Source organism: Brevibacterium sp. OS20, assembly GCF_056837565.1.
Genome location: NZ_CM166367.1, coordinates 2,584,863 through 2,641,823 on the forward strand (window position 1 = coordinate 2,584,863; position 56,961 = coordinate 2,641,823).

Here is a 56,961-nt window from a genome sequence, read left to right on the forward strand (position 1 = left end):
GCCAGCGCCAGAGACTCGATGCTGCGATGACTGGCCAGAGCCTCATCGACAGCGTCGGCGATCTGGGTGTAGGCATCGCGGATGAGGATCGTCAGCAGTTCATCGCGGCTCTTCACGTAGCGGTAGACCGCACTGGAGACGACTCCGAGCTCACGAGCGATCGCCCGCAGCGACAGCCCGTCGACACCGTCATCGTCGACCATCCTGTTGCCGATCGCGGTGATCTGAGCTTCCGTCTCGATCCGGGCGCGCTGTCGTGGGGTCGTCTCCGTCATGGCTTCACCTTACGATCCGAGAGCAAAGATAACAATAGTGAGCACTGCTCTTGAATTGAACAGCTTCGAGGCCTACGCTGATTTCCGAGAGCACCGCTCTCTGAATAATTGGGACATCCTCGGAAGGACTCGCTATGAGAACAGCCCTCATCATCGGAAACGGACAGATCGGTTCGGAGATCGCCGCCCAACTCGGTGGATCCGGCGTCGCCGTGCGCATCGCCACCCGTTCGGGCGGCAGGGCGCCCGGCGCAGCGCTCTCGGACGATGGAGCACCAGCTGCCACCTCTGACACGCTCCCCACTGAATCGGCTCACCCGTCATCGGGTCCGACCACGGTCTGCGCTCCGGTCCATGTCAAAGCCGATGCGAGTGACCGCACTCAACTGGTGAAGGCTGTCGCCGGGGCAGATGTGATCTTCGCCTGCGCACATGCACCCTACGACAGCCGGAAATGGGAGCAGATCCTCCCGCGGCTCGATGCGGCGATCCTCGACATTGCGGCTGAACTCGGCATCCCCGTCGTATTCCCGGAATCGGTCTATGCCTTCGCCGGCCTCGACGCCCAGATCACCGAGGCATCGCCCTTCGCCCCGGTCGAGGAAAAGGGACGAATCCGACAGCGGCTCATCGAAGCCCGTGCCGCTCATTCGGCGACGTCAGCCAGTGTCATCGCCGGTGATCTGCTCGGCAGGACGGCTGAGAAGTGGTCATCGGTCGTGCGGATGTGCATCACCGAACCGATTTCCGCCGGGCGCCGGGCGATGGTGCCGGCACGCACCGACGTCCCTCACGGCATCACTCTCATCGCCGACCACGCTGCCGCAATGATCCAGGCGGCAGAGGATCTGAAGTCCGTCCCCGCGGGGACGCATCAGCTGCGGATCGCACCGGCGTCGAATCCGACCCTGACCGAGATCGCCGACTTCACCGCGGACACTCTTGAGCAGAAGCACAAACGTCCGCTCTCGGTCCCACGCTGGGCGACCCGCGCCGTCGGTGCGTTCGAACGCTCCTTCTACGAGCTCAACCAGTTGGCACCAATCTGGTACGAACCCTGCGTCATCGCCTCCAGCGACTTGGCACAGAAGGTCGGAACGACCGACTGGCGCGTAGGAGTACGGCAGATGCTGAGCGCGGAAACTCCCGAGGTTCCTGCACAGCAGCCTCGGTGAACGGGATCAGCCTCCGAGGTGGATTCCGTTGCCCGGTCCCAGCGGCAGGTCGAAGACGAACCAGATGCCCAGCAGCACGGCCCAGGCCAGCCAGAACGGGATGACGAACGGGAACATCCGAGAGATGACCGTGCCCAGCCCGGCGTTCGGCTCATACCGGCGGACGAGGCCGAGGAGGACGATCATGTACGGATTGAGCGGGGTGATGACCTGAGTCGCCGAGTCACCGACGCGGAAACCGGCCTGGATGAACGCAGGTTCGTAGCCGAGCAGGGAGAACAGCGGAACGAACACGGCTGCCATGAGCGTCCACATCGACGAGCCGGAGATGATGAACAGGTTGAGCACGCTGGCCAGGAGCATGAAGCCGATGACCGCGGCGAACCCGGTCAGACCGATCGCTTCGAGCCCCGACGCTCCCGCGACGGCGATCCACGAACCGATGCCGGTCCAGTTGAACAGGGCGATGAACTGGCCGAGGATGAACGCGAGGATGAGGAAGGACATCATGTCGATGATCGATTGACTCATCATCCTCACCAGGTCATTCATCGACCGGACGGTGCGCACGACGAAGCCGTAGACGACGCCCATGAGCATGAAGTAGGCGAAGACGATGAACACGATCGACGACAGCAGCGGAGACTCCGGGAGGAAGCCGCCGTCCTCGTTCCGCCATGGTGAGTTCGGGATGAGTACGGAGAACAGGATCACCGCGGTCAGCAGCAGTGCCGCCACGAGCGACCAGATCAGTCCGCGTTTCTCCTCCGGCTCGAGTTCGGCCTTGATCTCGGTGGCATCGTCCTCGCCGGAATCATCTGACGTCGCCGAGGCGTCCCCGTAGGGGCTGTCGGGTGCTTGGTGTTCGCGGGCCAGGCCGCTCCCCGAAGCGTTCGCGTATTCGCGGGGCACTCCCTTGCGCACCATGTTCGGTTCGATGAGCCGATCGATGATGAAGCCGGCGATGACGGCCAGAACGATCGACGAGGCGATGTTGAAATAGTAGTTCGAGACCGGGTTGACCGCGGTGTAGTCGGTGTTCGGCAGGGTCTCCATCACCGAGGTGGTGATCCCGGCGAATAGTGCGTCGAGGCTCGTGGGGACGATCGACGTCGAATAGCCGGCGCCGGTGGCGGCGAACCCGCCGATGAGGCCGGCCATCGGATGCCGTCCGGCCGCTTTGAACACAAGCGCGGCCAGAGGCGGAATGATGACGAAAGCCGAGTCGGCCATGATCGACCCGACCACCCCGACGAAGCCGACGGCATAGGGCAGCAGCCATTTCGGACTCTTGCCGAAGGCGATCCGCACGGCCGCGGCGAGCATCCCCGACTTCTCGGCCACACCGACTGCGAGCAGGATCGGCAGCACCGTGGCCAGGGGCGGGAATCCGATGTAGTTGTCGCCCATCGTCGTGGTCAGCCACGACAGTCCCTCCCCCGTGAACAGTCCCTTGATCGCGATGGTTTCATCGCCGCCGGGGATGGCCACGGTGACATCGGCCATGGCCATGGCGGTGGACACGAGGCCGGTGATGATGAAGAGCCCGAGGAACAGCGTGAACGGTTCGGGCAGCTTGTTTCCGATGCGTTCGATCCAGTCCAGCGTGCGCTGGCCGAAACCGACCTTCCCATCTGTCGTCGTTGACATGAGCAGTCCTTCTTCTCGGAGGCGAGGGGCTGGGTGTGGAGGTGGCGATCTCAGTCGAAGAAGTGCTCGACGTCGATCGCTCCCCCATCGCGGGCGAATTCGTCGGTCACCGCAACGGCAAGGGCATCGTCGGCGAGGAAGTCCAAGGCCGTGCACGCGAGACCGTAGGCGCCGTCGAGTGCCGCGGATTCGGCGGCAGGGGTCTTCGCGGCTGCGGCGAATTCACGGGTGTGCAGGGCCACTTCGGCGTCGGCGGTCTTGATGAGGGGATGGATGCCGGGGATCCGGTAGGAGACGTTCCCGAAGTCCGTGGACGCGGCGATCGATTCGTCGAGGACGCCGGCGGGAAGCGGTTGGCGTCCGCGCGTCTGTTCGTGTTCGGCCCACCGGGCGGTCAGCGTTGAATTCGTGCGCACGGGCAGTGAGGGCGGATGTTCGTCCCAGTCGACGGTGACGCCGGTGCCGGTCATGAGGGCTGCCCCCTTCGCAGCATCCTCGACCCGGTCGGAGAGTTCCTTGAGCGTGTCCGGGAACTTCGACCGGACATAGCACTTAACGGTGGCGGATTCAGTGATGATCGACGGCCTGGTGCCGCCATCGGTGATGACCGCGTGCAGGCGGGAGATCGGCGGCATCTGCTGCCGCATCAGGCCGAGCCCCTGGTAGAAGAGGTTGGCCGCGTCGAGGGCGTTGCGCCCCATGAAGGGCTGCGCCGAGGCGTGGGCGGCGACCCCTGAGTATGTCACCGTGAGCAGGCGGCGGCCCAGCCAGACCTGGTCGGCGCAATCATATCCGTAGCCGTGGACCATGATGGCGGCGTCGATGCCGTCGAAGGCACCGGCCCGGGCCATGACTTCTTTGCCGGAGTGTCCCTCTTCGGCCGGGGTGCCCAGGAGGACGACGGTGCCCGGGACTGCTGCCGGGTCTTTTTCGTACAGTGCGTGGATGGCGAGGAAGGCGCCGACGCCGGCGGTGGCGATGATGTTGTGACCGCAGGCGTGTCCGATCTCGGGCAGGGCGTCGTATTCGGCGAGGATTGCGATCGTGCGTCCGTGTCCGGATCCCGTCGTCGCCCGCAGAGTGGTCTCCACTCCGAAGAGGCCCGTCTCGACGTCGATTCCGTGTTTCTCGAGCACCGAGGCGATCGCGGCGACCGATTCGAATTCCTCGAAGGCGGTCTCGGCCAGCCCGTGGATGGTGTGGAGCAGGTCCGTGAGATCGCCTTCGACGGCATCGAGACCGGCGGCGATGCCGGAGCGGCTCGTCTCGGGGGCGCCGGTGAAGTCGGAGGCCCACTCGGCGGCCTGTTCGGCCCGGGCCCGGGTCTGCGACGCCATCTCGTCGAGGTAGCTGTCGTCCGGTGTGGTCGAGTGGCCGAGGTCACGGATTTCGCTCATGGGTCACAAGCATAAAGGCCTTGCCGTTCTGACACGCCCGGAACGGTCATGCCTCGACGAGTCAGTCAGACCTCGACGAGGCGGATGGCCAGAGAGTCGATCTTCGCGACGAGTTCCTCATCACCGGCCACGGCTTCTTGGAACCGGCGCACTTCAGCTGGGGCCACCTCGGACTCGACACCGAGAGTGATGCCGAGCTCCGGCCCACCGAGGTGGACGCTGTTGCTGCCGGGGCTCACCCCGATCCGAGCCAACCAGGGGAAGGACTCCGCGATGGCACGCAGACGTTGAGCCACCTCGGCGTCGGCCCAGGACGGAGTCCACGGCTGGGACTGCACGAACGCGAACATGGCCGGGCGGCGCAGCAGGAACGAGGACTCGGCCCCCGGGTCGAGGACGACGAGCTGGGATTCGGCTTCGATCGCCCCGAGGACGAGCCGTTCGGACTCGATCGGCACGGGGCGGGCGTCGGAATGCCACGCCGTCAGCGGTGGGATTCCGGAGAATCCCGGGGTGCACTCGCGGCCGTCCTCGGCTTGGAGGCGAACCATCGCCATCTCCGAGGAGTTGTCGGCCATCAGCCCGTTGTCACCGACCTCCTGGTCGACGACCATCGGCACGATCGGGGCGTAGAGCCTGGCCCCGGAAAGGGCCTGGATCACCTGCTGGTGTGCGGCCGGATCCAGGGGTGCCTGAGCGACCTGGGTCAGGGCCTCGAGCAGAGCCGCGTCCGCCAGCCCGGTGTCACCGGAGAACGGGTTGGGTTTGAGATCCCGGCCCTCCCACGCCTGTCCGGCGGAATCCGTCGGGGCGTGGGCGTCGCCCGCCTGGTCGGCAGAGGCGGTGGACCGGGCGTCGTCCGGCTCGTGCGGCCGGTGCGGCTCGTGTGAGTGCGTGCTCACAGACTCACCGTCCTGCGACGTCGAGGGCTTCTTCCAGAGTGAACTTGCCGGCGTAGAGTGCCTTGCCCACGATCGCCGAGTCGACGCCGAAGGGCACGAGCTCACGGAGGGCTCGCAGGTCGTCGAGGCTCGAGACTCCGCCGGATGCGACGATCGGAGAGTCGGTCTTCTGCGCGAGATCCTTGAGCAGGTCGACATTGGGTCCCTGCAGGGTGCCGTCCTTGCGCACATCGGTGACCACGTAGCGGGAGCAGCCGGCGGCTTCGAGGGTGGCGAGGACTTCGTAGAGGTCTCCGCCGTCCTTCGTCCAGCCGCGGGCGGCCAGGGTGGTGCCGCGGACGTCGAGTCCGATGGCGACCTGGTCGCCGAAGCGCTTGATCATCTCGGCCGTCCACTCGGGGTTCTCCAGAGCAGCAGTGCCGATGTTGACGCGCTCGGCTCCCGTGTCGAGTGCGCGTTCGAGGCTTTCGGTGTCACGGATGCCACCGGAGAGTTCGACCTTGATCCCCACGGCCTTGACGACCTGGTTGAGCAGGTCGGAGTTCGAACCGCGTCCGAAGGCGGCGTCGAGGTCGACGAGGTGGATCCATTCGGCTCCGCGGTTCTCGAAGTCCTGAGCGGCGTCGATGGGTGAGCCGTAGTCGGTTTCGGTTCCGGCTTCGCCCTGGACGAGGCGGACGGCCTTGCCGTCGGCGACGTCGACGGCGGGGAGGAGGACCAGCTTGTTCGAACTGTCTGTCATTGTGACCTTTCTGCCAGGGTGCCACGGGGTTTGAGGCAACCATAGTCGGTGTGCTCGGTCAGGAGCTGAGTGAGTCTGTGGGGTTGGTGCCGGAGCTGCCGGAACCGCTGCCAGGGCTGCTGTCGGCGGCGAACGAGGCGAGCCAGTTGCGCAGGAGCCTGGCGCCCGCCTCGGCGGATTTCTCGGGATGGAACTGTGCTGCCCAGGTGGTTCCGTCTTCGACAGCGGCGATGAAGTCATTGCCGTGGCGGGCGGTCGTGACCGTCGCGTTCGCCGGCGGCTCGGCCGCGGCGTAGGAGTGGACGAAGTAGAAGCGTTCGTCTCCGATGCCGGCGAACATGGCCGAGTCTGCGGGAGCGTTGACCTTCGACCAGCCCATATGCGGGATGACCGGGGCTTCGAGGCCGGTGACGGCTCCGGGCCACAGACCGATGCCCTCGGTCTTGACGCCGTGTTCGACGCCGCGGGCGAAGAACACCTGCAGGCCGACACAGATGCCGAGCAGCGGTCGCCCCTGCTCGTGGCGGGCACGGATGAGGTCGACTCCCCCGACGTTCTCCAGTCCGGCCATGACTGCCGAAAACGCACCGACGCCGGGGACCAGCAGTCCGTCGGAGTCGTTGATGACATCGTGATCGGCCGTGAGCGTGACCTCGGCACCGGCCGCGGCGACCGCACGGACGGCGGAGCGGACATTTCCGGCACCGTAGTCGAGGACGGCCACAGTCGTCATCGCTTCGCCCCCTTGCTCAGCACCGACCAGATCCTCCACAGGGAGAACCCGAGGACGATGGCACCGAGTGCGGCGACGACCCAGGCGACGGTGTTCCCACCCAGGGCCAGGGCAATGCCGAAGGCCATGACGAGTCCGGCGAGGACGGCGGCGATGATCCACAGCAGTGCCGTGCGTGCCATGGCGGCCCGACCCGGGCTCATCGTGGCCGCACTGGCCTGCAGCTTCGTCATCGAGTCGGTTCTGATACTGCCTTCGACATCGTCTGCGGAAACGGTTTCGAGCAGCAGACCTTCGAGCACATCCGGCAGGTTCTTCAGCGCCAGACCGGCCGGCACATCGGATTCGCGGGCACCGTGACGGAAGTGGCCGGCGTCGATCTGCTCTTCGCTGCGCACGAGGAGGAGGACCTCGTGTTTGCCCGCGAGCTTCGAGATCGCCGCGGCCGCCTCGTTGCCGGCTTTGACATCCGTGTCGGCGAGCACGATTCCGCTGAACTCGCCGATCGGCACGATGGTGCCGGAGATGTTCGACAGCACGCAGGCGGCGGCCAACTGTTGGGCGACCCCGAACGGGGTCACGATGACGGTCGTGCTCACAGGACTCCCTTGGTGCTGGGAACGGAATCGCTGCGCGGATCGGTCTCGACGGCCTCGCGCAGCGCGCGGGCGAAAGCCTTGAACTCGGCTTCGACGATGTGGTGCGGGTCGCGACCGCGCACCAGATCGAGATGGACGGTCAGTCCGCCGTTGAAGGCGATGGATTCCAACGAGTGGGAGGTCATCGACCCGGTGAAGTGACCGCCGATGAGGTGGTACTGCTGGCCTTCGGGCTCGCCCTCGTGGACGAAGTAGGGGCGCCCTGAGACGTCGACGACGCACTGGGCCAGAGCCTCGTCCAGCGGCACGGCGGCAAAGCCGTAGCGGCGGATGCCGACCTTGTCACCGAGCGCTTCGCGCAGGGTCTGACCGAGCACGATTGAGGTGTCTTCGACGGTGTGGTGGACGTCGATGTGGGTGTCGCCGGTCGCGGTGATGTCGAGGTCGATCATCGAGTGCTTCGACAGGGCGGTGAGCATATGGTCGAAGAACGGCACGGAAGTCGAGATGTTCGAGGTGCCGGTGCCGTCGAGGTTGACGGACACGGACACCGTGGACTCGGATGTGGTGCGCGAGTTCTGGGCCTGCCTCATGGAGTGCCTTTCGTCGGGGCGGCTGATGAAGGGGTCTGCGGACGATCCGCGAGGATGTCCGGTGATTCGGCGAGGATATCGTCGATGGCGGTCAGGAACGCTTCGGTCTCTGCCCCGGTGCCGGCGTTGACGCGGGCGTGGCCGGTGATGCCGATATCGCGGATGAGGACTCCGCGGTCGAGCAGCTTCTGCCACAGATCGGCCGGTGAGGAGATGTTCCCGAAGAGGACGAAGTTCGAATCGCTGTCGTGGACGGTGAAGCCCGCCTCGGCGAGGTGGCTCGCCATCCGGTTGCGCGAGTCGATGAGTCGGTCGACGTTGCCCAGCAGCAGCTCCGCGTGTTCGAGTGCCGTGCAGGCCAGCACCTGAGTGATCTCGGACAGGTGGTAGGGCAGACGGACGAGGCGAAGGACGTCGATGAGCTCGGGTGCGGCGATCGCGTAACCCAAGCGCAGGCCGGCACAGGCGAAGGCCTTGCTCATGGTGCGTGAGACGACGAGACGGGGCCGGCCCTCAAGCAGAGTCATCGCCGAGGACTTGGCGGGGCGGGAGAATTCCGCATACGCCTCGTCGACGATGACTATCCCTGCGCAGTTGTCATAGGCGGCGTCGATGACGTCGAGGCCGATCGAGGTGCCGGTCGGATTGTTCGGGGTGCACAGGAAGACGATGTCCGGATTCGCACGAGCCACCTCGGCGGCGACCGTCTCGGCATCGAGAGTGAAGTCGTCCTTGCGTTCGACGTGCTGCCATTCGGCACCCGTGCCCGTGGTGATGAGCGGGTGCATCGAATACGAGGGGGTGAACCCTAAGACGGTGCGGCCCGGACCACCGAAGGCCTGGACGATATGGCTGAGCACTTCGTTCGAGCCGTTGGCGGCCCAGATCATGGAGGGATCGAGGTCGACGGAGTCTCCGGCGCGTTCGTTCACACCATCCAGATAGGTGACGAGGTGTTCGCGCAGTGCGGTGAATTCGCGATCGGGATATCGATTGAGTCCTGCGAAGTGATCATCGACGGCGACGCGCATGCTATCGACGACGACGCCCGGAAGCGGATAGGCGTTCTCGTTGACGTTGAGCTGGACCGGCACATTGAGGTGCGGAGCCCCGTACGGCTTGAGGCCGACGAGGTCTGAACGCACTGGCAGAGAGTCGATGTTTCCCACGGCAATCATTCTACCGAGAGGCCCCCGCCGCCCGGGCGGCGGGTCGGGCATCGAGATCGGCCGGTCGGCTCACCCGATCGGACGGGTCAGCGCGCTGCCGGTCGGGCCGGCGCCATCCCGGTCGAGCAGGGTTCGACCTCAGCGAACGGGGACGTCGAGGGTCTGTCCCGGGTGAACCGTCGGGGTGTCCAGGTGGTTGATCTCGACGATATCGGCAACGACATCGCGGGTGTCGCGGTCGATGCCGAGATTCGAAGCCACGGTCCACAGCGATTCGCCCTCACCAACGACGACTGACTCGGCGTCGATGCCGATGCTCTCCGTCTCCGATTCGGCGACAGCAGCGGCCGAGAACGACTGGGTGGCGAGGAGGACCGCCCCGCCGATGACGACGAGAGCGACGAGCAGGGTCCGGAGAAGGCGCACAGCCTGGCGTCCACGAGGGGTCAGGTGCAGCTCGGTGTTCTGTGCAGACATCGCATTACCTCTTTCATTCGTACGATTCCACCAGTAATCGGTAGAACGTCTGTTCTATTCAACATGCCAATCGAACAAATGTCCAGTCCAACTCGAACATCTATGCGACAATGAGAGGGAACCAGCGTTGTTGATTGATCTGTCAGAACCATCTCAGTCGGCACTGACACGAGAATTTCCGAAGCGGAGATCACGGCGTTCAGCGGCAGGGAATAGAACGAAGGGGAACGAGCAATGGTTCAGAACAAACGAGGCAGAGGCAGGCCTCGCAACGAAGATGTTGCCAGCGAGATCGCTGCCGCTCGCACCGATGACGACGTCGTCCAGATCCCTGAGGGGTCATCCGGTGAGGGCGACTTCCGCCTCACTCCCCGTCAGCGTCTCGTGCTCGAAACCATCGAACGCGCCGTCGTGACCAACGGCTACCCGCCGAGCATGCGCGAGATCGGCAAGGCCGCCGGGCTGGCCTCTCTCTCCAGCGTCGCCCATCAGCTCTCCCAGCTCGAACGCCTCGGCTATGTCCGCCGTGACCCGAAGCGCCCGCGTGCCATCGAAGTGGTCAATCCGTTCGAAGAGGAAGAGGCCGAGCGCGCGAAGTACGAGGAGCTGGCCAACAACACTGTGCAGGTGCCGGTCGTCGGTCGCATCGCCGCCGGTGGCCCGATCCTGGCCGAACAGGAAGTCGACGATGTCTTCTCCCTGCCGACGCAGGTCGTCGGCTCCGGTGAGATGTTCCTGCTCAAGGTCGTCGGCGATTCGATGATCGAAGCCGCCATCTGCCACGACGACTGGGTGGTCGTGCGCAAGCAGCACACCGCTGACAACGGTCAGATCGTCGCCGCCCTGCTCGACGGCGAGGCCACGGTGAAGACGCTCAAGCGCAAGGCCGGTCAGCAGTGGCTGATGCCGCAGAACGAGAACTACGAGCCCATCGACGGCACCTACGCGCAGATCATGGGCCTCGTCGTCGCCGTCATCCGCCGCCTCTGATCTTCCGTCGGCTCTCCGCAGTCTGAACACAAAGGCCCGCGACCGATTCGGTCGCGGGCTTTTCTGTCATCCTTCGTCGGTTTCGGCCAGGCGGGCCAGACTCTTGCGAACGAGGCCGGAGTTCGTCGTCGGCCACATCCGCGGCATCGAATTGACGAGGAACCCGGCATACCGGGCCGAGCGCAGCCGCGAGTCGAGCACGGCCACCACTCCCCTGTCCTTGGTCGACCGGATAAGGCGTCCGGCCCCCTGCGCCAGGCGCAGCGCGGCATGCGTGGCCGATACGGCCATGAATCCGTTGACTCCCCGCTGGTCGGCATCGCGTGCTCGCGCCTGCATGAGCGGGTCGTCGGGACGAGGGAAGGGCAGTCGGTCGATGATGACCAGGCGGTTCGTCCGACCCGGCACATCGACTCCCTGCCACAGCGACATCGTCCCGAACAGGCACGTCTGATCGTCGGCCGTGAACTGGGAGACGAGGGCGGGCAGTCCGTCATCGCCCTGGAGCAGGATCGGGAAATCGAACTTCTTCCGCAGATGTTCGGCTGCCGCGTTCGCGCCCGCCCGCGAGGAGAACAGTCCCAGTGCACCGCCGTTCGAGGCTTCGACGAGTTCTTCGAGTTCGGTCAGCGCTTCTTCGCTCAGCCCGCTGCGTCCGGGTTTGGGCAGGTGGGAGGCGACATAGAGGATTCCCTGCTTGCCGTAGTCGAACGGGGAACCGACATCGAGGCTGTCCCATTTCGGGGCGTCGGGTCCGAAGAGTCCCAACGAGGCTGCCACCGCGTCGAAGTTCCCACCCAGGGACAGGGTCGCCGAGGTGGCCACGACCGTTGATTCCTCGAAGATGCCGTTGCGCATGGTGCCGGCCACACTCAGGGGTGCGACGACGAGGTTCGTCGTCTCTTTCTCTCTGAACGTCGAGCGCGAGAGCCAGATGACGTCGTTCTTGCCAGGGTCGCAGAAGCGTTCGGCGAGTTCGAAGATCTCCTGGCAGCGCGCCTTGGCCATCTGCCGGCCGGCGTCGGCGTCCTCGGTCTTGCCGCCGATGTCGTTGATGATCTGGCGGGCGGAGTCGCGGATCTGTGCCAGGGCCAGTCCGAGCGCCTCGCTCATGTGGAGGATGAGTCCCTCGGGCACCGAGGCCTGCGCACGTTCGAGAGCCGCCGCGGCGGAGTCGAGCAGTGACACGACTCCGTCCTGGACGGTGGTGTGTTTGCGTACCGAGCTCGTCGCGGCCGAGAGCATACTCGTGTTGATCTGCCCGGACAGGGCGCTGGTCACCCGGTCCTTGAGTTCGTGGGCCTCGTCGATGATGATGACATCGTGCTCGGGCAGCACGTTCGATTCCCCGAAGGCGTCGATGGCCAGCAGGGCATGGTTCGTCACGACGATATCGGCTTCGGCGGCTTTGTTCCGGGCGATTTCGGCGAAGCATTCGGTGAACAGCGGACAGTTCGAACCGAGGCAGTCGAAGGCGTTGACGGACACCTGTGACCAGGCACGATCGCTGACGCCGGGCAGGAGGTCGTCCCGGTCGCCGGTGTCGGTGGTCTTCTCCCAGGTGCGGATCCGCTGGATCTCCTCCCCCAGACCGGAGCGTTCGGTGGGTTTGCGTCCCGCCTCGGCGTCGGCACCGAGGTCGAAGAGCATGCCCTCGCCCTCGTCGGGGTACCCGCCGGCGAGCTTGTGCTTGCACACATAGTTTCGGCGGCCTTTGAGCAGTGCCGCCCGGGGCAGCGGATCGAGGTCCTTCTTCACGGCCTTGAACAGCCGGGGCAGGTCGCGGTGGATGATCTGCGTCTGCAGGGCCAGGGTCGCCGTTGATACGACGACCTTCCCGCCGGTGCGGGTGACGTACTCGGCTGCAGGCACCAGGTAGGCCAGCGATTTGCCGGTGCCTGTTCCCGCCTGCACGAGCAGATGGATTCCCTTGTCCAGCGACGAGGCGACCGCCTGCGCCATCTCCTGCTGACCCTCGCGTGGCGATCCGCCGATGGCGCCGACGGCGGATTCGAGGAGGGTGTCGACAGTCTTCACTCGTCGATGACCAGGTCCGGACGTTGGAATTCGCGCAGTTCGTCGACGAGCTCGGTCGGCACCTTGGCCTGCAGGCTGGTGCCCTCCGTGCCGTGCGATTCGTGTTCGACCGTACCGAGGGCGTAGATCTTCGACACGAGGTCACCGCGTTCATAGGGAATGAGCACGGTCATGTCGATGTCCGGGACGGGAAGGCGGTCCTCGATGGCCTCGATGAGGTCGTCGATCCCTTCCTTCGACACGGCAGAGACGAACTGGGCGTCGGGATACTCCGCGCGCAGGCCGGTGGTCACGGCCTCCTCGGCGATATCTGCCTTGTTGAACACGAGGAGTTCGGGGATGTCTCCGGTCTCGACGTCCCCCAGGACGTCGCGCACGGCTTGGATCTGTCCGTGCGGATCCGGGTGGGAGGCGTCGACGACGTGGAGGAGCAGATCCGAACCGGCGGCTTCCTCCAGGGTCGAGCGGAAGGCCTCGACGAGCTGATGGGGCAGGTTGCGGACGAACCCGACGGTGTCCGTGTAGGTGAAGACGAGGCCGTCGGCGGTCTTGGCCTGCCGGACGGTCGGGTCGAGGGTGGCGAACAGGGCGTTCTGCACCATCACCTCGGCGTCGGTGAGCAGGTTGAGCAGGGAGGACTTGCCCGCGTTCGTGTAGCCGACGATCGCGACTGAGGGCACGTGGTGGCGGGCGCGGTTCTTCCGCTTCGTCTCCCGCGAGGGCGCCATGGCGTTGATCTCGCGGCGCAGCTTCGACATGCGCGTACGGATGCGGCGACGATCGAGTTCGATCTTCGTCTCACCGGGTCCGCGGGAGCCGATTCCGGCACCGCCGGCGACACGGCCGCCGGCCTGACGGGACAGCGACTCACCCCAACCGCGCAGTCGCGGCAGCAGGTATTCGAGTTGGGCGAGTTCGACTTGGGCCTTGCCTTCGCGGGATTTCGCGTGCTGGGCGAAGATGTCGAGGATGAGCGCGACGCGGTCGACGACCTTGACCTTGATGACGTCCTCGAGTCCGCGCCTCTGGCTGGGGGCGAGTTCGGAGTCGATGATCACGGTGTCGGCGCCGACAGAGGCGACGACCTCGGCGAGTTCGGCGGCCTTGCCCTTGCCGAGGTAGGTGCCTGGGTCCGGCTTGTCGCGACGCTGGATGAGTGCGTCGAGGACTTCGGATCCGGCGGTTTCGGCGAGTGCGGCGAGTTCGCGGATCGAGTTCTCGGCTTCGGCCTGGGTGGTGTTCCAGATGCCGGCGAGGACGACGCGTTCGAGGCGGACCTGACGGTATTCGACCTCGGTGATGTCTTCGAGCTCGGTGGAGAGTCCGGCGACGCGGGTGAGGGCGGCGCGCTCGGCGAGGTCGAACTGGTCATCGCCCGGGGTGGTGTCGTGATCGTCGAGGGCTTGGGCGCCTCGGGAGAGCACACGGTCGAGCATCGCGTTGCGACGCTCCTTGTCTTCAGACGTCATTCATTCCTTTGTTCTCTGCCGCCCGCACGGGACTTCTCGTGCGGACGTCGTCATGCTTGCCACCGGTCGCGGCGATTCGCACCGACGGTGGTGTCCATCAATTCTCCCACAGCCGTCTAGACTGAAACGGTGTCAGAGCACTATTTCACCGAATCGCCGAGCAGCGAGGCCAAGTCGCGGGTACTCGACCTCGATCTGGCCGGCCGCGCCGTCACCGTCGAAACCGTATCCGGCACGTTCTCGCCCACTCGCCTCGACCTCGGCACGGCTGTGCTGCTGCGGCATCTGCCTCAGCCGCCGGCCGGCGATATCCTCGATCTCGGGTGCGGTTGGGGTCCGATCGCCCTGCACACGGCCTTGGATGCCCAGGAGGCCGAGGTGGATGTGCGAGTATGGGCACTCGACGTCAACTCCCGGTCCCTGGAGACCACCGCGGCGAATGCGCGCAGGCTCGGCCTCGATACGATCAACACCGTCACCGCCGCGGATGTTCCCGCTGACCTGCAGTTCGCAGCGATCCGGTCGAATCCGCCGATCCGCATCGGCAAGGAAGCGCTGCACGAACTCTTGGAGACCTGGCTGCCGCGTCTGGCGCCGGGCGGCCGCGCCGATCTCGTCGTATCGAAGAACCTCGGCGCCGATTCTCTGCAGAAGTGGATCGCCGGGATGCTTGGTGACGGGTTCGAGGTCGTGCGCACGGGATCGTCGAAGGGTTTCCGCGTGCTCACGGTCGAGCGCGACTGAGTTCAGCCGATCGTGCCGCTGGCGACGAGGACGGCTGGGCCGGCGAGGCTGACGCGTCCGCTCGTGCCCTCGGCGTTGGGTTCGATCTCGATACGCAGCTGACCGCCGGGCACGTCGACTCTCCACTGCAGAGGCGACTTCTCACCGGCCCAGTGGTGGGCTGCGATCGCTGCCGCGCAGGCTCCGGTTCCGCAGGAGCGGGTCTCACCGACGCCGCGTTCGAACACGCGCATGCGCAGGGCGCCTTCTCCCCCGGCCACATCGGATCGGGCCGGTTCCATGACGATGTATTCCACATTGGATCCCTGCGCCGGGACGGGGTCGAGGACGGGTGCATCGCGCAGTTCGGCTGCGGCGAGTTCGGCGTTCTCGGCCAGGGCGACGACGGTGTGCGGGTTGCCGGTGGATACGCGCAGTCCGGGACGGGCGACGTCGATGCCGCCGGTGGTCACGAGTACGCTGCTCGCGGGGTCGAGTGACCATTCGCCCATGTCGATGGTGTACCAGGCGTCGCTGGCGGATCCGGGTCCGGCTGTACCGGTGTCGACGACGTCGTCTCCGGTTTGGACGCCGAGGGCGGGATTGAGGGTGGTGCGCACGGCTTTGATGCCGTCACGGGTGCCGACGAGGATCTCGCGGGCATCGGCGGGGACGCGACCGCTGGTCAGGAGTGCGTGGGCGAAGACGCGAACTCCGTTGCCGCACATCTCGGAGAGGCTGCCGTCGTTGTTGTAGTAGTCCATGAACCATTCGGCACCGGCGTCGGCCTGTTCGGCGGCTCCGGGGATGCCGCTGGCTGCGGAGCGGACGATGCGGATGATGCCGTCGGCGCCGAGTCCGGCCCGTCGATCGGCCAGGGTGGCGACGATTTCGGGATGCATCTCCAGTGTGCTGTCGTCGTCGGAGAGCAGAACGAAGTCGTTCTGGGTGCCGTGCCCCTTGACGAAGCTGACATCGGTCCAAGCGGCGAACGGGGTATCCGGAGTGCTCATGGCTCCATCCTATCTGTGAGCGTCCAGTCGGGTCTTCAGTGCCCGTTCAGGACGTCGAGTGCAGCCGCTATGCCGTCAGTGATCGCGCAGCGCATCAAGTGCGGCCGCCAGATTCTGTTCGGCGTCGGCGGCGCTGCCGTCGATCCAGCGGATGCGCGGGTCGCGGCGGAACCAGGTGTCCTGTCGGCGTGCGAACTGCCGGGTGCGGATCGTCGTCTCTTCCTTCGCCTCGGCGGCGGTGAGCTCTCCTGCCAGATGGCGTTGGATCTGTGCGTATCCGATGGCACGTGATGCTGTCTTGCCTTCGGCCAGCCCAACGTCGAGCAGACGCGTCACTTCGTCGACCCATCCGTGCTCCCACATGAGGTCGACGCGGGTGGCGATGCGCTCGTGCAGAATGGCCCGGTCCATGCTCAAGCCGAGGTGGATGGTCGGTTCGATCTCCTGGTAGTCCGGCAGTTGGGCGCTGAAGGGACGTCCCGTGAGTTCGATGACTTCGAGCGCTCGTGCGATACGTCGTTGGTCGTTGACGGTGATCTTCTCGGCCGCTTTCGGGTCGAGTTCGCGCAGCTTCTGATGCAGCGCCCACCGGTTTGTTGCGACCTCGGCCTCGAGGCGAGCACGCACCTCGGAGTCGGTGCCGGGAAACTCCATATGATCGACCGCGGCACGAACGTAGAGCCCGGACCCGCCGACGAGGATCGGCCGCAGACCGCGCCCCCGGATGTCCGCAATCGCTGCCCGCGCACGTGCCTGAAAGTCCTGCACGTTCGCCTCTTCGGTGACGTCGAGGATATCGATGAGGTGATGCGGAATCCCCCGACGCTCATCGATCGGCAGCTTCGCCGTGCCGATGTCCATCCCTCGGTAGAACTGCATCGAATCCGTGTTGACGATCTCCCCGCCGAGGCGGTCGGCCAGATCCAGCGCCAGATCCGATTTCCCGGTGGCGGTGGCTCCGACGACGGTGATGATCGGCGAAGTGTCCTCAGCCATCGGCGATCACTCCCAGAGTCCGGTGCCGCAGAGTGTCCGGACTTCGTGGACACGTTCGTCGATGACCGGTTCCAGAGTCGAGACTCGCGCGCCCTGGTCAACGGCGTGGCGGAAGCCTGCAGCCAGCACACTGAGGTTGGCGGCCATGGCCTCTGCTTGGTCGCAGAGGTCGAGCAGTCTTTCGGTGTCGATCGACGTCCCGGAGGTGAGTGTCTCGCTGACGGCACAGTCGAATTCCGAGGCACCGTCGATCGGGGCCAGGGGTGCGTCCTCTGTTGCGGCTCCGGACAGGTCGATCGGCAGCAGAAGGTTCTCGCTCGATCCGAGCGGTCCGATGTCGACGCCGGCGGCGTGAGCGTGAAGGATCGCGACGATGACGGCGGGGTCGGCCGCCTCGGCGAGTCTGCGTTCATCCGTCGTCAGGGTGTCAACGGTTTCGACCCAGTCGGACCCGGACAGCAGCCGACCGGTGCGAGTATCGACGCCGTGATCGATTCCCCAGCCGCCGAGTCCGGCCACGGGTGGCAGGGTCTCGATGGGCAGGGCCCAATCGGTCCGCGTCCGCACGGTATCGCGGATGGCAGTCCGCAGCTCGGCCATTCGCGCCGTCTCGCTGCGGTCGATGTTCTCGAGCAGCACGGGGGCTGCCGGGATGATGGCGAAGGCGCCCATCTCAGCCGCGGGGGCGGATCGTCGGCATGCCGAGGTTCGTTGCACCGGCGGCACCCTGTCCGGGGCTCGGTGCGCCGCAGCTGTCGGCCTGAGCCCGGTCGTAGGCGTCACCGGCTCGGGACGGGCGTACGGAGAATCCGGAGTCGGCGAGGAGGAAGTAGGGTTTCGCCTCGGTGACGGTGGCAGTGACGAAATCACCGGGCCGCGGCATCTGAGCGCCTTCGGGGATTCCGACGTGGACGAGGCGGTTGTCGGCGGCGCGACCGCTCAGTCGTGGGGAATCGTCATGGGGCAGCTTGGTCACGAGCACCTCGACCTCACGGCCGATCTGGGCTTTGTTCTCGTCCCAGGCGATCTCATCCTGGAGCGCGGTGAGGCGTTCGAACCGCTCCTGCACGACGTCCTTCGGGACCTGGTTGTCCATCGTAGCCGCCGGTGTGCCGGGGCGGATGGAGTACTGGAAGGTGAAGGCCTGGGAGAAGCGGGCGCGGCGGACGATGTCCATCGTCCCCTGGAAGTCCTCTTCGGTCTCTCCGGGGAAGCCGACGATGATGTCGGTGGTGATGGCAGCGTGCGGGATGCGTTCGCGCACGGTGTCGAGGATGTTCATGAACCGTTTGGTCCGGTAGGACCGCCGCATTGATTTGAGGATCGTGTCCGAACCGGACTGCAGCGGCATGTGTAGCTGCGGCATGACGGTCGGGGTCTCGGCCATGGCGTCGATGACGTCGTCGGAGAAGGCGGCCGGGTGCGGGCTGGTGAAGCGGACCCGTTCGATTCCGTCGACGTTGCCGACGGCGCGCAGCAGTTTTGCGAATGCGCCTTTGTCGCGGAATTCGGCTCCGTAGGAGTTGACGTTCTGGCCGAGCAGGGTGACTTCGACGACTCCGTCGGCGACGAGGGCTTCGACCTCGGCGAGGATGTCGCCGGGGCGGCGGTCCTTCTCTTTGCCGCGCAGGCTGGGCACGATGCAGAAGGTGCAGGTGTTGTTGCAGCCGACCGAGATCGATACCCATCCGGAGTGCTGGGATTCGCGGCGGCTGGGCAGGGTGGAGGGGAAGACGTCGAGGCTTTCGAGGATCTCGACCTGGGCTTCCTCGTTGTGGCGGGCGCGTTCGAGCAGCGCCGGCAGGGATCCCATGTTGTGGGTGCCGAAGACCACGTCGACCCAGGGGGCCTTCTTCACGATCGTGTCCCGGTCTTTCTGTGCCATGCATCCGCCGACGGCGATCTGAAGGCCGGGGTGGTTCTCTTTGACCTTCGCGAGCTGGCCGAGGTTGCCGTAGAGGCGGTTGTCGGCGTTTTCGCGGACGGCGCAGGTGTTGAAGACGACGACGTCGGCCTGGTCGTCGGTGTTCGCCTGAACGTAGCCGGCATCGTCGAGCAGTCCGGACAGACGCTCGGAGTCATGCACGTTCATCTGACATCCGTAGGTCTTGACCTCGTAGCTGCGAGGGGTGGTTCCGGATGTCGTCGGGGATTCAATCAGTTCAGTCATGGCGCACCCATTCTAGCCGTTCCCCACGTGCCGTTTCAGTCTTCGGCGAGCACTTCCCGTGTGACCTTGATGCAGATCGCCGAGGGGAAGCCGCGGCGGGCGAGCATGCCGAGGATTCGGCGCTCTCGCACGGCATAGTCGAGGCGCCGGGTGGAGGCGGCTTTCTTCTCGGCGACTTCGCGGGCGAGTTCTTCCTCGCCGTCGATGTCGGCCACTGCGTCGGCGGCCAGTTCGGGGCTGATGCCTTTCTTGCTCAGTTCGCGTTTGAGCACGGATCGGGAGAGTTTCCGGTTCTCACGCTGTGCTCGTGCGAAGCGGTGCGCGAATTCTTCGTCGTTGAGCAGACGCGAGTTCTGCAGCTTCTCGATGAGGACATCGATCGCTTCGGGCATGAGGTCGCGTTTGAGGAGCTTCTTGCGCAGTTCGTCGCTGGAGTGATCGCGCATGGCGAGCATGTTCATCGCCGTCTTCTTCGCCTGAGCATAGTCCGCGTCGAAGTCGGGGGCGTCGTCTTCGTCGTCGAAGCTCAGCCCGGGACCGGCAGCGAAATCGGGTGAGCCGTCACTGTCATCCAGGAAGTCGGGCCCGGCATTGCCATCGCTCGCCAGGAAATCTGGACCATCATTCTCGGCTGCAAGGAAATCAGGGACATCGATGAAATCCGGAGTCGAGTCGGTACCGCCTTCGACCCACCCGTTGTCCGGCTCCTTCTGCTGTCGCTTCCAGCCGCTGGAGTTCTTCTTGCGCTTCGAGCCCGAGTTCTTTCGTTTGTCGGTTCGACCATTGCCACCGGTGACATCGTCGTCGTCGAGTCCGGAGAGGCCGGCGAAGAACCCGGCCTCTCCTTCGGCATGACGTTGGTCGATCTCCGAGATCGCACTGCGCAGCTGCGAGAGCGTCTCGGTCTGAGACGAATCGCTCCGACCCGAGTCCCCCGCACCGACCGTCTCGGTCGATGCGGCGGGCTCGCGGCCCGGGAATTCGTCGTCAGTCGACGAGGCGTCAGGAGACTTCGACGTCATCCGTCTGTGCTTCTCCGGCCGCCTCGGCGCCGTCCTCGGGTTCGTCGACCTGGATCAGGCCCAGCTTGTGCTTGATCTTCAGCTCGATCTCTTCGGCCAGGCCCGGGTTGTCGCGGAGGAAGTTGCGGACGTTCTCCTTGCCCTGACCCAGCTGATCGCCGTCGTAGGTGAACCAGGATCCGGACTTGCGCACGATGCCGTTGTCGACGCCCATATCGATGAGGCTGCCTTCGCGGGAGATGCCGTGGCCGTAGAGGATGTCGAACTCGGCCTGCTTGAACGGCGGAGCGACCTTGTTCTTCACGATCTTCGCACGAGTTCGGTTGCCGACCGCGTCCTGACCTTCCTTGAGGGTCTCGATGCGGCGGACGTCGATGCGCACGGAGGCGTAGAACTTCAGCGCCTTACCGCCCGAGGTGGTCTCCGGCGAACCGAAGAAGACGCCGACCTTCTCACGCAGCTGGTTGATGAAGATCGCGGTGGTCTTCGACTGGGCCAGGGCACCGGTGATCTTACGCAGTGCCTGCGACATCAGGCGAGCCTGCAGGCCGACGTGGCTGTCGCCCATCTCGCCTTCGATTTCGGCCTTGGGCACAAGGGCCGCGACGGAGTCGATGACGATGACGTCGAGGGCCCCGGAGCGGATGAGCATATCGGCGATCTCGAGAGCCTGCTCACCGGTGTCCGGCTGGGAGACGAGGAGCTGATCGGTGTCGACGCCGAGCTTCTTCGCATACTCCGGGTCGAGTGCGTGCTCAGCATCGATGAACCCGGCGATTCCGCCGGCCTTCTGTGCGTTTGCGACGGCGTGGAGAGCCACGGTCGTCTTACCGGAGGATTCCGGACCGTAGATCTCGACGACGCGGCCGCGCGGCAGACCGCCGATGCCCAGAGCGATGTCGAGTGCGACCGAACCGGTCGGGATGGAGGCGATGGGCTCACGCACACCGTCGCCGAGGCGCATGATCGCGCCCTTGCCGTAGTTGCGATCGATCTGGCCCATTGCGGCTTCGAGTGCCTTCGACTTGTCTCCGCCGGTGGGAACCTGAAGGTTCTTGGGTGTACGTGCCATGACGTCTCCTCTTCGTTGCTTTTCCGTTGAGACCAAGGCTAGAAGATGGCACTGACATAACGACAGAGGAAGCGATTCCCCCGTGGATAACCAGCCACTCATGGTCACAGGTCCCGTGATTCCTCACCAGGATAACCCACATGGGAACAGGTGTTCTATATATTCGGGTGTGTCGCGTGTCTCCGCGAGAGTCAGGCCTGGGCCAGACCCAGCTGCCAGGTGAGACCGAAGCGGTCCCCCACCCACCCGAACGGGCCGAATCCGTAGTCGTCGAGCGGCATGAACACAGTTCCGTCTTCGCTCAGTGCGGTGAAGATACGTTCGAGTTCCTCGGCCGAATCGCAGTCGACCATGAGTGACACGCCAGGGGTGATGTCCCACTCGTGTGCGACGAAGCTGTCGCTGAAGCGCAGTCTCTGGCCGGCGATCTCGATCTCGGACATGATGACCGTACCCTCGGCGCCCGGACCGTCGGGACCGTACCGATTGTCGAGGATCACTCGCCCGTCGGCGAAGACCTCGAGGTAGGTCTCCATGGCCTCGGCGGCGCTCTGTCCTCGACTGGGCTGGAAGGTGATGAACGGGATGGCCTGATTCATGCGGTCAGTCTACACTCGGCCGGCACGGCGCCGACAGTAAAGACCAGCGCTGTTCCGAGCAGACAGAGCCACAGACGGTGCGAGGCAGCTCCGATCCAGAAGTACGGCGTCGAACCTCGGTCAGAACGGCGTCGAGCGCGGCTTTTCCTTGCCGAGACGCCGAGATTCGGGAACGCCCATGGAATCGCAGACGGCAGTCCAGATGTCGCGGGGTTCGACCCCGGCTTCGAACGCCTGAGCTGCGGTCCGCGAACCCAAGGAGCTCAAAGTGAGGTCGGTGTGCAGGGAGGCGGCGCGCGCCTCACCGAACTCCTCGTTCATGAGGATCCAGTAGAGCGTGTGCCTCATCAGGGCTTGGCGGCCAGCCGCGGAGCAGAGTATCCCTCGGGGTGACCGAGGACCTTGTCCGAGAGCTCCTGCGGAATGGTGTCGGGGATCTGCACGCCTTCTTCGAGAGCGAAGCGATCGGACACAGACGACAGCAGTGCCGACAGCGGCAGGTCAAGTGCTTCGCAGATCGCCGACAGCAGCTCCGAGGAGGCTTCCTTCTGTCCGCGCTCGATTTCGCTGAGGTAGCCGAGCGAAACGCTGGCCCCGGTCGAGACATCGCGAAGGGTGCGTCCTTGACGACGGCGGGCGGAACGAAGTGCGTCGCCGATTTCGACTCTCAGTAACATAACGCGGCCCTCCCTTTGTCAGCGCGTCCCGTCAATGTAGTTCCAATAACTTTACAACCTGGCCGTGACACAGCACCAACCTGGTGCCCCGAGCGGATGGTATTGCCAGTCCATTCGAAGACTTTGGAGAATTTTCGTCCGATGGTCATCACCCGGTCAACCGCACAGCAGACGAACTTATTCCGTGGCATCTCCGCCAGCATTCGACGCCTGTCCGGCCTCGGGCCCGAAGGCGAGTTCGCCGACGAATTCGTCGAGGTTGACGGCCATCGCCTGCACCGTCTGGCTGCGGATGGCATCACGGTCGCCGGTGAAATCGTGTTCGAAGACCTTCGCCTTCCCGCCGAAGGCAATCGCCGTGTAGACGAGTCCGACGGGCTTGTCGTCCTGCGGATCGGGACCGGCGACTCCGGTGCAGGAGATTCCGATATCGGCGACGCACTGCACGGCCGTGCCAACGGCCATCTCCGCGGCGACGACCGGGTCGATCGGTCCGGTCTCCTCGAGGTGGTCGGCATCGACTCCGGCCAGGCTCGCCTTGAGGTCGGTGGCGTAGGTGACCAGTCCCCCGCGCACCACGGCCGAGGCACCCGGCACATCGACGAGCGAGGCGACGAAGCGTCCCCCGGTCAGCGACTCTGCCGACGCCAGCGAGATCCCCAATCGAGTACAGGTGGAGATGATGCGACGCGCGGTCGCCGTCAGCTCGGACTCAGCCACGCTGCGCGTCCCCGCCGGTCTGCGTGCTTCCACCGCTCTTCGCGTCCCTGTACAGCTTCGCCGCCTGCACGCAGTAGTCGACGCCGGTGACGATGGTGACGACGATGGCCGCGGTCATGATGATCCACGCGAAGACGAGCAGGATGACGTAGACGACGGAGGGCACCACGTCCGAGAGCGGGAAGACCAGCAGGAAGAGTCCGATCGCCGCGGTCTGCAGCACGGTCTTGATCTTGCCGCCTCGTGAGGCGGGCATGACGGCGATGCGGATCATGAAGAACCGCAGCACGGTGATTCCGAATTCGCGGACGAGGATGATCACGGGCACCCACCACGGCAGTTCGACGATGATCGCCAGACCGATGAGTGCGGCCGCCATGAGCGACTTGTCGGCGATGGGGTCGGCGATCTTGCCGAAATTCGTGATGAGGTTGTTCCGCCTGGCCAGGTAGCCGTCGACGAAGTCGGTGAACATGGCCAGCAGGAACACGATGAGCGCCCACCAGCGCAGTGTCACATCGTTGCCGCCGTCTGCCAGCAGAAGCACGAGGAACAGGGGCACCATGAGGATGCGCAGCACCGTGAGTGCGTTCGGGACATTCCACGGACTCGGTTCCGCAGAGGGCTGCTGAGAGGCTCCGGCCTCGACTCGATCGTTCACGCATCCAGCCTATCGGAGTGAGCTGAGCAGATCATTCCAACCAGGGCCATCTCAACGACCATCGCCGAGGCGGCGCACCGTCGGTACGGTGCGCCGCCTCGGCGAGGGGTGGGGTTCGGATGAGATCAGCGGCCGGTGAGCTGCCAGGCGTCCTCTCCGCTGGCTTCGACGACCTCGAGTCCGGTCTCCGGGTCGACGTCGCCGACGGTGAGGTCGCCGGCATGGCCGACGCCGTTCGCGTAGCGATCCGACGATGCCGAGCTGTACGCCGACGCCGAGCCGTGGGAGGTCTCACCGTAGTCGTCGAACTCCTCGTCATAGTCCCCGGCCGCCGAGGCGTGCCCGGATCCGGTCTGTCCGGACTGAGCCTGGCCACCCTCGGTCGGGACGTTGGCAGCGGCGCCGCCGGAATCCTCGGGCGGGGTCTCGCCCTTGATGATGGCCAGGGTGCCCGGCAGATCGTCGGGGCGCACGAGCACGTCGCGGGCTTTCGAGCCCTCGGAGGGTCCGACGATTCCGCGGGACTCCATGAGATCCATGAGGCGACCGGCCTTGGCGAAGCCGACGCGCAGCTTGCGCTGCAGCATCGAGGTCGATCCGAACTGCGTGGTGACGACCTGCTCGATCGCCTGGAGCAGCAATTCCAGGTCGTCTCCGATGTCCTCGTCGATCTGCTTCTTCGGTGCTTCGACGGCCACGTCTTCGCGGTAGTTCGGGGTGAGCTGGCTCTTGACGTGTTCGACGACCTTCTCGATCTCGGACTCGTTGACCCAGGCGCCCTGGACACGCATCGGCTTGGCCGCACCCATCGGCAGGAACAGGGCGTCACCCTGACCGATGAGCTTCTCCGCACCGGGCTGGTCGAGCACGACTCGCGAGTCGGCCAGCGACGAGGTCGCGAACGCCAGACGGGAGGGAACGTTGGCCTTGATGAGGCCGGTGACGACGTCGACGCTGGGGCGCTGGGTGGCGAGCACCAGGTGGATGCCGGCGGCACGGGCCAGCTGCGTGATCCGCTGGATCGAGGCTTCGACGTCGCGCGGGGCGACCATCATGAGGTCGGCGAGCTCGTCGACGACGACCAGCAGGTACGGGTAGGGCTGGAGGACGCGTTCGGATCCGGCAGGCGGCTGGATGCGCCCCTCACGGACCGCCTTGTTGAACTCCTTGACGTGCTTGAACCCGTAGTTCGCGAGGTCGTCGTAGCGGGCATCCATTTCACGCACGACCCATTCGAGCGCCTCGGCGGCCTTCTTCGGGTTCGTGATGATCGGGGTGATCAGGTGCGGGATGCCTTCGTAGATCGTTAACTCGACGCGCTTGGGGTCGACGAGGATCATGCGGACCTCGTCGGGGGTCGCGCGCATCATGATCGAGGTGATCATAGAGTTCACGAAGCTCGACTTACCGGCACCGGTGGCACCGGCGACGAGGAGGTGGGGCATCTTCGAGAGGTCGGCGACGACGAATCCGCCTTCGACGTCCTTGCCCACGCCCATGACCATGGGGTGGTCGGTCTTGCGGGCGGCCTTCGAGCGCAACACATCACCGAGGGCCACGTTCTCACGGTCGGTGTTCGGGATCTCGATGCCGATGGCCTTCTTGCCGGGGATCGGCGAGAGGATGCGCACGTCGGCGCTGGCCACGGCGTAGGCGATGTTCTTCGACAGGGCCGTGACCTTCTCGACCTTCGTGCCGGCGCCGAGCTCCACCTCGTAGCGGGTGACCGTCGGGCCGCGGGAGAACCCGGTGACCTCGGCGTCGATCTTGAACTGCTCGAGCACATCGCGCAGGGCTTCGACCACGCGGTCGTTGGCCTCGGAGCGTTCCTTCGCGGGAGGTCCGGGCTGGAGGTTGTCGGAGGCGGGCAGGGTGTAGGTGACGTCGCCGGCGAGGGTGAGCTGTTCGACGCGTTCGGGCAGCTGCTCCGTGGGCGGAGGTGCGGGTGCGTTCGTCGTCGGCACCGGCGCCGAGGCGGCAGCGGGCTCGGACTTCTTCGCCTGGTTCGCGGCGTCGTCGTCCATCCCGATGGTCTTCTTCAGCTCGGCCATTTCGCGTTCGGCCTTGGTGGGCCGGCGCTGGCCGGGCTTGAGCTTCGGCTCCGGGCTGGTCTCGATACGCGTGGTGTCGGCTTCTTCGTCGCTGACGTCGTCTTCGTGGATGTAGGCCTTGTCGTAGGCCTTCGTGGCGGTGTCGTCGTCGGCGGATTCGGCGTCGAGATCGGGGATCTCGGTCTTCTTCTTCCGGCTGCGGCGCTTGGCGCCCATCACGGGTTTGAGGTCGGAGGTCCGGCCGTTCTCGGCAACGAGGTCGGACTGTTTGGTCTCGGTCGCCTCGGCGTCGGTTTCGGGTCGGGCACCGCCGGTGAGTCGGTAGTACAGGTCGGTGAGGCGACGGGGAATCGCGCGCACCGGTGTCGCGGTGACGACGAGCAGGGAGAACAGCCCGAGGAGGACGAGCAGCGGCACCGCCACGTACACGGTGGTCGCAACGACCAGCGGTGAGGACACGACGAATCCGAGCGCGCCTCCCCCGTTGGCCATGGCTTCGCGGGAGTTCGTGAAGGTCGGGTTGCCGGCGGCGATATGGGCCAGGCCCGAGGCTGCGAGCAGGCCGAAGATCATCCCGATGAGGATGCGGTTGTTGCCGCGGTTATCGTCGCCGCGCAGGAACAGGCGGATCGCGTAGCAGGTGAAGACCACCGGCAGGGCGAGTGCCACCCGGCCGAAGGTGCCTTCGACGATTCCGCGGACGCCGTCGCTGATCGCGCCGGGGATGTTCCACCATTCGAAGGCGGCGATGATGATCGAGAGTCCGATGAGGAAGAAGGCTGTGCCGTCCCGCTTCGTCGGTGATTGATCGGTCGGTTCGTCGCTGAGAGTCTTTCGCGCACGGTTTCCGGCCATGTGGGCCACTCCCCTCCATGCACCGGTGACAACGTTTGTCCCGGGTTCTTCGGTCCCCGCTTGACCGGACCGACCAGCGTTTTTGCGCGCTGTGCGTTTCCCGGAACCAGAAGCGGGGGAAGTCGTTCTGGTCGCCATGTCTCTCATCTTAGGACGATATTGCGCTCCTGCCCAGCAAATCCGCAGGTTTCGGCGTGTGGCGCTGCGGCCCGCGGGGGCTTCGGCAACCGAGGCAAGTCGGACGAATTTCGACGTCAGCCGGGATGTCGGTGAGGATGTCGGGCAGAGCATCGGAGTGCCGGCCTGCAGGCTGGAAGTGCTGCATTCGACAACATGCGGAGTGAATGTCCACGTCAGGCCGCATATCTCGCCGAAAAACGGGCTACGTGTCGAGAAACGGGTGTGCACATGCGTTTCTCGACGCTTCACCCGTTTCTCGGCGACGATGTTCTGCCGCGTTCCGCTTTGCGTCACGACTGAGTCTCTCCGCGGGCTGGAGTCGACCGTCTGCGTCTGGCACTCGAGAAGGGAGGAAAGGCGAATCCGCCACAAACTGGACTGAGACCGTCAAAGAGACAACAGATATTGTAGGCTCCTGCTTAAAGCCGCACACGAAAGGGCAAGTTGTTGAAACGCTTCACGATCGGAATCATGGCTGTGGCCTGCGCACTCGCGCTGTCTGCCTGCTCTGACGGATCCGGTGATCAGGCTGGGCAAGGACAGAAACAGGAGGAGGCCTCCCCTGATCCAGCAGCTGTTGAATCTCAGGAAGCCGACGAACGCGCGGCTCTGAGTGGCGCCGAATACAGCGACAGAATCCTCTCACTGGAGGACTTGCCCAGCGGTTTCACCCTTGAGGACGACGTCGAATTCGGGGAAAAGGACGAGCAGGCTGCCAATCCGTTCGGCTCTAAGGAAAGCTCTCCCGACAATCGGTCCACACAATCCGAGTGCGTCATCGGTGCCATGTCCGCCTACTCATCCGATCTGGACGGAGTCTCTGCTGCGCGATCATTTGATCAGTCCGACGACAGCACCGGTACATACATCCTGACATCGCTGACCAGACCCGAAAGCGGATCGGCGGAGCTGCTCGAAGATCTCCGAAACACCGTGGGCGACTGCCAAGAATCGATCAGCGCGGAATCGACGGAGTCGGTCGAGGTCTTCGAACCCAAAGGCAACAAGGGCGAAGGCTTCTGTACTGCGGCCTACAACGGAACGTTTTTAGGCCAGGGCAAGATGGCAATGTCAGAGTGCTACGTTTCCTGGGCAGGAGAATTGCTGACAGTTCATCAAATGGCATTCGACTCAGAAACCAGCCTCGCCGTTGACGAAGAAGCGATGAACGGTGTCAGCGACTACCTGACCGAAGATCTTCTCCCGACGGCGCTCAAGAAGGCAGAAATGACGGCACACCAAGAATGAGTCCTGCGTTGGGGAGATAAGTGTGCTCAGATTGCCCGTTTTCCTAGGGCGGTTTCTAGGTTCTAGTGCAACACCCGGTCTTACCAGCACTATCAGACCGGGTGTTTCCACTGAACGAAGGAACACCCCCATGACCACGCACTACAGACGTCCACGGCTGCCCTTCCACGTCCTCGACGAACTCTTCTGGCTCCTCCTCGAAGGCAGACCACGATCAGCGATCGCTGACCACCTCGGCATCAACCTCAACACCGTCACCCGGTGGGCGCGGCGACTCGGCCTGCCCAAAGGCAGGACCGGCAGAATACTGTCCATGCCGACCACCATCGTTGCTGCCCCGGCACCACCACGACCACCTGCCTACCGCCACCTGACGATCGCCGACCGAATGACGATCCAGGCTGGCCTGCAATCAGATCCGCCATTGTCGATGAGAACCATCGCGACTCAACTCGGTGTTGCTCCGTCAACCGTGTCCCGAGAGATCCGCCGCAACCGACTCATCCAATACGACAGAATCAGCCCACACCCGGTCTACAGTGCCGCCGGCGCCCACGGCCGCACCTATGCCCGACAGGCACGCAAGAAACACCGTCGCACACGTCTCGAGGATCCGTGGCTGCGGGCTCACGTGATCAACGGGCTCAACGACAAGTGCTCGCCCGAACAGGTCGCCGGTAGGCTTCGGCGTGACTACCCTGACCGGAAGGACCTGCACGTGAGCCACGAAACGGTCTACCAAGCTCTCTACGTCCAAGGACGCGGATCCCTGCGTCACGAGCTGGCCGTGGTCAAAGCCCTCCGATCGGGACAGACGGGAAGGAAGCCACAGTCGAAGCTGCCGCGTCGGTCCAACCGTCCCTGGCTCGATGGTGCCTTGTTGACCGACCGTCCCTCACAAGCTGCCGACCGCACTGTTCCTGGCCACTGGGGGGGGGTGATCTCGTCGTCGATTCCCACGCCGGTGGCCTGGTGACCGTCTTCGAACGCCGGTCCCGGTTCTCCTTGATCCGGAAACTGCCGAACAACCGCGAATCGGTCACCGTCACCGGACTAGTCCAGGACATGATCGCTTCCCTGCCGGAAGCGTTGTTCTCGACTCTCACGTGGGACCAGGGTCAGGAGATGGCTGAGCATCTGCGGATCACTGTCGCCACCGATTGCCAGGTGTACTTCTGCGACCCGCACTCACCCTGGCAACGACCGACGAATGAGAACTCCAACGGTCTCGTTCGGGACTACTACCCGAAGGGCACGGTCTTCGATGAGTCGGTTACTGACGAGGAGATCCAGGCGATGCAGGATCAGCTCAACCGCAGGCCGCGGAAGGTCCTCGGGTTCGCGACCCCGGCCGAGGTCCTGGCTGATCTGTTGCATGAGCAGGTAGCCTGAGACCAGCCCACTGTTGCACTAGAACACTGAGCCCACCTAGACTTTTTGGCATTCTGAGCACACTTAACTCGCCATTCGCGGCAGAATCAGCACGGTCGGTCGCGGTCGACATCCTGCCGATGGGTCGCCTGGCTCTTTCGGGCGACGAAGACGAACTCGCGGCCCGGTCTGTCCGGTGCATCACGGATCTCTTCGACCATGAAACCGGAGTCTTCCAGTGACTTCGTCAGTTCAGCGCGGTCACGAAACCGCAGACGGCTCTGCTGTTCGACGCGGCGGCCGTCCCGTTCGAAGACCAACATTCCGAAGAAGTCGACGAACGCGCCGTGTGCGGCGTCGAACTCCACCCACGACTCGACTGATCCCTCACCGTCAACCTCGGCCGCAGAATAGGTGTTCTCCTTCGTCCATTCCCGCCACGCCTGCCTCTCGGGGTCGCGTGATTCGAAGACGAGGATTCCGCCCGGCGAAAGTCTCCGGCGGATCGCCATCAACGTCTCCGCCCAGGCTTCATCTCCGAGAATCGCCTGGGCCACATTAGCTGTCATGAAAGCCATGTCCGCCTGCAGCGGCGGCAGGTCCGCTGCGATCCCGTGGACCCACGTCACCTTGCCGGCATGGGGTTTCGACTGCGCCACGTCCAACGCCAACGCCGAGGGATCGACGCCCACGACCTCCACTCCCCGGCTGGAGAGCATCGTGGCAAACGTGCCCGTTCCGCATCCCACATCCACCACCGAGGCGGCCCCGAACTCCTCGACCATCGCAGCGTAGACGTCGAGGTCGTCCCGTTCGGGTCCTTCGAAGATGTCATAGACGGCAGCGCATCGCGCGTCGACATAACGGTCCCCGGCGTTATCAGCTGGATCCCGGCCGCCGTCAGCGGTCATGTGGATCGCTCGGATGCATGGCGATGAACAGACCCCACTGGGTGGCACCGTCCTTGTTGCGCCGGCTGCGGAACTCTTCGAACAGCTCATCGATACGAGCCCGGAACTCCTCGACCTCATCCTCGGTGAGCATCGCCGCCATCCGACCCATCGTCCGCTCCTCATACGGTGCGGCGGTGAACTCGGCCGTGAAGGCCTCGAGCATCTCGGTCGTCATATCGCCGGTGTTGAGGAACCAGCTCTTGCCCGTGGCAAGGTACGGGATCTCCCTGGACCCGCGTTTGCCGCGCCGCGCCTCCTGAGGTTCGAGGAATCCGGTGTCGGCAAGCATCCGCACATGGTGGAGCGAGGTCGCGGGATTGAGGCCGGTCGCCTCGGCGATCTCCCGATTGCTCAAGGCCTCGTCCAGACACAGCCGCAGGATCCGAATCCGAATACTCGATGCCAGCGCCTTGGCTTCGGCATCGGTGGCGTCCCTGCGCCCCACCGCTCGGGCGAGGGCGGCCGCGGCAGGTGTGTCATCGTTCATGCCTCAACGCTAGCGAGTGATCGGGAGAAGTCAATCAATCCCCCAAAGCGATTGACTTTCCCCAATCGCTCGTGGAGCATTACTGATTGACAACCCTCAATCACTGACCTTCAATCGCTGATCCTCCGCCCGCCGTTTCGAGGAAGAGCCATGGCAGCAGCCGACCAACCACCGTCGAACGAACCACAACCGCAGCACGGTCCCGCCTCATCGCAGCGGCCGAAACACGTCTCGCTGTGGAGACACCGCGACTTCATGAAGCTGTGGGCAGGCGACACGGTCTCTGTGTTCGGATCCGAGCTCGTCCTCTTCGCCCTCCCCCTCACCGCCGTACAGCTCCTCCACGCCGACGCCTTCGAAATGGGAGTGCTCGCTACCCTGGAATCCGCGGCTTTCCTGCTCATCAGCCTGCCCGCCGGGGCCTGGGTCGACCGACTGCCGAAGAGACTCGTCATCGTCTCCGGCGACATCATCCGCGCCGCCATCCTCCTGACCATCCCGCTGACCTGGGCGTTCGACGCACTGAGCATGGTCCAGCTCTATCTCGTCGCGGCCGGGGTCGGAATCGTCAGCGTCTTCTTCGACATCGCCAATCAGTCCTATCTGCCCGAACTCGTCGACGGCGACGCGATCTCCGACGGCAACGGCAAGCTCCAAGCCAGCCAGCAGACCGCCGGAGTTGCCGGCCCCACTCTGGCCTCGGGCCTGGTCACCGCGATCGGTGCCCCGCTGACCATCGGACTGACCAGCATCTGCATGGGTCTCTCCAGCATCCTCGTAGGACTCATCAAACACCGCGAAACCCCACGACCAGCCGAGGGCCGGGCCGGATTCGTCGCCGAGATTCGGGAGGGACTCGACTTCGTCCTCGGTCACCCGCTGCTGCGCCGGATCACTGCCTGCACAGGTCTGACGAACTTCGCGTCGTCGGGCATCTTCGCGCTCCTCGTGCTGTACGCCCTCACCACACTCGGTCTTCACCAGGTCGAACTCGGAATCATCATGTCAGTCGCCTCGGCCGGCGGCATCCTCGGCGCACTCACGGCGGCGTGGGTGCAGAAGATTCTCGGCGAAGGAACGAGCATCGCCGTGTCCGCGCTGATCGGCAGTCTCTGCTTCCTCGGTGTTCCGCTCGCTTCCGTCCTGCCGGCGCTGCCGACCCTGCTGATCAGCTGGTTCCTTGTGACCTGGGCGGTCGTCGTCTACAACATTGCGCAGGTGAGCTTCCGGCAGCGCCTGTGCCCGAAGCCGCTGCTGGGCCGGATGAACGCGTCCATCCGCTTCCTCGTATGGGGACCGATGCCGTTGGGCGCATTCCTCGCGGGCATCCTCGGCGACCGGCTCGGACTGACGAGGACGATGTGGATCCTGGCAGCCTGCGCGCTGCTCGGCTCACTGCCGGTACTCGCCTCCCGCCTGCTGCGGATGCGCGAACTCCCCCGCGAACTCGATCTGCTCGCCGAGGCGACCGACCCGATCTCACCCTCGGCGGAGGCCGAAGGCCGCGGTTGAGCTCTCCTGCCAACAGCGAGATAAGTGTGCTCAGATTGCACAATTTCCTCGCCCTTTTGGCAATCTGCGCACTTAACTCGCCGTTCGCGGCAGAATCACTGGGGCCAGGCAGCACCAAAGCCGTTGATCGAGAGTGACCGGGACGAGCCCGAAACACCTCAGCGGGTGGCGTAGAGGTGTTCGGGCCGGCCGGTGTTGCCGTACTGCAGGGACACCGTGATCGTGCGGGCTTCGGCAAGTTTCGCCAGATGCCGCTGCGCGGTCGCACGGGAGGCACCAACCGCCTCGGCGACCTCGAGAGCCGTCATCGGACCGCTCGCCTCCTCGAGTGCGGCGAGAATCCGGGTCGTCGTCGACGATCCCGCCGGGCTCGCTCCGGTCCCGCCGACGGCCGCGGCATCGTGGAGGTTGCGCAGCTGCCGCTCGAGGTCGGTCTGCCCGACCTTCTCCCGCTCCCAATAGCGGAGGAACCGCGCATAGCGGCGCAGGAAGTTCTGCAGCACCTCGGCGGCGAAGGGCTTGACGATGTACGTCATCGCCCCAGCACGCAGCGACGAACGGACCACCTGCGGATCAGTGACCGCCGAGAGCACTATCGCATCGATGTCGGTCTCACGGATGAGTTCGACTCCGGTGCCCTCGGGCAGCACATAGTCGACGAGAAGCAGGTCGACCTCGTTCTCGGCGATGACCTCGCGGGCCGTCTTCAGGTCGCGGACTGGTTCGAGCGCCGTGAAGCCGGGCACCTCGTCGACGTACCGGGCATGGATCTGCCCGACGAAGAAATCGTCATCGAGCACGAGAACTTTGACCATCATCTCTCCTCATCTTGCTGAAATTCATCGAGGGCATCGGGCAGGCGCATGCCGAAGCTCGCCCCGCCGAGGTCCGGGTCGTGGCCGTCGATGAGCCACACCGCTCCCCCGCCCTTCTCCGCGACGCGGCGGCTGAGCGCAAGTCCGATGCCGAGTCCGTGGCCGTCCCCGGTGCCGGTTCCGGTGGTCAGTCCGATCCCGAAATCCGGCGCCGAGGCGGCCGTCGAGGTCGAGAATCCCTCGTCGAAGATCTTCCCCGCCACCTCGTCGTCGATCCCGTCACCGGTGTCCGTGACGACGGCGTGGAGCTCCGTCCCGGAGCTGAGCACCTGCACTTCGACTCGGCCTCCGTCCTCGGCGTACCGCCGGCCTGCGACGGCCGCACGGACAGCATTGTCGATGAGGTTGCCGAGGATGAGCGTGACTGCCTCCGGGTCGCGGACCGCACCGACGGCCAGGGAGTCAGGGGTGACGGCCAGGGCCACTCCCGCCTCGGCGGCGGTCGTTCCCTTCGCTTCCAGAACTGCGCGCAGGTACGGGTCGGACACGAGGTCGATGTCCTCGACGGGAGTCGTGATCGGCCCGGTGCCCAGGAGGGAGGACAGGTAGGTGTGGGCCTCATCGGTGGCGCCCGTGTCGACGAGTCCGAGCACGGTGTGCAGCCGGTTGGCGAACTCGTGCCGCTGGGTGCGCAGGGCCCGGGCCATGGCGGTGACGGACTCGAGCTGGCGAGCCATCGTGAGCATCTGGGTCTCGTCGCGGAGGGTCACGACTCCGCCGACGGACACCCCGTCGCGTTGGACCCGCACGGCTGTTGCCAGCAGGATCCGGTCGCCGATCGTGACACGCCGCCGCAGGGCTCCGTCCGCCGGGGCGTCGGCCATGAGCGCGGTGATCTCATCGGGCACATTGACGAGTTCGTTGTCGGAGTCGTCGACCAGTTCGCGGCCGGAATCCCCCGCCGAGGCGGCTCCCCCGTTCGCGCCGGCCGTTTCGCCCGCGCGGTCAACGTGCTTCGCCGAGGAGGCCCCAAGCAGCTCCTTCGCGTTCGAATTGCTCAGGGTCAGCTTTCCGTTCGTATCGAATCCGAGCACTCCGTCGTCGAGGCCGTGGAGCACGGCCCCTTGGTCGCGGGCCATCTCGGCAAGCTCTTCGGGTCCGACGCCGAGCGTCTCCCGCCGCAGCCGGCGCCCGAGCATGACGGAGACGACCCCGCCGAGAGCGAGGGCGAGCACCGCGACAGTGCCGAGCAGGATGAGTTCGCGGCGGACATCGGCGTCGAGCACAGAGGCGAAGATGCCGACCGAGACCTCACCGACGACGGTCTTGCCGTCCTCATTCGAATAGATCGGCACCTTCGCGCGCACCGTCTCGCCCAGGGTTCCTGATTCGTGGGAGACGTTCTCGCGTCCGGCAAGTGCCTCCTCCGGCGACGTCGAGACCCTGTGCCCGATCTTCGACCGATCAGGGTGGGTGAGTCGGATGCCGCGATCGTCGGTGATGACGGCGAAGCTGATGCCCGACCGGTCGCGCAGATCATCGGTGATCGCCAACATCGAGGTCACGAGCTGCTCATCGGGTTTCTCGGCATGCTCGGCAGAAGCCTGGGTGGCGGCGGCGCGGACGTCCGGATCGATCGCCAGCGTGCGGGCAGTGGCCAGCGCCTTCGTCTCGGTCACCTCGGTGACGGTGCGCGCACCCATCCACGCGAACACTCCGGTGACCAGGGCGAGGATCACGATGACGAGCGCGAGCTGAGAGATCAGCACACGTCGGGAGAACGAACGATGGGGCCGGGGCACGCGCTCAGCGTAGCCGCGTTTGAGCGCAATGCGCAAAAGGCGCGCAACGATCTAAACGCCATCAGTGCACACAAGCGCGCGCGGCCCGTGATCTGGGCCCTACGGTGTTTCGAGCCTCACATTCGCCTTCGAAGGAGAAGCTCGTGCTTGTCATTCTCGGTTTTGCCATGATCCTCGTCTTCATGACGCTGATCATGACCAAACGACTCTCGCCGATCCTCGCGCTCATCCTCGTGCCCACGATCTTCGGCCTCTTCGCCGGGGCCGGTCTGGGCATCGGGGACATGGTCATGGACGCGATCGCCTCGATGTCGTCGACAGCAGCGCTGCTGCTCTTCGCCATCATCTACTTCGGCATCATGATCGACGTCGGTCTCTTCGACAAGCTCGTCGAGTTCATCCTCAAGGTCGCCGGCAACGACCCCGTCAAAGTCGTCCTCGGCACCGCACTGCTCACCGGCGCCGTGTCCCTCGACGGTGACGGATCGACGACGTTCATCGTCGTCACCGCGGCCATGTTGCCGATCTACCAGCGCCTCGAGATGTCACCCGTGGTGCTCACCTGCGTCGCCGGCCTCATCAACGGCACGCTCAACATCGTCCCGTGGGGCGGCCCGACTGCCCGAGCCTCCTCGGCGCTGCAGATCGACGCCAACGAGATCTTCGTCCCCATGGTCCCCTCCCTGGTGGCCGGCCTGCTCGTGTGCCTCGTCTTCGCCTACGTGCTCGGCATCTCCGAACGGCGCCGCCTGGCCAAGAACGGCGTCGCCTGGGTCGAGGACCGCGGTTCGAATCGTCGTATGGACCTCGTCGGCGCTGTGGCCGGAGCCAGCACGACCGCGGGTTCGTCCGCGGGCACCACCGCGGGTGGTCACGGACACGGATCCGGCTCGGCCGCCTCGGCGAATGATGACACCACCCCCGAGGCGGGACCCGCCTCCGCGAACGACACAGGCGATTCCGCCGGTTCCGGCACGGGCCTGTCGAACACCGCGCTCGATCCCAACCGCGCAACGCTGCGCCCGAAGCTGTTCTGGTTCAACCTGGCTCTGACCGTGGCCGTGATGGTCCTGCTCATCATCGACATCCTGCCGCTGCCGTACCTGTTCATGATCGGCACCGTCATCGCGCTCATGGTCAACTTCCCGAAGATGAAGGACCAGCAGGAGGAGCTCGCCTCCCATGCGACCGCGATCATCTCCGTCGTGGCCATGGTCATGGCCGCGGGCGTGCTCACTGGCATCATGTCCGGCACCGGAATGGTCGACGCGATGGCCGAATGGCTCGTCGAGGTCATCCCGAACTCGATGGGACCCTACATGGCCGTCATCACCGGCCTGCTGTCGATCCCGATGACGTTCTTCATGAGCAACGATGCCTTCTACTTCGGCATCCTGCCCGTGCTCGCCGAGACCGCCTCCCACTTCGGCATCTCCGCTGCAGATATGGCCCGCGCCTCGATCACCGGCCAGCCCGTGCACATGCAGTCGCCGCTGGTGCCTGCAATCCTGCTGCTCGTGTCCCTGTCCGGCGTCGAGCTCGGCGATCACCACAAGAAGGTGCTGTGGCGCGCGCTCATCGTCGCCCTCGTCATGCTCGCCGTGGGTGTCGCCGTCGGCGTCATCGGAATCGGCTGAGCGGAGGACTGCGATGACTGACCTCTATTCGACTCCGCAGCGCCGCTTCCCTGCCCCGTCGCTGCAGGTCACTGCCTCACCGAGCATCGATTCGGCTTCAAATACTGTGGTCCTGGCGCTGCGCCCGGATGCCTCGGATGAGGTGCTCGAGCAGGCGATCGCCGCGGCCCGCCGTGAGAACGCTGCGGTGCAGGCGGTCGTGTTCGGCACGGATACGACGACGGCCCCGTCGACGTCGTCCCTGTCCCAATGCACCCGGTTGGGGGCCGCCCTCGCCGAGGCGGGGCTCGAGTATGCCGTCCACCGCTCCGGGCCCGACCCGGCCGAGCAGATCCTCGGTCTCGCCGAGGATCACGATGCCGCACTCATCGTCATGAGCACGAAGCGACGCTCGCCCGTGGTCAAGCTGCTGCTCGGCTCGAGTGCGCAGCAGGTCATCCTCGAGGCCGAGTGCCCGGTGCTGTTGGTCAAGTAGAAGTTCGGAGCCGGCCGCACGAATTTGGTCGCCCGGCCTCGGTGGCGCGACGCTAGATTCCGGCGATCCCGCGGCCCGGAGCCAGGATTCCTCGAGGGTCGACCAGTTTCTTGATCTCGCGCAGACCCGACCGCCCCGGCTGCGGACCCCAAGCGTCCACCTCGTTCCAGACCGGTGCGGGTGCGTGGATCAGCCGGGCGGCGATGACATGCAGGCCGAAGCTGCGCAGATGCTCAAGGGCCACTCGGGTGGCCACCCCCGGTTCGGATTCCGGTGCGCCGATGCCCAGTTCGAACGTGCCCGTTGCACTGCCGCGCAGCTGCAGCGGATAGCCGATCGTCGTCTCCAGTCGGGCGACGGCATCGATGAGCGTCGGAATGAAACTCGGCACCACGGATACTCCGATAGTCGCGCCCAGTCGCGCCCTGCGCCCCCACCATTCCGGCTCCCCGCACGGGGTCGCACCGGGGTTCCGATCGACGAGGTGGCCCACTTCGGCCTCGACTTCGTCGGTCTCCCCTTCGATGAGGACCACTGTCGCCGCCAGTGAACCAGGTGGGCGTTCGATGACGACCGCGTCCGGGGCTCTGCGGGCGATGAGGAGATCGGCAGCCGCCTCGGTGCCGGGAATCCAGACGAATCCCTGCGCTGCGGGGCGCTCTGTCAGACGGATCTCGGCCTCGGCAATGATCGCTCGGGTTCCCCAGGATCCGGTGACGAGTCCGGGCAGATCGCGGCCGCCCAGGTCCCGGTGGAGCCCGTGAGAGGTGCGGGCGATGGTCCCATCGGCACCGACGACGGTCACGGATTCCACGGTCTCGGCCAGGCGGGGACGGCGCAGACTGCGGGGCCCGGTGGCCGCGGTGGCGATCATGCCACCGAGGGTGGCGCCGGCTTCGATGCGGTCGGCGGGAAGGTCGCCGAGGAGCTCCAGATCTGACTGTGCGGCGAACCTGGTCAGGGCGCTGATCCGGGAGCCGGCTCCGGCACGGATGGTGCCGCCTCGAGGATCGGCCGCCTCGGCGATGGATGTCAGGTCGATGAGGAGCACCGGAGTGGAGACCGGCGGATGATCGTCGAAGGCGGTACCGCCGCCGAACACGGTCACGGTGCGGTGCTCGGCATGGGCGCGGGCCATGAGCTCGGAGAGTTCGGCGATGCTTGAGGGGCTGGCCAGTCGGGGCAGTTCGTCTGTGGTCAGGCTCATCCCCACCTCCGTAGGTCCATCCGTCGTCGGCACCTCCCACCTGCGGGTCGAGTTGGAACCCTCACGTGGGTGTGTATGTCGAGCTTAGCGAAGAACGCCCCCGAAATCGGTGCTCAAGGCACAGATTTCGGGGGCGTTCGGCTTCGTCAGCGAGTGCCGATCACGGCATGCGGGCGTAGGCCGGCAGGGTGAGGAAGTCGACGTACTCGGGATCGAGGGCGACCGAGACGAAGGTGTCGGTGGCGTCCTTCCAGCCTGCGTCGTCACCGGGCAGCTTGGCGACCTCCTCGGCGACGATGCGCTCGACGAGCTCCTTCGTCACCTTCTCACCGGAGTCCAGGGTGATTCCGGCGTCCAGCCACTGCCACACCTGGGACCGTGAGATCTCGGCGGTCGCGGCGTCCTCCATGAGTCCGTTGATGGCGACCGCGCCGTTGCCTTCGAGCCAGGCGCGCAGGTACTGGATGCCGACGGACACGTTGGTGCGCAGGCCCGCCTCGGTCATTGCACCCGGGGTCGACTTCACGTCGAGCAGATCGGCAGCGGTGACGTTGACGTCTTCGCGCTTGTTGTCTATCTGGTTCGGCTTCTCGCCGAGGGTCTCGGTGAAGACCTCCTTGCAGAGGGCGACCATTCCGGGGTGTGCGACCCAGGAGCCGTCGAAACCGTTGGAGGCCTCACGCGACTTGTCCTCGCGCACCTTGTCGAAGGCGGCCTTGTTCGCGGCTTCGTCCTTCGAGGGGACGAACGCGGACATTCCGCCGATGGCATGCGCACCGCGCTTGTGGCAGGTGCGCACGAGCAGTTCGGTGTAGGCGCGCATGAACGGCACCGTCATCGTCACGTCCGAACGGTCCGGCAGCAGGAAGTCGGAGCCGCGGGAGCGGAAGTTCTTGATCACGGAGAAGATGTAGTCCCAGCGACCGGCATTGAGTCCGGCGGAGTGCTCGCGCAGCTCGTAGAGGATCTCCTCCATCTCGAAGGCCGCGGTGTAGGTCTCGATGAGCACGGTGGCGCGGATGGTGCCGCGGGCCAGGCCGAAGGCATCCTCGGCGTGTTCGAAGACCTGGTTCCACAGGCGGGCCTCGAGGTGGGATTCCATCTTCGCGAGGTAGAAGTAGGGGCCGCGGCCCTTCTCGATCTGGATCTGACCGGCGGTCGAGAAGTACAGCGCGAAGTCGACGAGCGAACCGGAGGTCTCCTCACCGTCGATGAGGATGTGCTTCTCCGGCATGTGCCAGCCGCGGGGACGCACGACGATGGTCGGCAGCTCCTCGTCGGGGGCGAGCTTGTATTCCTTGCCCTCGGGCGAGGTGAAGTCGATTTCGCGGTTGAGCGAGTCGAGCAGGTTGATCTGGCCCTGGATGACCGAGTCCCACTGCGGGGTGTTCGCGTCTTCCTGGTCGGCCAGCCACACCTTCGCGCCGGAGTTGAGCGCGTTGATCGTCATCTTCTTGTAGGTGGGGCCGGTGACCTCGACGCGGCGGTCTTCGAGACCGGGTGCCGGGGGTGCGACCTGCCAGGAGGGATCGTTGCGGATCTCCGCGGTCTCGGGGAGGAAGTCGAGGTCCTTGCCCGCGGCGATTTCGGCCTGGCGTTCCTTGCGAGCCTCGAGGCGCTCGAGACGGTCGCCGTTGAACTTCCGGTGCAGATCGACGATGAGCTCAAGCGCCTTGGGCGTGAGGACCTTCTCAGCCCCGTCCGGCAGCTCACCGGTGATCTCCATCCCGGCGGGGATGTCCAGGTTTTCGATATGAGCGGTCATCGATGGTTCTCCTTAGTCAGCACATCGGTGCTGCGTCCTTATCCACATCTGGTGATGCGATATGTTCGCTGGTCAACGGGGTTTTGACTGCGAAACTTTCACATTGTGAAAATGTTTGTTCACACAACGAAAGAATATGAGGTGATGCACGTCTCGTCAAACCATATCCTGCATTCGAGACGGTGTGTTCATTGACTCTGATCAGGCGGCTGGGGAGGATAAGGGGAACATCTCTCATGGACTCGCCGAGGCGGCCCATCGTCACCGACCACCGCTGGCTCTCGGTCGGCTGAGGAAGATCGTCGCACCACGTCGGTTCCTTGGAACGATGCGGCAAGGACGCCGCGGATCGGACTCATGGTGGACAACCTCGCTGTTGCAGCTCTCCTGGCCCTCTCCCCCATCCTGTTGGCCGGAATCCTTCTCATCGGATTCCGCTGGCCCGCGAAATACGCCATGCCTGTCGGACTGATAGCCGCGGCGCTCGTGGCGAACTTCGCGTGGAAGATCGAGTGGGTGACGATCGGCGCCTCGGTCGTCCAGGGCCTCCTCGTCGCGATCGGCCTGCTGTGGATCGTCTTCGGTGCGCTTCTGCTGTTGGCCACGATCACCCGGTCCGGGGCGATCGAAACGATCCGCGCCGGCTTCATCGCGATCTCCCCGGACCGGCGGGTGCAGGTCATCATCGTCGCCTGGCTCTTCGGTTCCTTCATCGAGGGCGCCGCCGGCTTCGGCACTCCGGCCGCCGTGGTCGCCCCGCTCATGCTGGCCCTCGGCTTCCCCGCGATCGCCGCGGTGCTCGCCGGTCTCATCATCCAGTCGACGCCGGTGAGCTTCGGCGCCGTCGGCACTCCGATGGTGCTGGGCATCGGCTCCGGGCTGGCGCAGGAGGACGGGTCGATGTCGGCCGACGTCGCCGAACGTGCCGGTCAGCTCGGACTCGGCCAGGCCGAATTCGTCGCTCACACCGCGACCCAGGTCGCGCTCATCCACGCCTGCTGCGGCATCCTCATCCCGCTGCTGCTCTCGTGCCTGATGACGGGATTCTTCGGTGCCAACCGACGCTTCGCCGACGGCCTGGCCATCGCCCCGTTCGCGATCTATGCGGCCCTGGCGATGATCGTGCCCTACCTCATCGTGGCCAATGTGCTCGGACCGGAGTTCCCGTCTCTGCTCGGCGGGCTCATCGGTCTGGCCATTGTCGTGACGACCTCGCGGATGGGCTTCCTCATGCCGAAGAAGACCTGGGACTTCGCACCGCGCGAGAAGTGGCCGGCCTTCTGGATGGGCACCGTCGACCCGAACAAGGAGAAGGCGCAGCTGACCAAGAAGATGTCGCTGCCCCGGGCGTGGTCGCCCTATCTCATCGTCGTCGCCCTGCTGCTCATCACACGCAATGTGCCCGCGATCAAGGAGTTTCTCAACGGTCCGGCCGTGATCAAGATCGACAACATCTTCGGCACCCCGATCAGCCAGAACATGGATCTGCTGTGGTCGCCCGGCGCGATCTTCGTCCTCGCCTGCGGGCTGACGTACTTCATCCACCGGATGACGAAGAAGCAGATCGCAGGGTCCTGGCAGATCGCCGGTTCGCAGATCGCCGGCGCGGCCGTTGCCCTGCTGTGTTCCCTGCCGCTGGTACGCGTGTTCATCAACTCCGGCGCCGACTACAACGGCGCCGGCTTGGAGTCGATGCCGGTCACCCTCGCCGAGGCGGCTGCCAGTTCCGTGGGCGACGCCTGGCCGCTGTTCGCCCCGTTCGTCGGGGCCCTGGGTGCCTTCGTCGCCGGGTCGAACACCGTCTCGAACGTCATGTTCTCGCAGTTCCAATTCTCCACCGGCACCGCGATCGGTGCCGCCAGCCCTGAGACCGTGGTCGCGGCTCAGGCGGTCGGCGGCGCCGCTGGAAATATGGTGGCCGTGCACAACGTCGTGGCCGCCTCGGCGACGGTGGGACTCATCGGTCGGGAGGGCGAGCTCATCCGGCGGACCTCGATCCCGATGCTCGTGTATTCGCTGGCCGCGGGCGCCCTGGCGTTCATCGGACTCAACGGGCTGGGCTTCAACGCGGGTACCGTCGTCCTCACTGCGATTGTCATCGGCCTCGCCGCCGTCGTGGTGATGATCCGCCGCTCACCGGGCAAGCCGCTGCCGGGCCTTGAAGCAGGCGTCAGCGACCTTCGCACCTCCGACCCCGACGACGAACCGGAGCCCACCGCTCGCGCCTGACGCTCACGCCCGCGCGGATCGTCCCCGCACTTGACGCTTCCGCACGCGCGAATCGTCCCCCGCACCAGGTGTCATCGCCTTTTGAGTCGGGAGTCATCGCCTTTTGATCCACGCATCGGGTTCAAACGCGATGCGCCGATCAAAAGGCGATTCGCCCAGAACGCGACAACGCCCGCAGAGCCTCACGAGGAGGCATCTGCGGGCGTTCGCAGTTTCGTCGGGCAAGAGACCGACGACGGAGCCGCTCGAAAGCGGAGTCTCAGACGATGACGACCATAGGAACGATCATCGGCTTGCGGCGCAGCTTCGAGGACACCCAGCGGCCGATGGTGCGGCGCACCACCTGCTGGAGCTGGTACTGATCGGTGGTCCCGTCACGCAGAGCATCCTCGACGGCCTTCTGCACCTTCGGGACGATCGAGTCGAAGACGTCGTCGGACTCGGCCACACCGCGGGCATGGATCTCGGGTCCGGCGATGAGCGACTTCGTCTGCGAGTTCACGGCCATGAAGATCGTCACGAAGCCCTCACCGGACAGGACGAGACGATCCTTGAGGTCCGCCTCGGTGATCTCACCGACCGAGGAACCGTCGACGAAGACGTAGTTGCAGTCGACGGCGCCGACGACCTCGGCGTGACCGTCCTTGAGGTCGACGACCCAGCCGTCATCGGCCAGGACGATGTTGTTCGGATCGACACCGGTCGCCTCGGCGTGGCGGGCGTTGGCCAGCAGGTGGCGCCATTCGCCGTGGACGGGCATGACGCCGCGGGGCTTGACGATGTTGTAGCAGTAGAGCAGCTCGCCGCCGGAGGCATGACCGGACACGTGGATCTTCGCGTCGGCCTTCGAGATGACACGAGCACCGAGCTTCATCAGGCCGTTGATGACCTTGAACACGGAGTTCTCGTTGCCGGGGATGAGCGAGGAGGCGAGGATGACGGTGTCGCCGTCGCCGACGTCGACGCGGTGGCTGCGGTTGGCCATCCGGGACAGGGCGGCCATCGGCTCCCCCTGGGAGCCGGTGCACATGAGGACGATCTGGTCCTCGGGGTAGTCGTCGACCTTCTTGATGTCGATGAGCGTTCCGGCAGGCACGTTGAGGTAGCCGAGGTCTTCGGCGATCTTCATATTGCGCACCATGGAGCGGCCGACTAGGGCTACCTTGCGACCATGGGCGGTGGCGGCGTTGAGCACCTGCTGCACACGGTGGACGTGGGAGGAGAACGAGGCGACGATGATGCGACGTTCGGCGGTGCCGAAGAGGTTCTCGAGCACGGGCCCGATGTCCTTCTCCAGTGCGGTGAAGCCGGGAACCTCGGCGTTCGTCGAGTCCGTCATGAACAGGTCGACGCCTTCTTCGCCGAGGCGGGCGAAGGCGCGGAGGTCGGTGATGCGGCCGTCGAGCGGCAGCTGGTCCATCTTGAAGTCACCGGTGTGCAGGATGTTTCCGGCGCCGGTGCGGATGAACACGGCCAGGGCGTCGGGGATCGAGTGGTTGACGGCGACGAACTCGAGGTCGAAGGGACCGAGCTGGTCGACATCGTCTTCCTTCACCACACGGGTGATGGGCTTGATGCGGTGCTCTTTGAGCTTGGCTTCGATGAGCGCGATGGTCAGCTGCGAACCGAGGATCGGGATGTCGCCCTTGCGACGCAGCAGGTAGGGAACGGCGCCGATGTGGTCTTCGTGGCCGTGGGTGAGCACGAGGCCGATGATGTCATCGAGGCGGTCATCCAGGTAGGAGAAGTCGGGGAGGATGAGGTCGACGCCGGGCTGGTCCTCTTCGGGGAAGAGCACACCGCAGTCGACGATGAGGAGTTTGCCGTGGTATTCGAAGACGGTCATATTGCGACCGACTTCGCCGAGTCCGCCGAGCGCGACGATGCGGACGGCTTCTTTGTCCATCTTCGGCGGGAGGGACAGTTCTTGGGTCAATGCATTATTCACTGAGGTAACCACTCCTGGTCAATTGGGCGGCGACGAACGCCATCTGCTCCTCATCAGCTGGGAGCAGCGGCATACGCACGTCGCGGTTGTCGAGTATTCCTTGGGCCTGCAGAGCGGCCTTCGCCGAGATCACTCCCGGCATGTGGTTCATGAGCGCATCCACCACGTCCGCGGTGTCGCGGGAAAGGGTGCGTGCGGTGTTGAGGTCGTTGTTCGCCACTGCGGAGACCATGGCGGCGAACCGGTCCGAGCAGACGTGTCCGGCCACGGACACGAGTCCGAGCGCGCCGAGGGACAGCAGCGGCAGGTTGAGGGCGTCCTCGCCGGAGTAGTACACGAGCGAGGAGTTGTTCATGACGAACGAGGAGGCGAAGAGGTCGCCCTTGGCGTCCTTGACCGCGAGGATGTTCGGGTGGTCCGAGAGTCGCAGCAGGGTGTCCGTGATGATCGGGGCACCGGCGCGGCCGGGAATGTCATAGAGCATGACCGGCCGGTCGGTGGAGTCGGCGGCCGCGCGCATATGGGCTTCGATCGCCGGTTGGGTCGGCTTCGAATAGTACGGGGTGACGAGCAGGATCCCGTCGGCTCCGGCGTCGGCCGAGCGGCGGGAGAGGTCGATGGTGTGTGCGGTGACGTTGTTGCCGGTGCCGGCGACGATCTTCGCCCGCTTGCCGATGACGCCGCGGACGACGCGGATGAGTTCGACCTTCTCGTCGTCGGTCGTCGTGGGAGATTCGCCGGTGGTGCCGGAGACGACGAGCATGTCGTTGCCGAGCTCGACGAGGTGGTTCGCCACCTTCTCCACGGACGCATAGTCGATGCTGCCGTCGCGCTTGAATGGAGTCACCATTGCAGTGCCGACGGAACCGAACGCGTCAATGGCAGTCGCTGCTGCCTGGTCACCGAGAATCGCCATAGAACCAGGATAGCGCCCACGTCCTCTCATGAGTGCAGTGGTCCACCCGCGTTGCGGGTGTCGTTCGCCTCGCCTGCGGTGCCCGTGCGGTCACGTTGAGAGACGGATCACACCTGCAGCCGCTCGATCGTCTACTCTTGAGCCCTGCCCGCCACCGAAACAAAGGAGTTTTCGATGACCCGCACCCGCATCCGCGATTTCCATGATGATGACCTCGACGGAATCATCCGTCTCTTCGAAGCCGCCGTCCCGGAATCCGAGGCCGCTCCCCCGCTCTATCCGCTCTCCGAGGTGTTGGCCGCCTGCCAGCGCAATCAGGCCGTCGTGGCCGTCCGCGATGAGGAGATCGTCGGTGCCGCCGTCGGCCGCGCCGCACACGGTCAGGGAGTTCTCGTGTTCTTCCATGTCCTGGAGACGGTGCGTGCCGATCCTGAGCAGGGCACCCGCGCCGAGGCGGGGCTGCTCGATGCGCTCGAACGACGCCTCATGCCGCTGGGCTTGGGGAAGCTGTCGATGCTCATTCCCGCGGGGACGTCGGCCTGCGATGGTCTGGTGGCCAACGGTTTCGAGGCCCGGTCCGGGCTGAAGTACGTCGAGCGGCACTTGCCCGTCCAACGTCGTGAGCTCGACCGACTCAAAACGGTCGGGGGACGGATTCTGCCCCGCCACCTCTGGGATGGGGTGAGCGGGATGCAAGAGGAGAAGGACATGCTCGAGGATCGCCTCGTCGTGCCCTTGGCCGAACCGGATCTCGCCGATCATTTCGGGGTCGTGCCGCCTCGGGCGGTGATGCTCTTCGGTCCGCCGGGGACGGGGAAGACGACGTTCGCGAAGGCGGTGGCATCGCGGTTGGACTGGCCGTTCGTCGAGGTGTTCCCGTCGCGTCTGTCCGGTGAGCCCGGCGGTGTGGCCGCGGGTCTGCGCACAACGTTCGAGCAGATCAATGAGCTCGAACATGCTGTGGTGTTCATCGATGAGGTCGAGGAGATCGCGTCGAAGCGCGGAGGTGAGCCGCCGTCGCCGACGCAGGGGGTGACGAATGAGCTGCTCAAGCAGGTTGCGGAGTTCCGGGATCGGGAGGGCCGGCTGCTCATCTGTGCGACGAACTTCGTCCGTGCCCTCGATGCGGCGTTCCTGCGGCATGGGCGCTTCGACTATGTCATCCCCATCGGTTTGCCGGATGCCACCGCCAGGGAGGCGATCTGGTCTCGCTACATTCGAGAGCACACGATCGCCGGTGTCGATCTCGATGTGCTCGTCGATGCCAGTGACGGGCTGACCCCGGCCGATATCGAATATGCGGCCCGGCGTGCTTCGCAGGAAGCGCTGGCCTCGTCGCTGCGACAGCAGCACGTCGATATCGCCTCCCGGTCTGATGTGCTTTCGACCGATGACTATCTCGAAGCGCTGCGGGCGACGCGGGCGACGGTGTCCGAGGAGACGGCTCGGGAGTTCGGTGAGGACGTGGAGACGATCGCCAGGCTGTGAGGCGGGCCGGGCTATGACCGGACCGGATTGTGCGGACCCGAATGCGTCGCAGCGGCGCCCGGACTCCCACCGCTCAACAGGCCGTCCGCAGTCGCGCCGAGGATGCGCGCCATCGTCGTCGGCTCGGGTCCCTGTCCGGCAACGGCGGCGAGGTCGAAGCCGTCGATGATGGCGATGAACGTATCGACCACCTCGGTGGCGGTGAGCCCGTAAAGAGTGAAATCTCCGGTCCTGATGCCGTCACCGATGATGCGTGAGAACAGGCTGCGCCACCCTTCGAAGACGGAATCGACACAGTCTTGCAGGCTCGTATGGGTGCGTGCCGCGGTGACGAGCTCGATCCAGATCCGCGACCTCTGGCCGTGGTTGCCGACCTCGTGGACGGCGGTGAAGGCCGCGTGCAGGCGGGACCGAGGCGAACTGGCCTCTGCCCCTTCGCCTGTGTTCTTGCCATTATGGTTTGCCATGTCGGCGATGTCCTTGAGCACCGCATCGCTGTGGGCCGAGAACGCTGCGGCGAGCAGGGCATCGCGTGACCCGAAGTAGTACTGCACTGTCCCGACCGACATGCCGACCGCCTTCGCCACATCGGCCATGCGCACAGCCGTGGGGCCTCGGTCGACGATCTGGTCGAGGGTGGCCTGGATGATCGCCGCCTTCTTCGCCTCGGTTTCGGCCGCGGGTTGGGCCGGTCGTGGGCTCACGCCGTGACCGGTGTTCGTCGTTCGGCCAGAGCGGTGGCCGCGGTCAGCCCTTCGTACACGGCCTCTTCGACCGTGCGCGGGGCCAGGGCGTCACCGATCACCGTCACCGAGGCGGCCCCGAAGTCGAGGTCGACCGTCACCGCTCGCGGGGCGCCGGAGACGATCGTCGCGGCGACGTCGGCGACCTCGTGGACGACCTCGCAAAGTGTGGATTGCAGGTACCCGGTGTCGACATCGACGCCGACGAGGCGAGCGTCGTTGACGAATTGCACCCGACCGGTCCGCAGCGCTTGGGACACGAGCAGGGTGCGCGTGTATTGCTGGATCGCGGCACCGGCGAAGTTCGCCGCCGTCGCCAAGCTCACGTGTCGCCCGGCCTCGGCCAGCCGCAGGGCGATGCCGAGTCCGATCCAATCGCCCTTCCAGTCCGTGACGAGCACGCGGCCGGGCGGCAGGTCCGGGGTCTCGCGCAGGTAGTCGCGAGCCCCGATGACGAATGCGTCGTCAGCAATCTCGAGGGCGGGCATGCGCTGTTCGGCTCCCGTGGCGATGATGACGTGGTCGGGGGCCACCTCGGTGATGAGGTCCTGGGTGGCCGGTACGGAGGTGCGGATGTCGACGCCGGCGCGGGCTGCCTCGGCGGTAAGGTTCGTCGCCGCTCCCCCGAATTCGGATCGATACGGCAGTTCCTGAGCCAGCAGCACCGCCCCGCCGAGGTGGGGCTCCTTCTCGCACAGGACGACGTCATCTCCCTGTTCGGCGGCGACCGCGGCGGCCTTGAGTCCGGCCGGTCCCCCGCCGATGACGAGGATCTTGCGTCGGGTGCGCACCGTCGGTCGGGGAAGGAAGGTGAGTTCCCGGCCGGATTCGGGGAATTGGATGCACGAGATCGGCACGCCCTGTTGGAAGTGGCCGATGCAGGCTTGGTTGCAGCCGATGCAGGCGCGGATTTCATCGACGTTGTCGGCCCGGGATTTGTTCGCGATTTCGGGATCGCAGATCATCGCGCGGGTCATGATCGCCATATCGGTGCGGCCCTCGGCGATCGCGACTTCGGCTTCGTGGGGTTGGTTGATGCGGCCGGCGACCATGACGGTCTTGTCGGTGATCTTCTTGACCTGCTCGGACAGGTTCGCGGCGTAGCCGGGGTCGATCTGCATCGAGGGCACGATGTGGACGGCGCCCTGCAGAGTGGAGGAATCGCCGGCGGTGATCGAGAAGTAGTCGAGGCAGTCGACGCCGTCGGTGGTCAGGGAGTCGAGGTGTTCGATGAGGTCGAGGATCTCGGTGGCGACGAGGCCGTCCTCGGTCTTCTCCTCACCGGAGATCCGCACGCCCACCACGACGTCGGGTCCCACGGCGGCACGGACGGTCTGGGCCACCTCGGTGAGGAAGCGGCGACGGTCCTCCGGGCTGCCGCCGTAGTCGTCGGTGCGGGTGTTGACGGCGGGGTTGAAGAATTGGATGGGCAGGTAGCCGTGGCTGGCGACGATCTCGACGCCGTCGATTCCGGAGTCGGCGATGCGTTTCGCTGCATGTCCGTAGCCGGCGATGATGTCTCTGACCTCAGCGGTGGTCAGAGACTCGGGGACGACTTTGAAGCGTTCCTGCGGTTCGTCGCTCGGGGCCTTGGCCCGTGGTGCCATGCCGCGCTCGCCGTCCATGACTTCTCGGCCGGGGTGGAAGAGCTGGGCGAAGATCGTTGCTCCGTGGCGGTGGACCGCCTCGGCGACGTTTTGGTAACCGGGGACGGAGGATTCGTCGGTGGCCATGAGGACGTGGCTGGTGTAGCGGGCGGTTTCGTGGACGCCGGAGACCTGGAGGACGATGAGTCCGGCTCCGCCTTTCGCGCGGGCCTCATGGTAGGCGACGAGGTCGTCGCCGATGTGGCCGTGATCGTCGAGGACGGTGTCATGGCCGGAGGAGACGATGCGGTTGCGGATCGTTGTGGAGCCGATGGTGATGGGTTCGAAGAGGTGCGGGAACAGCTGAGACATGATCGTCCTTGATCAGATCGTCGGGTGGGACTGGGTGGCTGCCCCTCGATGGGGCTGCCTCAGTTATTCATATCACCGTATGACGAACGGCGGCAAGGGTCGGCTCCCGAGGTGTCGATCGCCGGTTGGGGGGGGTGCGATTGCTGTTGGGCGGAACCGTCAGTCAGAGCTCGTTGCCCGACACTTCGAAGGTGTCGCAGCTGTTCAGGCCCTCGTTGTATCCGGTGGTGAACCATTTCTGGCGCTGCTTGCTCGAGCCGTGGGTGAAGGATTCCGGGTTGACGAAGCCGGACTGCTCCTGGATGTGATCGTCGCCGACGACGAAGGCCGCGTTGAGAGCGTCGTCGAGCTGTTCTTTGGAGGGCTCTTCGAGATACGGAGTGCCGTTGTCGTCGGTGAGAGTGGTGACCTTGCCCAGCCAGGCGCCTGCGTAGCAGTCGGCTTGGAGTTCGGTGCGCACGCCGTTGCTCTCCGGACCCGTGCCGTTGTTCGGATGTTCGCTCATCACACCCGTGATGTTCTGGATGTGGTGACCCCATTCGTGGCCGACGATATAGAGCTGGGCGAGCTCATCGGCCGAGGCACCGTACTGCTGGCGCAGAATGTCGAAGAAGCTCGGATCGATGTAGACGCCCTGATCGGCCGGGCAGTAGAAGGGTCCGACCTGGTTCGATGCGGTCCCGCAACCGGTCGAGGTCTGACCGTCGACCAGTGTCATCGCCGGCGGTTCGTAGCCGTCGACCTTCTGCGCCCAGTAGTCGTCGAGAACGACCTGTGCTCCGGCCATTCGGCAGTCGATGTTCGTGTTCGCATCCTCGCCCGTATCGCACTGGGACATGCTCGTCCCGCTCGATTGGTTCTGGCCGCCGTCGTCAGGGGTGATTCCGCCCATCAGTCCGGTGACATCAACGCCGAGCAGCGGTCCGATGAGGAAGACGAGCAGGCCGACGATGCCCACGCCGCCGCCCCCGACGATCGCGGTGTTGCGACCGCGTTTGCTCGTCCTGTTGCCGCTGATATCGGCGTTCGGGTTGAAGGTCATGGCATAAAGATACCCCGGGAGCGTACGCGGGAGGGCGCGCAGAAGTGAAGTCGTGTGAGAATCGTTCCATGAGCTCTCACCCGGCGGAACCTCACCGAGCGCACGACGCGGACTCCACGGCCACCTCGGCGAGGGTTGCCCGTCGGCTCAGCCCCGATGGGCGGCTCATCGGACTCGATGTCGCCCGCGGGATCGCCCTCTTGGCGATGATGGTCACGCACATCTTCGCCCTCAGCGACGAGACGGGGATGCCGACCTGGGCGGCGGTCTTCGCCGGGCGCGCCTCGGCGCTGTTCGCGGTCCTCGCCGGCTGTTCCCTGGTGCTCTCGACCCGATCGCGGATGGCAGTGTCGGGGCGGTTGCGCGATGCGGCACCGAGCGTGCTCATCCGGGCGGCGGCCATCGTCCTCATCGGGCTCTGCCTCGGGTCGATCTCCGGACTGCTCGCGGTCATCCTCGTCAACTACGGGATCATGTTCGCCCTCGCCCTGTTCTTCCTGCGGCTGCGCGCGGGGGCGCTGTTCGCGATCGCCGGGGTCTGGATGGTCGTCTCCCCCGTCGTCTCGATGTGGGTGCGTTCGACGTTCCTCCTCGAACCGAGCTACCTGCCGATGGGCTTCTTCGACTTCGCGACGCCGGGGACGATGCTCACCGATCTCTTCCTCACCGGCTATTACCCGGTGCTGCAGTGGCTGTCATACATTCTGCTCGGCATGGCCGTGGCGAAGCTCGACATCGGGCGCCACCTGCTCGCACTGTTCACCACCGGACTCGGACTCTTCATCATCGGTCGCGGCGCCTCATGGATTCTGCTCAATGTCTTCGGCGGTGATGCCGCGCTCGTGGAGGTTGCGCAGATGTGGGGCACGGATCTCACGGCGGCCCTGTTCACCGGCAGCTACGGCGTGACTCCGGCGACGTCGTGGTGGTGGCTGGCGATCGCGGGACCGCATTCGGGGACGCCGTTCGATCTGCTCTCCACGGGTGGAACCGCGGTGATGACGATCGCTGCATGCCAGGCCGCTGCAGCGCTCTTGGGTCGCCAGTCATGGGTGCTCGCACCGCTGTCGGCTCCGGGATCGATGCCGTTGAGCGTGTATTCGGCGCACGTCGTGCTGTTGGAGATCACGAGGTCTCAGATCGTCGGCGATCCGTTGGAGGAATCCGCAACTGCTGGCGAGCAGACTCTCGAGTTCGTCATCCACGCACTCACATTCGTGCTGCTGCCGCTGCTGTGGAAGTTGGTTGTCAGCAGCCGCGGCCCGTTGGAAGGCGGGATCGCGGGCATCATCAGGGTGGCGTCGCCGGGACCTAAGCGCCCTGCTTCTGACCTTCCCGGAAGAGGCTGATCGATTTGCGCATCGTGGCCCGCGCCCGTTTCCGGTCGCCGCTGGCATCGTAGGCGCACGAGAGCCGGAACCAGGATCGCCAGTCCTCGGGGGCGGCCTCGGCTTCGGCCTGGTACTTCACGAATTCCCTGTCGGCGGCCTCGCGGATGATCTTTCCGCCCGGCGTCCTGGGCAGGTCGTCGACGGGCAGTCCGCCTTCCTCCCCGAGAATGCGGGCGAGCTTCTCCGTACGGGCGCCGAAGACGAGTTCGACGATGAGCGTCCACGCGCCGATTACGGGCAGGACGAACAGGGCGATACCCATGATCTTGGGGATCATCGCGGGCTCGCGGACGAGGATCCACGCCCGCTGACCCATGAGGACGAAGTAGAAGACGAGGACGACGGAAACGATGATCGCTCCGATCTTGGCCTTCGACATCAGAGGTCGAGCATGTTCTCGAGGCCGTGGATGAGCCCCGTGTAATCGGCGATGGACCGCACGGCGGTGACGATGCCGGGCATGAACGCCGAGGTGGAGTGCGAGTCCGTGCGGATGGTCAGGGCTTCGCCGTCGGAACCGAAGAGGATCTCCTCGTGGGCATTCATGCCCTGCTGACGGATGGCGTGGACGTGGATTCCGTCGATGACGGCACCGCGTGCACCCTGCGGATCGGATTCGGTGGAGTCGGGAACGGCGGGCAGACCGGCGGCATTGCGGGCGGCGGCGATGCGCTGGGCCGTGTGGTTCGCCGTGCCGGACGGGGCGTCGAGTTTGCGGGTGTGGTGGATCTCGACGACTTCGGCCGAGTCGAAGTAGGGGGCCGCGAGCTCGGCGAAGCGCATGGCCAGGACGGCACCGATCGAGAAGTTCGGGGCGATGAGCACCGCAGTCTCCGGGTGGTTCTTCAGCGTGGCTTCGAGTCGGGCCAGGCGGTCGTTGTCCCAGCCGGTGGTGCCAACGACGGTGTCGATGCCGTTCTCGACGAGGAAGGTGACATTGTCCTCGGTGGATTTGGGAACGGTCAGTTCGACGGCGACGTCGATGTTCTTCTCGAGCAGGGTCTCCAGCGAATCGCTGCTGCCGAGTGCGGCGACGAGTTCGAGTCCTTCGGCGTCGTTGATCGCATCGACGGCGTGGGATCCCATCCGACCCTTGGCTCCGATGACGGCTACGCGAATGCTCATATGCTGTGACTCCTTGTGCGATGATCCCTGCGAGGTGTGCCGGTCGGGCCGAGGCGAGACGACCGGAACGATCTCCGCCAGTCAGTCTAGCGACCCTCGGCAGTTCTCTTCACATCCAGTGACCATCCGAACACTCCCAATTACTACCTGACGGCGGCGCAGCAACCTGGCGCGAGGTTGCTGGGCCGCCGTCAGGTAGTTCTGGAGGGGACGATGCGGGGTCAACGAGGTGGGTCGAACGGTATGCGCGGTCCACGGTGCCGCGGGTCTCCACTCAGCCGAGCGCAGACCTCGGTGTCGTATCTGATGCCGTCGTAAAGGAGTTTCTCTCGTTCGCGGCCTTCGACGATGAAACCCGCGTTCCTCGCGACTGCCGCCGAAGCCGGGTTGTTCACCCGGTAGCCGAGTTCGAGCCGGTAGATCCCGAGTTCGTCGTGGAGGAGGTCGACGAGGCTGCGCAGCGCTGCCGACACCAGGCCCTGGCCGCGTGCTTCGGCCACGGACCAATAGGAGATCCACGCGCTCGAGTGCCGGCGTTCGATCCCGGAGGCCATGACGTTTCCAAGGATTCGTCGCCCTGAACGGTCACCGTCATCAATGATCGCCCGAGCGCAGAGGTCACCGGCTGCCTCGGCGTCGGTGATGGTCTCCAGCCATGTCTGGGCACCACCGATCGTGCGGTCGTCGGGGATGTTGCTGAGCAGTGCGTCATCGGCCCGCTCATACACCTCAGCCAACGCCTCGGCATCACCCGAAGCGCCTGACTGCCAGGGTCGGAGAATTGCGCTCATCCGGCCACCTTATCCGCAGTCGCCGGTCCGCCAGCGCCCGCTCCGAGGTCTCAAACAACCTGACGGCGGCCCAGCAACCTCGCGCGAGGTTGCTGGGCCGCCGTCAGGTAGCAATTGGGGTCTCAGCCGAGGAGGAGGCCCTTGGTCTGAGCGACTGCGCGGTCGAAGCGTGCGCCGGCGTCTGCCCAGTTGACGATGTTCCACCAAGCCTTGACGTAGTCGGGCTTGACGTTCTGGTAGTCGAGGTAGAAGGCGTGCTCCCACATGTCGAGCTGCAGAACCGGGGTGCCGCCGAGCTGGATGTCGGACTGCTGGTCCTTGAGCTGCTCGATGAAGAGGTTTCCGCCGAGCTGGTCGTAGACGAGGACGGCCCAGCCGGAGCCCTGGATCGTGGTGGCCGCGGTGGTGAAGTGCTCGCGGAACTTGTCGAACGAACCGAACTGGTCGTCGATGGCTGCGGCGAGTTCACCGACCGGCTTGTCTCCACCGTCCGGGGACATGTTGTTCCAGAAGATCGAGTGGTTGACGTGGCCGCCCAGGTTGAACGCGAGGTCGCGGGTCAGCTTCGGCACATTGGCGAGGTTGCCGGATTCGCGGGCTTCGGCCAGCTGCTCAACGGCGGTGTTGGCGCCCTTGACGTAGGTGGCGTGGTGCTTGTCGTGGTGCAGCTCCATGATGCGAGCCGAGATGTGCGGCTCAAGAGCGGAGTAGTCGTAGGGCAGTTCCGGAAGTGTGTACTGCTCAGCCATGAGATTCCTCCTGATCAGATTTGATGACCACCACATCGGTGGCTTCATTTCGACCCTATCCCAGGGTCTCATCTCGGACAACAAGGGGTCCGTCGGGTCTATTCCATATGACGCCGAGTGACTTCACCCGAGGTTGCGTGAGATGAGCAGCCGCATGATGTCCGAGGTGCCCTCCTCGATCTCCTCGAGCTTGGCATCGCGCATCCACTGCTCGACGGGATGCTCTCGCGAATACCCCCATCCGCCGAGGGTCTGCACGGCCGCCCAGGTGCAGAACATGGCCGTCTCCGAGGCGTTCAGCTTCGCCATCGCCGCCGCGGCCGTCATCCGCTGTCGATCAACGGCATCGCCGGCGTCGAGCATCCGCGCCGCATTGAGCACCTGCAGCCACGCCGCATCGATCCGCGAGGACATGTCCGCCAGCCGGAACGCGACGGCCTGATGATCGATGATCTTCGTCCCGAACTGCGTGCGCTCCCGCGCATAGTCACGCGCATATTCGAAGGCCGCCCGTGCCGTGCCGAGCGCCGCAGCACCGAGCACCACCCGAGAGATGTCGAAGGTGCGCATGAGTCCGTAGAAGCCCTGCCCCTCCTCGCCGAGGCGGCCCGACGTGGGCACGAATGCGTCGGAGAAGAAGATCTCCCGACACACGATGGCTCGCTGTCCCATCTTCTTCATCGGCGCACCGAACTCCATCCCCTCGGTCTCCCTGGGCAGCAGGAATGCGCTGATTCCGCGAGAGCGCCGGCTCGAGTCCGTCTTGGCGAAGACAACGTAGAAATCGGCGAGCCCCGCGTTCGAGATCCAGGCTTTCTGCCCGTTGAGCACGTATCCACCGTCGACGGCATCCGCCCGGGTCATGATCGAAGCCGAGTCCGATCCGGATCCGGGTTCGGTCGTTGCCAGCGCCGTGATCTTCGGGTCTGCTCCAGTCAGCGGGCGCAGCCACTCCTCCTTCTGCTCCGGCGTGCCCAATGCGAGAATCGGGTCGGCGAAGAAGCCGTTCGAACACACGAAGTTCCCGATGCCCGGATCCCCGAAGCACAGCTGTTCCTGGACAAGGCACTGAGTGAAGACATCGGTGAATCCGCCGCCGCCGTATTCCTCGGGAATCATGAAGTCGGTGATCCCGAGCCGTGCTGCCGCCGCAAAGATGTCGACGGGCGATTCGGTGTCGGCCTCGTCGACGCGGCGACCGGCCGGGCGGATCGTGTCGTGGGCGAATCCGCGCACGAGGTCGAGGATGTCATGCTGTTCATCGCTCAGCGGCCAAGGTGTGTAGCTCATCAGTTCTCCTTCGAAGTGTCAGTGGAGGTCGGGCGCCTCACTGCGCCCGGCCGACGTCCCTCGTCCCCGGTCAGTCGAGCATGTCCGCTCCGGCCCGGGAATCCTCGGTGATGTGGATGAGCGTCGGGCCGACCGCTGCCTCCGCCTCGCTGAGCGCGGCCAGCAGCGCGTCCGCGCCGTCGACGTGGATTCCGCGTGCCCCCATCGCCTGCGCGAGTGCCGGGAAATCCGGCCCGGTGAGCTTCACCCCTGACGGAGTGTCCCCGCGGTCCTCCATCTCATTGCGGATCTCCCCGTACCCGCCGTTATCGACGACGATGAGGCACATCCGCACGCCCGCCTGCACGGCCGCGGCGAGTTCGGCGATCGTGAACATCGATCCCCCATCGCCTTCCACCGCGACCACTCTGGCCTGCGGAGCAGCGAGTTTCGCACCGATGCCGGCGGGCAGCCCGTAACCGAGCGTGCCTGCCCCGGCCGGGTAGAGGAACCGGTCACCGGAGCGAGCTTTCCACCCGGTCTGCACCCCGTAATAGCAGGCCATCGTCGAATCCGCTGCGACGAAGAGCGGTGAGGTGTCCGATTCCGCGAACGCTGTGAGTGCGGCCGACAGATCGGCCCAAGGTCGGCCGCCGGTTTCCATCGCCGAGGCGGCCCTGCTCTTCCAGCCGGCCGTCCAGTTCCGTGCGGCGGCGGTCGCGGACTCCGTCCGCAGCGCTGACACTTGTTCGTTCAGGGCCGCTGTCGCGTTCTTCGCGGCGGCGAGGATCGGATGGGTGACGGTCGCGTTCGTGAGCATCTGCACTTCGTCGATGTCGATGCGCACCACGGTGTCGGGCAGCGGCAGGGGTTCCGGCCAGAAGTCACTGGGTGCCAGTTCCGTACCGATCGCGATGACCGCATCGGCATCGCTTGTGAGTTCGGGAAGCAGCTCGAGGACCCCGACGGCGCCGATGGTGGTCTCGGCGCGGTCATCGACGAGTCCCTTCGCGTTCGAGGACAGGACGATTCCCGCTCCGAGCGTCTCAGCCAGAGCTGCGACCTCCGCTCCTGCTCCGTGTGCTCCGGCCCC

Annotated in this window: 51 protein-coding genes and 1 pseudogene (2 of these 52 running past the window's edge); 11 read left to right on the forward strand and 41 right to left on the reverse strand. The window is 65.3% G+C overall.

What is annotated here, in order from left to right; genetic code table 11:
- Positions 1-275, reverse strand: partial view of a TetR/AcrR family transcriptional regulator gene (locus tag ACVZTU_RS11565; RefSeq protein WP_482400445.1) — the start only. 439 nt of this gene lie to the left of the window's left edge; only the first 275 of its 714 coding nucleotides appear in the window; it begins with the start codon at positions 273-275; its stop codon lies beyond the left edge, outside the window.
- 134 nt (positions 276-409) lie between these two features.
- Here ACVZTU_RS11565 and ACVZTU_RS11570 point away from each other — a divergent pair, with 134 nt between their 5' ends.
- A complete protein-coding gene (locus ACVZTU_RS11570) occupies positions 410-1,450 on the forward strand; it encodes a Rossmann-fold NAD(P)-binding domain-containing protein (protein ID WP_482400446.1) in 1,041 nt (346 codons plus the stop codon).
- Positions 1,451-1,456: 6 nt separating this feature from the next.
- Here ACVZTU_RS11570 and ACVZTU_RS11575 read toward each other — a convergent pair whose 3' ends face one another.
- The 9 genes from ACVZTU_RS11575 to ACVZTU_RS11615 form a co-directional block, all read right to left on the reverse strand.
- Positions 1,457-3,100, reverse strand: coding sequence for an AbgT family transporter (locus ACVZTU_RS11575; RefSeq protein ID WP_482400447.1), 1,644 nt, complete (start codon positions 3,098-3,100; stop codon positions 1,457-1,459).
- A gap of 50 nt (positions 3,101-3,150) precedes the next feature.
- A complete protein-coding gene (locus tag ACVZTU_RS11580) occupies positions 3,151-4,497 on the reverse strand; it encodes a M20 family metallopeptidase (RefSeq protein WP_482400448.1) in 1,347 nt (448 codons plus the stop codon).
- A gap of 65 nt (positions 4,498-4,562) precedes the next feature.
- Positions 4,563-5,399: an SseB family protein gene (locus tag ACVZTU_RS11585; RefSeq protein ID WP_482400449.1), complete on the reverse strand. Its 837-nt coding sequence runs from the start codon at positions 5,397-5,399 to the stop codon at positions 4,563-4,565.
- A 4-nt stretch (positions 5,400-5,403) separates the two neighbouring features.
- Positions 5,404-6,141, reverse strand: a complete 738-nt coding sequence (gene priA / locus ACVZTU_RS11590) for a bifunctional 1-(5-phosphoribosyl)-5-((5-phosphoribosylamino)methylideneamino)imidazole-4-carboxamide isomerase/phosphoribosylanthranilate isomerase PriA (RefSeq protein ID WP_062244085.1) — start codon at positions 6,139-6,141, stop codon at positions 5,404-5,406.
- Between the two features lie 58 nt (positions 6,142-6,199).
- The gene (hisH, locus tag ACVZTU_RS11595) at positions 6,200-6,874 is read right to left on the reverse strand and encodes an imidazole glycerol phosphate synthase subunit HisH (RefSeq protein ID WP_482400450.1); all 675 of its coding nucleotides are present in this window, start codon (positions 6,872-6,874) and stop codon (positions 6,200-6,202) included.
- A complete protein-coding gene (locus tag ACVZTU_RS11600) occupies positions 6,871-7,473 on the reverse strand; it encodes a hypothetical protein (RefSeq protein ID WP_482400451.1) in 603 nt (200 codons plus the stop codon). Before ACVZTU_RS11600 ends, hisH begins: the two co-directional genes overlap by 4 nt.
- On the reverse strand, positions 7,470-8,066 hold the full coding sequence (hisB, locus tag ACVZTU_RS11605; protein ID WP_172174436.1) for an imidazoleglycerol-phosphate dehydratase HisB: 597 nt from the start codon (positions 8,064-8,066) through the stop codon (positions 7,470-7,472). Before hisB ends, ACVZTU_RS11600 begins: the two co-directional genes overlap by 4 nt.
- Positions 8,063-9,235 (reverse strand): histidinol-phosphate transaminase, encoded by a 1,173-nt coding sequence (locus tag ACVZTU_RS11610; protein WP_482400452.1) that lies wholly within the window; start codon positions 9,233-9,235, stop codon positions 8,063-8,065. The genes hisB and ACVZTU_RS11610 overlap by 4 nt, the downstream gene beginning before the upstream one ends.
- Positions 9,236-9,373: 138 nt before the next feature.
- Positions 9,374-9,712, reverse strand: coding sequence for a LysM peptidoglycan-binding domain-containing protein (locus ACVZTU_RS11615; RefSeq protein WP_062244074.1), 339 nt, complete (start codon positions 9,710-9,712; stop codon positions 9,374-9,376).
- 234 nt (positions 9,713-9,946) lie between these two features.
- On the opposite strand from ACVZTU_RS11615, the gene lexA reads away from it, so the two are divergent.
- Positions 9,947-10,702, forward strand: coding sequence for a transcriptional repressor LexA (lexA, locus tag ACVZTU_RS11620; RefSeq protein WP_092012603.1), 756 nt, complete (start codon positions 9,947-9,949; stop codon positions 10,700-10,702).
- Between the two features lie 66 nt (positions 10,703-10,768).
- On the opposite strand, the gene ACVZTU_RS11625 is transcribed toward lexA, so the two are convergent.
- Both ACVZTU_RS11625 and hflX read right to left on the reverse strand, forming a co-directional pair.
- Positions 10,769-12,739 carry an ATP-dependent DNA helicase gene (locus tag ACVZTU_RS11625; protein ID WP_482400453.1) on the reverse strand — a complete coding sequence of 657 codons (1,971 nt, stop codon included), beginning with the start codon at positions 12,737-12,739 and terminating at the stop codon, positions 10,769-10,771.
- Positions 12,736-14,208 (reverse strand): GTPase HflX, encoded by a 1,473-nt coding sequence (gene hflX / locus ACVZTU_RS11630; protein ID WP_434590301.1) that lies wholly within the window; start codon positions 14,206-14,208, stop codon positions 12,736-12,738. Before hflX ends, ACVZTU_RS11625 begins: the two co-directional genes overlap by 4 nt.
- A 129-nt stretch (positions 14,209-14,337) precedes the next feature.
- Here hflX and ACVZTU_RS11635 point away from each other — a divergent pair, with 129 nt between their 5' ends.
- Positions 14,338-14,952, forward strand: a complete 615-nt coding sequence (locus ACVZTU_RS11635; protein ID WP_434590303.1) for a class I SAM-dependent methyltransferase — start codon at positions 14,338-14,340, stop codon at positions 14,950-14,952.
- A gap of 2 nt (positions 14,953-14,954) precedes the next feature.
- Here the strand turns inward: ACVZTU_RS11635 and dapF are convergent, their stop codons facing one another.
- From dapF to ACVZTU_RS11695, 12 genes are all read right to left on the reverse strand, one after another.
- Positions 14,955-15,944, reverse strand: coding sequence for a diaminopimelate epimerase (gene dapF / locus ACVZTU_RS11640; protein ID WP_482400454.1), 990 nt, complete (start codon positions 15,942-15,944; stop codon positions 14,955-14,957).
- A gap of 75 nt (positions 15,945-16,019) precedes the next feature.
- Complete coding sequence (gene miaA / locus ACVZTU_RS11645; RefSeq protein WP_482400455.1) at positions 16,020-16,940, reverse strand: tRNA (adenosine(37)-N6)-dimethylallyltransferase MiaA; 921 nt, start codon at positions 16,938-16,940, stop codon at positions 16,020-16,022.
- A gap of 6 nt (positions 16,941-16,946) precedes the next feature.
- A complete protein-coding gene (locus ACVZTU_RS11650; RefSeq protein WP_482400456.1) occupies positions 16,947-17,657 on the reverse strand; it encodes a hypothetical protein in 711 nt (236 codons plus the stop codon).
- Positions 17,614-19,110, reverse strand: coding sequence for a tRNA (N6-isopentenyl adenosine(37)-C2)-methylthiotransferase MiaB (miaB, locus tag ACVZTU_RS11655; RefSeq protein ID WP_482400457.1), 1,497 nt, complete (start codon positions 19,108-19,110; stop codon positions 17,614-17,616). The genes ACVZTU_RS11650 and miaB overlap by 44 nt, the downstream gene beginning before the upstream one ends.
- 35 nt (positions 19,111-19,145) lie before the next feature.
- A complete protein-coding gene (locus ACVZTU_RS11660) occupies positions 19,146-20,132 on the reverse strand; it encodes a regulatory protein RecX (protein WP_482400458.1) in 987 nt (328 codons plus the stop codon).
- Positions 20,113-21,204: a recombinase RecA gene (gene recA / locus ACVZTU_RS11665; RefSeq protein WP_101595229.1), complete on the reverse strand. Its 1,092-nt coding sequence runs from the start codon at positions 21,202-21,204 to the stop codon at positions 20,113-20,115. Before recA ends, ACVZTU_RS11660 begins: the two co-directional genes overlap by 20 nt.
- Positions 21,205-21,395: 191 nt before the next feature.
- Complete coding sequence (locus ACVZTU_RS11670) at positions 21,396-21,803, reverse strand: VOC family protein (RefSeq protein WP_181272067.1); 408 nt, start codon at positions 21,801-21,803, stop codon at positions 21,396-21,398.
- A gap of 120 nt (positions 21,804-21,923) precedes the next feature.
- Positions 21,924-22,151 carry a DUF3046 domain-containing protein gene (locus tag ACVZTU_RS11675; RefSeq protein ID WP_139470110.1) on the reverse strand — a complete coding sequence of 76 codons (228 nt, stop codon included), beginning with the start codon at positions 22,149-22,151 and terminating at the stop codon, positions 21,924-21,926.
- A complete protein-coding gene (locus ACVZTU_RS11680) occupies positions 22,151-22,480 on the reverse strand; it encodes a helix-turn-helix domain-containing protein (RefSeq protein ID WP_098731348.1) in 330 nt (109 codons plus the stop codon). The genes ACVZTU_RS11675 and ACVZTU_RS11680 overlap by 1 nt, the downstream gene beginning before the upstream one ends.
- Before the next feature lie 177 nt (positions 22,481-22,657).
- Positions 22,658-23,200 (reverse strand): CinA family protein, encoded by a 543-nt coding sequence (locus ACVZTU_RS11685; protein ID WP_482400459.1) that lies wholly within the window; start codon positions 23,198-23,200, stop codon positions 22,658-22,660.
- Entirely contained in the window at positions 23,193-23,861 is a 669-nt protein-coding gene (gene pgsA / locus ACVZTU_RS11690) for a CDP-diacylglycerol--glycerol-3-phosphate 3-phosphatidyltransferase (protein WP_482400460.1), read from the reverse strand. The genes ACVZTU_RS11685 and pgsA overlap by 8 nt, the downstream gene beginning before the upstream one ends.
- 125 nt (positions 23,862-23,986) lie before the next feature.
- Positions 23,987-26,767 (reverse strand): FtsK/SpoIIIE family DNA translocase, encoded by a 2,781-nt coding sequence (locus tag ACVZTU_RS11695; protein WP_482400461.1) that lies wholly within the window; start codon positions 26,765-26,767, stop codon positions 23,987-23,989.
- Positions 26,768-27,394: 627 nt separating this feature from the next.
- Between ACVZTU_RS11695 and ACVZTU_RS11700 the strand changes: the two genes are divergently transcribed.
- Entirely contained in the window at positions 27,395-28,195 is an 801-nt protein-coding gene (locus ACVZTU_RS11700; protein WP_482400462.1) for a hypothetical protein, read from the forward strand.
- A gap of 130 nt (positions 28,196-28,325) precedes the next feature.
- Positions 28,326-29,587, forward strand: a pseudogene (locus tag ACVZTU_RS11705) (IS30 family transposase).
- Between the two features lie 86 nt (positions 29,588-29,673).
- Here the strand turns inward: ACVZTU_RS11705 and ACVZTU_RS11710 are convergent.
- On the reverse strand, positions 29,674-30,477 hold the full coding sequence (locus ACVZTU_RS11710; protein ID WP_482400463.1) for a class I SAM-dependent methyltransferase: 804 nt from the start codon (positions 30,475-30,477) through the stop codon (positions 29,674-29,676).
- Positions 30,467-31,006 (reverse strand): ArsR/SmtB family transcription factor, encoded by a 540-nt coding sequence (locus tag ACVZTU_RS11715; protein WP_482400464.1) that lies wholly within the window; start codon positions 31,004-31,006, stop codon positions 30,467-30,469. Before ACVZTU_RS11715 ends, ACVZTU_RS11710 begins: the two co-directional genes overlap by 11 nt.
- A gap of 150 nt (positions 31,007-31,156) precedes the next feature.
- Between ACVZTU_RS11715 and ACVZTU_RS11720 the strand changes: the two genes are divergently transcribed.
- A complete protein-coding gene (locus ACVZTU_RS11720) occupies positions 31,157-32,518 on the forward strand; it encodes an MFS transporter (RefSeq protein WP_482400465.1) in 1,362 nt (453 codons plus the stop codon).
- A gap of 158 nt (positions 32,519-32,676) precedes the next feature.
- On the opposite strand, the gene ACVZTU_RS11725 is transcribed toward ACVZTU_RS11720, so the two are convergent.
- A complete protein-coding gene (locus ACVZTU_RS11725; RefSeq protein ID WP_420096676.1) occupies positions 32,677-33,333 on the reverse strand; it encodes a response regulator in 657 nt (218 codons plus the stop codon).
- Positions 33,333-35,135 carry an ATP-binding protein gene (locus ACVZTU_RS11730; RefSeq protein ID WP_482400466.1) on the reverse strand — a complete coding sequence of 601 codons (1,803 nt, stop codon included), beginning with the start codon at positions 35,133-35,135 and terminating at the stop codon, positions 33,333-33,335. The genes ACVZTU_RS11725 and ACVZTU_RS11730 overlap by 1 nt, the downstream gene beginning before the upstream one ends.
- Before the next feature lie 143 nt (positions 35,136-35,278).
- Between ACVZTU_RS11730 and ACVZTU_RS11735 the strand changes: the two genes are divergently transcribed.
- Positions 35,279-36,772 (forward strand): CitMHS family transporter, encoded by a 1,494-nt coding sequence (locus ACVZTU_RS11735; RefSeq protein ID WP_458311120.1) that lies wholly within the window; start codon positions 35,279-35,281, stop codon positions 36,770-36,772.
- Between the two features lie 13 nt (positions 36,773-36,785).
- Positions 36,786-37,247, forward strand: a complete 462-nt coding sequence (locus tag ACVZTU_RS11740) for a universal stress protein (protein WP_482400467.1) — start codon at positions 36,786-36,788, stop codon at positions 37,245-37,247.
- A 52-nt stretch (positions 37,248-37,299) separates the two neighbouring features.
- Here the strand turns inward: ACVZTU_RS11740 and ACVZTU_RS11745 are convergent, their stop codons facing one another.
- Positions 37,300-38,454 (reverse strand): FAD-binding oxidoreductase, encoded by a 1,155-nt coding sequence (locus tag ACVZTU_RS11745; protein ID WP_482400468.1) that lies wholly within the window; start codon positions 38,452-38,454, stop codon positions 37,300-37,302.
- A gap of 160 nt (positions 38,455-38,614) precedes the next feature.
- Positions 38,615-40,219: a malate synthase A gene (aceB, locus tag ACVZTU_RS11750; protein ID WP_172174384.1), complete on the reverse strand. Its 1,605-nt coding sequence runs from the start codon at positions 40,217-40,219 to the stop codon at positions 38,615-38,617.
- Between the two features lie 357 nt (positions 40,220-40,576).
- Here aceB and ACVZTU_RS11755 point away from each other — a divergent pair, with 357 nt between their 5' ends.
- Positions 40,577-42,448, forward strand: coding sequence for an L-lactate permease (locus ACVZTU_RS11755; RefSeq protein ID WP_482400469.1), 1,872 nt, complete (start codon positions 40,577-40,579; stop codon positions 42,446-42,448).
- Positions 42,449-42,707: 259 nt separating this feature from the next.
- On the opposite strand, the gene ACVZTU_RS11760 is transcribed toward ACVZTU_RS11755, so the two are convergent.
- Positions 42,708-44,354 carry a ribonuclease J gene (locus tag ACVZTU_RS11760; protein WP_181272060.1) on the reverse strand — a complete coding sequence of 549 codons (1,647 nt, stop codon included), beginning with the start codon at positions 44,352-44,354 and terminating at the stop codon, positions 42,708-42,710.
- 34 nt (positions 44,355-44,388) lie between these two features.
- Entirely contained in the window at positions 44,389-45,312 is a 924-nt protein-coding gene (dapA, locus tag ACVZTU_RS11765; protein ID WP_482400470.1) for a 4-hydroxy-tetrahydrodipicolinate synthase, read from the reverse strand.
- A gap of 174 nt (positions 45,313-45,486) precedes the next feature.
- On the opposite strand from dapA, the gene ACVZTU_RS11770 reads away from it, so the two are divergent.
- Positions 45,487-46,800, forward strand: a complete 1,314-nt coding sequence (locus ACVZTU_RS11770; protein ID WP_482400471.1) for an ATP-binding protein — start codon at positions 45,487-45,489, stop codon at positions 46,798-46,800.
- Between the two features lie 11 nt (positions 46,801-46,811).
- Here the strand turns inward: ACVZTU_RS11770 and ACVZTU_RS11775 are convergent, their stop codons facing one another.
- From ACVZTU_RS11775 to ypfJ, 3 genes are all read right to left on the reverse strand, one after another.
- The gene (locus ACVZTU_RS11775) at positions 46,812-47,504 is read right to left on the reverse strand and encodes a TetR/AcrR family transcriptional regulator (protein WP_181272047.1); all 693 of its coding nucleotides are present in this window, start codon (positions 47,502-47,504) and stop codon (positions 46,812-46,814) included.
- Positions 47,501-49,501, reverse strand: coding sequence for an oxidoreductase (locus ACVZTU_RS11780; RefSeq protein ID WP_181272046.1), 2,001 nt, complete (start codon positions 49,499-49,501; stop codon positions 47,501-47,503). Before ACVZTU_RS11780 ends, ACVZTU_RS11775 begins: the two co-directional genes overlap by 4 nt.
- Positions 49,502-49,664: 163 nt before the next feature.
- A complete protein-coding gene (ypfJ, locus tag ACVZTU_RS11785) occupies positions 49,665-50,543 on the reverse strand; it encodes a KPN_02809 family neutral zinc metallopeptidase (RefSeq protein ID WP_181272045.1) in 879 nt (292 codons plus the stop codon).
- Between the two features lie 68 nt (positions 50,544-50,611).
- Between ypfJ and ACVZTU_RS11790 the strand changes: the two genes are divergently transcribed.
- Positions 50,612-51,892, forward strand: coding sequence for a heparan-alpha-glucosaminide N-acetyltransferase domain-containing protein (locus tag ACVZTU_RS11790; RefSeq protein ID WP_181272044.1), 1,281 nt, complete (start codon positions 50,612-50,614; stop codon positions 51,890-51,892).
- Here the strand turns inward: ACVZTU_RS11790 and ACVZTU_RS11795 are convergent.
- The 6 genes from ACVZTU_RS11795 to ACVZTU_RS11820 form a co-directional block, all read right to left on the reverse strand.
- A complete protein-coding gene (locus tag ACVZTU_RS11795) occupies positions 51,855-52,313 on the reverse strand; it encodes a tetratricopeptide repeat protein (RefSeq protein WP_139908413.1) in 459 nt (152 codons plus the stop codon). The genes ACVZTU_RS11790 and ACVZTU_RS11795 overlap by 38 nt on opposite strands.
- Positions 52,313-53,059, reverse strand: a complete 747-nt coding sequence (gene dapB, locus ACVZTU_RS11800; RefSeq protein WP_181272043.1) for a 4-hydroxy-tetrahydrodipicolinate reductase — start codon at positions 53,057-53,059, stop codon at positions 52,313-52,315. The genes ACVZTU_RS11795 and dapB overlap by 1 nt, the downstream gene beginning before the upstream one ends.
- Positions 53,060-53,280: 221 nt before the next feature.
- On the reverse strand, positions 53,281-53,850 hold the full coding sequence (locus ACVZTU_RS11805; protein WP_181272042.1) for a GNAT family N-acetyltransferase: 570 nt from the start codon (positions 53,848-53,850) through the stop codon (positions 53,281-53,283).
- 122 nt (positions 53,851-53,972) lie between these two features.
- Entirely contained in the window at positions 53,973-54,599 is a 627-nt protein-coding gene (locus ACVZTU_RS11810) for a superoxide dismutase (RefSeq protein WP_135539373.1), read from the reverse strand.
- A 123-nt stretch (positions 54,600-54,722) separates the two neighbouring features.
- A complete protein-coding gene (locus ACVZTU_RS11815) occupies positions 54,723-55,889 on the reverse strand; it encodes an acyl-CoA dehydrogenase family protein (RefSeq protein ID WP_482400472.1) in 1,167 nt (388 codons plus the stop codon).
- Between the two features lie 70 nt (positions 55,890-55,959).
- Positions 55,960-56,961: the 3' portion of a thiamine pyrophosphate-binding protein gene (locus ACVZTU_RS11820; RefSeq protein WP_229664178.1), read on the reverse strand. Its footprint extends 633 nt past the window's final position; 1,002 of the gene's 1,635 nt are visible here — the last part of the coding sequence; the start codon falls outside the window, past its right edge; the stop codon is at positions 55,960-55,962.

Bases quoted from the DNA above. Each gene is read 5' to 3' on its own strand.
- ACVZTU_RS11570 (WP_482400446.1), top strand. From the start codon at position 410: ATGAGAACAGCCCTCATCATCGGAAACGGACAGATCGGTTCGGAGATC.
- ACVZTU_RS11575 (WP_482400447.1), bottom strand. From the start codon at position 3,100: ATGTCAACGACGACAGATGGGAAGGTCGGTTTCGGCCAGCGCACGCTG.
- ACVZTU_RS11580 (WP_482400448.1), bottom strand. From the start codon at position 4,497: ATGAGCGAAATCCGTGACCTCGGCCACTCGACCACACCGGACGACAGC.
- priA (WP_062244085.1), bottom strand. From the start codon at position 6,141: ATGACAGACAGTTCGAACAAGCTGGTCCTCCTCCCCGCCGTCGACGTC.
- hisH (WP_482400450.1), bottom strand. From the start codon at position 6,874: ATGACGACTGTGGCCGTCCTCGACTACGGTGCCGGAAATGTCCGCTCC.
- hisB (WP_172174436.1), bottom strand. From the start codon at position 8,066: ATGAGGCAGGCCCAGAACTCGCGCACCACATCCGAGTCCACGGTGTCC.
- ACVZTU_RS11615 (WP_062244074.1), bottom strand. From the start codon at position 9,712: ATGTCTGCACAGAACACCGAGCTGCACCTGACCCCTCGTGGACGCCAG.
- lexA (WP_092012603.1), top strand. From the start codon at position 9,947: ATGGTTCAGAACAAACGAGGCAGAGGCAGGCCTCGCAACGAAGATGTT.
- hflX (WP_434590301.1), bottom strand. From the start codon at position 14,208: ATGACGTCTGAAGACAAGGAGCGTCGCAACGCGATGCTCGACCGTGTG.
- dapF (WP_482400454.1), bottom strand. From the start codon at position 15,944: ATGAGCACTCCGGATACCCCGTTCGCCGCTTGGACCGATGTCAGCTTC.
- miaA (WP_482400455.1), bottom strand. From the start codon at position 16,940: ATGGCTGAGGACACTTCGCCGATCATCACCGTCGTCGGAGCCACCGCC.
- miaB (WP_482400457.1), bottom strand. From the start codon at position 19,110: ATGACTGAACTGATTGAATCCCCGACGACATCCGGAACCACCCCTCGC.
- ACVZTU_RS11660 (WP_482400458.1), bottom strand. From the start codon at position 20,132: ATGACGTCGAAGTCTCCTGACGCCTCGTCGACTGACGACGAATTCCCG.
- recA (WP_101595229.1), bottom strand. From the start codon at position 21,204: ATGGCACGTACACCCAAGAACCTTCAGGTTCCCACCGGCGGAGACAAG.
- ACVZTU_RS11670 (WP_181272067.1), bottom strand. From the start codon at position 21,803: ATGAATCAGGCCATCCCGTTCATCACCTTCCAGCCCAGTCGAGGACAG.
- ACVZTU_RS11675 (WP_139470110.1), bottom strand. From the start codon at position 22,151: ATGAGGCACACGCTCTACTGGATCCTCATGAACGAGGAGTTCGGTGAG.
- ACVZTU_RS11680 (WP_098731348.1), bottom strand. From the start codon at position 22,480: ATGTTACTGAGAGTCGAAATCGGCGACGCACTTCGTTCCGCCCGCCGT.
- ACVZTU_RS11695 (WP_482400461.1), bottom strand. From the start codon at position 26,767: ATGGCCGGAAACCGTGCGCGAAAGACTCTCAGCGACGAACCGACCGAT.
- ACVZTU_RS11710 (WP_482400463.1), bottom strand. From the start codon at position 30,477: ATGACCGCTGACGGCGGCCGGGATCCAGCTGATAACGCCGGGGACCGT.
- ACVZTU_RS11715 (WP_482400464.1), bottom strand. From the start codon at position 31,006: ATGAACGATGACACACCTGCCGCGGCCGCCCTCGCCCGAGCGGTGGGG.
- ACVZTU_RS11720 (WP_482400465.1), top strand. From the start codon at position 31,157: ATGGCAGCAGCCGACCAACCACCGTCGAACGAACCACAACCGCAGCAC.
- ACVZTU_RS11725 (WP_420096676.1), bottom strand. From the start codon at position 33,333: ATGGTCAAAGTTCTCGTGCTCGATGACGATTTCTTCGTCGGGCAGATC.
- ACVZTU_RS11740 (WP_482400467.1), top strand. From the start codon at position 36,786: ATGACTGACCTCTATTCGACTCCGCAGCGCCGCTTCCCTGCCCCGTCG.
- ACVZTU_RS11745 (WP_482400468.1), bottom strand. From the start codon at position 38,454: ATGAGCCTGACCACAGACGAACTGCCCCGACTGGCCAGCCCCTCAAGC.
- aceB (WP_172174384.1), bottom strand. From the start codon at position 40,219: ATGACCGCTCATATCGAAAACCTGGACATCCCCGCCGGGATGGAGATC.
- ACVZTU_RS11755 (WP_482400469.1), top strand. From the start codon at position 40,577: ATGGTGGACAACCTCGCTGTTGCAGCTCTCCTGGCCCTCTCCCCCATC.
- ACVZTU_RS11760 (WP_181272060.1), bottom strand. From the start codon at position 44,354: ATGGACAAAGAAGCCGTCCGCATCGTCGCGCTCGGCGGACTCGGCGAA.
- dapA (WP_482400470.1), bottom strand. From the start codon at position 45,312: ATGGCGATTCTCGGTGACCAGGCAGCAGCGACTGCCATTGACGCGTTC.
- ACVZTU_RS11770 (WP_482400471.1), top strand. From the start codon at position 45,487: ATGACCCGCACCCGCATCCGCGATTTCCATGATGATGACCTCGACGGA.
- ACVZTU_RS11780 (WP_181272046.1), bottom strand. From the start codon at position 49,501: ATGTCTCAGCTGTTCCCGCACCTCTTCGAACCCATCACCATCGGCTCC.
- ypfJ (WP_181272045.1), bottom strand. From the start codon at position 50,543: ATGACCTTCAACCCGAACGCCGATATCAGCGGCAACAGGACGAGCAAA.
- ACVZTU_RS11790 (WP_181272044.1), top strand. From the start codon at position 50,612: ATGAGCTCTCACCCGGCGGAACCTCACCGAGCGCACGACGCGGACTCC.
- ACVZTU_RS11795 (WP_139908413.1), bottom strand. From the start codon at position 52,313: ATGTCGAAGGCCAAGATCGGAGCGATCATCGTTTCCGTCGTCCTCGTC.
- dapB (WP_181272043.1), bottom strand. From the start codon at position 53,059: ATGAGCATTCGCGTAGCCGTCATCGGAGCCAAGGGTCGGATGGGATCC.
- ACVZTU_RS11805 (WP_181272042.1), bottom strand. From the start codon at position 53,850: ATGAGCGCAATTCTCCGACCCTGGCAGTCAGGCGCTTCGGGTGATGCC.
- ACVZTU_RS11810 (WP_135539373.1), bottom strand. From the start codon at position 54,599: ATGGCTGAGCAGTACACACTTCCGGAACTGCCCTACGACTACTCCGCT.
- ACVZTU_RS11815 (WP_482400472.1), bottom strand. From the start codon at position 55,889: ATGAGCTACACACCTTGGCCGCTGAGCGATGAACAGCATGACATCCTC.